This is a genomic window from Luteitalea sp. (assembly GCA_009377605.1).
Lineage (GTDB): Bacteria > Acidobacteriota > Vicinamibacteria > Vicinamibacterales > Vicinamibacteraceae > WHTT01.
In genome coordinates, this window is record WHTT01000007.1 from 56,815 (window position 1) to 114,485 (window position 57,671).

Annotated in this window: 49 protein-coding genes and 2 pseudogenes (2 of these 51 only partly in view); 29 read left to right on the top strand and 22 right to left on the bottom strand. The window is 65.2% G+C overall.

The window, feature by feature from the left end:
* From GEV06_03715 to GEV06_03730, 4 genes and pseudogenes are all read right to left on the bottom strand, one after another.
* Positions 1 to 711: pseudogene (locus GEV06_03715) on the bottom strand (hypothetical protein); it reaches 627 nt to the left of the window's first position.
* A complete protein-coding gene (locus GEV06_03720; GenBank protein ID MPZ17011.1) occupies positions 680 to 1,345 on the bottom strand; it encodes a hypothetical protein in 666 nt (221 codons plus the stop codon). The pseudogene GEV06_03715 and the gene GEV06_03720 overlap by 32 nt, the downstream one beginning before the upstream one ends.
* A 312-nt stretch (positions 1,346 to 1,657) precedes the next feature.
* Positions 1,658 to 2,209, bottom strand: coding sequence for a hypothetical protein (locus tag GEV06_03725; protein ID MPZ17012.1), 552 nt, complete (start codon positions 2,207 to 2,209; stop codon positions 1,658 to 1,660).
* 196 nt (positions 2,210 to 2,405) lie between these two features.
* Entirely contained in the window at positions 2,406 to 3,221 is an 816-nt protein-coding gene (locus GEV06_03730; protein ID MPZ17013.1) for a UpxY family transcription antiterminator, read from the bottom strand.
* Here GEV06_03730 and GEV06_03735 point away from each other — a divergent pair.
* The 6 genes from GEV06_03735 to GEV06_03760 all read left to right on the top strand — a co-directional run bounded on the left by GEV06_03735 (position 3,099) and on the right by GEV06_03760 (position 10,210).
* Complete coding sequence (locus GEV06_03735; GenBank protein MPZ17014.1) at positions 3,099 to 3,734, top strand: redox-sensing transcriptional repressor Rex; 636 nt, start codon at positions 3,099 to 3,101, stop codon at positions 3,732 to 3,734. The genes GEV06_03730 and GEV06_03735 overlap by 123 nt on opposite strands.
* Positions 3,735 to 3,831: 97 nt before the next feature.
* Positions 3,832 to 4,248 carry a cyclic pyranopterin monophosphate synthase MoaC gene (gene moaC / locus GEV06_03740; protein ID MPZ17015.1) on the top strand — a complete coding sequence of 139 codons (417 nt, stop codon included), beginning with the start codon at positions 3,832 to 3,834 and terminating at the stop codon, positions 4,246 to 4,248.
* Between the two features lie 95 nt (positions 4,249 to 4,343).
* Complete coding sequence (locus GEV06_03745; GenBank protein MPZ17016.1) at positions 4,344 to 6,638, top strand: AMP-binding protein; 2,295 nt, start codon at positions 4,344 to 4,346, stop codon at positions 6,636 to 6,638.
* A 48-nt stretch (positions 6,639 to 6,686) separates the two neighbouring features.
* Positions 6,687 to 7,187, top strand: coding sequence for a ferritin (locus tag GEV06_03750; protein MPZ17017.1), 501 nt, complete (start codon positions 6,687 to 6,689; stop codon positions 7,185 to 7,187).
* Positions 7,188 to 7,294: 107 nt separating this feature from the next.
* On the top strand, positions 7,295 to 9,382 hold the full coding sequence (locus GEV06_03755; protein MPZ17018.1) for a prolyl oligopeptidase family serine peptidase: 2,088 nt from the start codon (positions 7,295 to 7,297) through the stop codon (positions 9,380 to 9,382).
* 24 nt (positions 9,383 to 9,406) lie between these two features.
* Positions 9,407 to 10,210, top strand: coding sequence for a methyltransferase domain-containing protein (locus GEV06_03760; GenBank protein ID MPZ17019.1), 804 nt, complete (start codon positions 9,407 to 9,409; stop codon positions 10,208 to 10,210).
* Between the two features lie 108 nt (positions 10,211 to 10,318).
* Here GEV06_03760 and GEV06_03765 read toward each other — a convergent pair whose 3' ends face one another.
* From GEV06_03765 to GEV06_03780, 4 genes are read right to left on the bottom strand one after another with little or no spacing between them, the layout of a single operon-like run.
* Positions 10,319 to 11,608 (bottom strand): radical SAM protein, encoded by a 1,290-nt coding sequence (locus GEV06_03765; protein ID MPZ17020.1) that lies wholly within the window; start codon positions 11,606 to 11,608, stop codon positions 10,319 to 10,321.
* Positions 11,609 to 11,634: 26 nt separating this feature from the next.
* Positions 11,635 to 12,501: a signal peptidase I gene (gene lepB / locus GEV06_03770; protein ID MPZ17021.1), complete on the bottom strand. Its 867-nt coding sequence runs from the start codon at positions 12,499 to 12,501 to the stop codon at positions 11,635 to 11,637.
* Positions 12,396 to 13,178, bottom strand: a complete 783-nt coding sequence (locus tag GEV06_03775; GenBank protein ID MPZ17022.1) for a response regulator — start codon at positions 13,176 to 13,178, stop codon at positions 12,396 to 12,398. The genes lepB and GEV06_03775 overlap by 106 nt, the downstream gene beginning before the upstream one ends.
* A 3-nt stretch (positions 13,179 to 13,181) precedes the next feature.
* The gene (locus GEV06_03780; GenBank protein ID MPZ17023.1) at positions 13,182 to 14,531 is read right to left on the bottom strand and encodes a sensor histidine kinase; all 1,350 of its coding nucleotides are present in this window, start codon (positions 14,529 to 14,531) and stop codon (positions 13,182 to 13,184) included.
* A 35-nt stretch (positions 14,532 to 14,566) separates the two neighbouring features.
* On the opposite strand from GEV06_03780, the gene nuoI reads away from it, so the two are divergent.
* The 4 genes from nuoI (at position 14,567) to GEV06_03800 (ending at position 18,448) form a co-directional block, all read left to right on the top strand.
* A complete protein-coding gene (gene nuoI, locus GEV06_03785; GenBank protein MPZ17024.1) occupies positions 14,567 to 15,016 on the top strand; it encodes an NADH-quinone oxidoreductase subunit NuoI in 450 nt (149 codons plus the stop codon).
* Between the two features lie 11 nt (positions 15,017 to 15,027).
* Positions 15,028 to 16,965 (top strand): bifunctional homocysteine S-methyltransferase/methylenetetrahydrofolate reductase, encoded by a 1,938-nt coding sequence (locus tag GEV06_03790; GenBank protein ID MPZ17025.1) that lies wholly within the window; start codon positions 15,028 to 15,030, stop codon positions 16,963 to 16,965.
* 69 nt (positions 16,966 to 17,034) lie between these two features.
* Entirely contained in the window at positions 17,035 to 17,742 is a 708-nt protein-coding gene (locus tag GEV06_03795; GenBank protein MPZ17026.1) for a methyltransferase domain-containing protein, read from the top strand.
* 70 nt (positions 17,743 to 17,812) lie between these two features.
* A complete protein-coding gene (locus tag GEV06_03800; protein MPZ17027.1) occupies positions 17,813 to 18,448 on the top strand; it encodes a methyltransferase domain-containing protein in 636 nt (211 codons plus the stop codon).
* 59 nt (positions 18,449 to 18,507) lie between these two features.
* Here the strand turns inward: GEV06_03800 and GEV06_03805 are convergent, their stop codons facing one another.
* A complete protein-coding gene (locus GEV06_03805; protein ID MPZ17028.1) occupies positions 18,508 to 19,614 on the bottom strand; it encodes a hypothetical protein in 1,107 nt (368 codons plus the stop codon).
* 111 nt (positions 19,615 to 19,725) lie between these two features.
* Here GEV06_03805 and GEV06_03810 point away from each other — a divergent pair, with 111 nt between their 5' ends.
* Positions 19,726 to 20,886 (top strand): M20/M25/M40 family metallo-hydrolase, encoded by a 1,161-nt coding sequence (locus tag GEV06_03810; GenBank protein MPZ17029.1) that lies wholly within the window; start codon positions 19,726 to 19,728, stop codon positions 20,884 to 20,886.
* A 123-nt stretch (positions 20,887 to 21,009) separates the two neighbouring features.
* Here the strand turns inward: GEV06_03810 and menC are convergent, their stop codons facing one another.
* Complete coding sequence (gene menC, locus GEV06_03815) at positions 21,010 to 22,137, bottom strand: o-succinylbenzoate synthase (protein MPZ17030.1); 1,128 nt, start codon at positions 22,135 to 22,137, stop codon at positions 21,010 to 21,012.
* A 115-nt stretch (positions 22,138 to 22,252) separates the two neighbouring features.
* Between menC and GEV06_03820 the strand changes: the two genes are divergently transcribed.
* Positions 22,253 to 23,131: a GNAT family N-acetyltransferase gene (locus GEV06_03820; GenBank protein MPZ17031.1), complete on the top strand. Its 879-nt coding sequence runs from the start codon at positions 22,253 to 22,255 to the stop codon at positions 23,129 to 23,131.
* On the opposite strand, the gene lon is transcribed toward GEV06_03820, so the two are convergent.
* Positions 23,107 to 25,716, bottom strand: coding sequence for an endopeptidase La (gene lon / locus GEV06_03825; GenBank protein ID MPZ17032.1), 2,610 nt, complete (start codon positions 25,714 to 25,716; stop codon positions 23,107 to 23,109). The two genes, GEV06_03820 and lon, sit on opposite strands and share 25 nt — an antisense overlap.
* A 194-nt stretch (positions 25,717 to 25,910) precedes the next feature.
* Between lon and GEV06_03830 the strand changes: the two genes are divergently transcribed.
* On the top strand, positions 25,911 to 26,177 hold the full coding sequence (locus GEV06_03830; GenBank protein ID MPZ17033.1) for a hypothetical protein: 267 nt from the start codon (positions 25,911 to 25,913) through the stop codon (positions 26,175 to 26,177).
* A 3-nt stretch (positions 26,178 to 26,180) separates the two neighbouring features.
* Here the strand turns inward: GEV06_03830 and GEV06_03835 are convergent, their stop codons facing one another.
* The gene (locus GEV06_03835; GenBank protein ID MPZ17034.1) at positions 26,181 to 26,912 is read right to left on the bottom strand and encodes an isoprenylcysteine carboxylmethyltransferase family protein; all 732 of its coding nucleotides are present in this window, start codon (positions 26,910 to 26,912) and stop codon (positions 26,181 to 26,183) included.
* Between the two features lie 27 nt (positions 26,913 to 26,939).
* Between GEV06_03835 and GEV06_03840 the strand changes: the two genes are divergently transcribed.
* From GEV06_03840 to GEV06_03890, 11 genes are all read left to right on the top strand, one after another.
* Positions 26,940 to 28,229 (top strand): beta-ketoacyl-ACP synthase II, encoded by a 1,290-nt coding sequence (locus tag GEV06_03840; protein ID MPZ17035.1) that lies wholly within the window; start codon positions 26,940 to 26,942, stop codon positions 28,227 to 28,229.
* A 25-nt stretch (positions 28,230 to 28,254) separates the two neighbouring features.
* On the top strand, positions 28,255 to 29,418 hold the full coding sequence (locus tag GEV06_03845) for a hypothetical protein (protein MPZ17036.1): 1,164 nt from the start codon (positions 28,255 to 28,257) through the stop codon (positions 29,416 to 29,418).
* Positions 29,418 to 29,936 (top strand): DUF1295 domain-containing protein, encoded by a 519-nt coding sequence (locus GEV06_03850; protein MPZ17037.1) that lies wholly within the window; start codon positions 29,418 to 29,420, stop codon positions 29,934 to 29,936. The genes GEV06_03845 and GEV06_03850 overlap by 1 nt, the downstream gene beginning before the upstream one ends.
* Before the next feature lie 350 nt (positions 29,937 to 30,286).
* A complete protein-coding gene (locus GEV06_03855) occupies positions 30,287 to 31,741 on the top strand; it encodes a hypothetical protein (protein ID MPZ17038.1) in 1,455 nt (484 codons plus the stop codon).
* Positions 31,742 to 31,873: 132 nt separating this feature from the next.
* Entirely contained in the window at positions 31,874 to 34,642 is a 2,769-nt protein-coding gene (locus GEV06_03860) for a tetratricopeptide repeat protein (GenBank protein MPZ17039.1), read from the top strand.
* A 56-nt stretch (positions 34,643 to 34,698) separates the two neighbouring features.
* Positions 34,699 to 35,532: a DUF4159 domain-containing protein gene (locus GEV06_03865; protein ID MPZ17040.1), complete on the top strand. Its 834-nt coding sequence runs from the start codon at positions 34,699 to 34,701 to the stop codon at positions 35,530 to 35,532.
* Between the two features lie 79 nt (positions 35,533 to 35,611).
* Positions 35,612 to 36,637 (top strand): AAA domain-containing protein, encoded by a 1,026-nt coding sequence (locus tag GEV06_03870; protein MPZ17041.1) that lies wholly within the window; start codon positions 35,612 to 35,614, stop codon positions 36,635 to 36,637.
* Entirely contained in the window at positions 36,634 to 37,554 is a 921-nt protein-coding gene (locus GEV06_03875; protein MPZ17042.1) for a DUF58 domain-containing protein, read from the top strand. Before GEV06_03870 ends, GEV06_03875 begins: the two co-directional genes overlap by 4 nt.
* Before the next feature lie 240 nt (positions 37,555 to 37,794).
* Positions 37,795 to 39,672, top strand: a complete 1,878-nt coding sequence (locus tag GEV06_03880; protein ID MPZ17043.1) for a VWA domain-containing protein — start codon at positions 37,795 to 37,797, stop codon at positions 39,670 to 39,672.
* Between the two features lie 46 nt (positions 39,673 to 39,718).
* On the top strand, positions 39,719 to 42,856 hold the full coding sequence (locus tag GEV06_03885) for a DUF4175 family protein (protein ID MPZ17044.1): 3,138 nt from the start codon (positions 39,719 to 39,721) through the stop codon (positions 42,854 to 42,856).
* The gene (locus GEV06_03890) at positions 42,853 to 45,165 is read left to right on the top strand and encodes a hypothetical protein (protein ID MPZ17045.1); all 2,313 of its coding nucleotides are present in this window, start codon (positions 42,853 to 42,855) and stop codon (positions 45,163 to 45,165) included. The genes GEV06_03885 and GEV06_03890 overlap by 4 nt, the downstream gene beginning before the upstream one ends.
* Here the strand turns inward: GEV06_03890 and GEV06_03895 are convergent.
* Positions 45,163 to 45,300: pseudogene (locus tag GEV06_03895) on the bottom strand (restriction endonuclease). The gene GEV06_03890 and the pseudogene GEV06_03895 overlap by 3 nt on opposite strands.
* Before the next feature lie 302 nt (positions 45,301 to 45,602).
* Here GEV06_03895 and GEV06_03900 point away from each other — a divergent pair.
* On the top strand, positions 45,603 to 46,490 hold the full coding sequence (locus tag GEV06_03900; GenBank protein ID MPZ17046.1) for a hypothetical protein: 888 nt from the start codon (positions 45,603 to 45,605) through the stop codon (positions 46,488 to 46,490).
* A gap of 148 nt (positions 46,491 to 46,638) precedes the next feature.
* Here the strand turns inward: GEV06_03900 and GEV06_03905 are convergent, their stop codons facing one another.
* Positions 46,639 to 47,310, bottom strand: coding sequence for a rhomboid family intramembrane serine protease (locus GEV06_03905; GenBank protein MPZ17047.1), 672 nt, complete (start codon positions 47,308 to 47,310; stop codon positions 46,639 to 46,641).
* Positions 47,311 to 47,397: 87 nt separating this feature from the next.
* Here GEV06_03905 and GEV06_03910 point away from each other — a divergent pair, with 87 nt between their 5' ends.
* The 3 genes from GEV06_03910 to GEV06_03920 are packed head-to-tail and all read left to right on the top strand — an operon-like array spanning position 47,398 to position 49,549.
* On the top strand, positions 47,398 to 47,985 hold the full coding sequence (locus GEV06_03910) for a TIGR00730 family Rossman fold protein (protein ID MPZ17048.1): 588 nt from the start codon (positions 47,398 to 47,400) through the stop codon (positions 47,983 to 47,985).
* 44 nt (positions 47,986 to 48,029) lie between these two features.
* A complete protein-coding gene (locus GEV06_03915) occupies positions 48,030 to 48,302 on the top strand; it encodes a zinc-ribbon domain-containing protein (GenBank protein ID MPZ17049.1) in 273 nt (90 codons plus the stop codon).
* Positions 48,299 to 49,549 carry a 2-isopropylmalate synthase gene (locus GEV06_03920; protein ID MPZ17050.1) on the top strand — a complete coding sequence of 417 codons (1,251 nt, stop codon included), beginning with the start codon at positions 48,299 to 48,301 and terminating at the stop codon, positions 49,547 to 49,549. The genes GEV06_03915 and GEV06_03920 overlap by 4 nt, the downstream gene beginning before the upstream one ends.
* A 28-nt stretch (positions 49,550 to 49,577) precedes the next feature.
* Here the strand turns inward: GEV06_03920 and GEV06_03925 are convergent, their stop codons facing one another.
* The 8 genes from GEV06_03925 to GEV06_03960 form a co-directional block, all read right to left on the bottom strand.
* Positions 49,578 to 50,861 carry a citrate synthase gene (locus GEV06_03925; GenBank protein ID MPZ17051.1) on the bottom strand — a complete coding sequence of 428 codons (1,284 nt, stop codon included), beginning with the start codon at positions 50,859 to 50,861 and terminating at the stop codon, positions 49,578 to 49,580.
* A gap of 84 nt (positions 50,862 to 50,945) precedes the next feature.
* Positions 50,946 to 51,149, bottom strand: coding sequence for a DNA gyrase inhibitor YacG (gene yacG / locus GEV06_03930; protein ID MPZ17052.1), 204 nt, complete (start codon positions 51,147 to 51,149; stop codon positions 50,946 to 50,948).
* Between the two features lie 197 nt (positions 51,150 to 51,346).
* Positions 51,347 to 52,030 carry a phosphate signaling complex protein PhoU gene (gene phoU / locus GEV06_03935; GenBank protein ID MPZ17053.1) on the bottom strand — a complete coding sequence of 228 codons (684 nt, stop codon included), beginning with the start codon at positions 52,028 to 52,030 and terminating at the stop codon, positions 51,347 to 51,349.
* 47 nt (positions 52,031 to 52,077) lie between these two features.
* On the bottom strand, positions 52,078 to 52,938 hold the full coding sequence (locus GEV06_03940; GenBank protein MPZ17054.1) for a phosphate ABC transporter ATP-binding protein: 861 nt from the start codon (positions 52,936 to 52,938) through the stop codon (positions 52,078 to 52,080).
* Positions 52,938 to 53,804, bottom strand: a complete 867-nt coding sequence (gene pstA / locus GEV06_03945; protein ID MPZ17055.1) for a phosphate ABC transporter permease PstA — start codon at positions 53,802 to 53,804, stop codon at positions 52,938 to 52,940. The genes GEV06_03940 and pstA overlap by 1 nt, the downstream gene beginning before the upstream one ends.
* A complete protein-coding gene (gene pstC / locus GEV06_03950; GenBank protein MPZ17056.1) occupies positions 53,804 to 54,694 on the bottom strand; it encodes a phosphate ABC transporter permease subunit PstC in 891 nt (296 codons plus the stop codon). The genes pstA and pstC overlap by 1 nt, the downstream gene beginning before the upstream one ends.
* A 262-nt stretch (positions 54,695 to 54,956) precedes the next feature.
* Positions 54,957 to 55,955 (bottom strand): phosphate ABC transporter substrate-binding protein PstS family protein, encoded by a 999-nt coding sequence (gene pstS, locus GEV06_03955; GenBank protein ID MPZ17057.1) that lies wholly within the window; start codon positions 55,953 to 55,955, stop codon positions 54,957 to 54,959.
* A 79-nt stretch (positions 55,956 to 56,034) separates the two neighbouring features.
* Entirely contained in the window at positions 56,035 to 57,600 is a 1,566-nt protein-coding gene (locus GEV06_03960; protein MPZ17058.1) for an HD domain-containing protein, read from the bottom strand.
* Between the two features lie 44 nt (positions 57,601 to 57,644).
* Here GEV06_03960 and GEV06_03965 point away from each other — a divergent pair, with 44 nt between their 5' ends.
* A protein-coding gene (locus GEV06_03965; GenBank protein MPZ17059.1) for a CHAD domain-containing protein crosses the window boundary here: on the top strand, positions 57,645 to 57,671 show its start. 861 nt of this gene lie beyond the right edge of the window; only the first 27 of its 888 coding nucleotides appear in the window; the start codon lies at positions 57,645 to 57,647; its stop codon lies beyond the right edge, outside the window.

Below are 57,671 nucleotides of genomic sequence, written 5' to 3' on the forward strand. Positions count from 1 at the left end.
ACTGATATCGAATCGCTGACGTTCGCCCGAGGCACGCAGGACCGCTGTCGTCAGCGGGGTAAGCCGCTGCCGAATCGTGAGGTCAACGCCTTCGACACGGCGATTCAATTGCTCCTCGAGCCGCGTCCCCATGAATACGGCGTCACCAGCGAAGTCGACGGTGCGTCGGCGTGCGGCCAGCTCCACGCTGGTCCTGCTGAGCGCGCGAAGCTCGACGCCGGCCGTGACCGTGCTCTCGAGCCGTCGGGCCCGCGCGTCGATCTCATAACCGGGCCGGGCCCGAGTGTTGAGCACGGTGACCGAGGCAAACGGCCTGAGCTTGTTGAAGGCATACTCATATTGCGCTCGGCCGAAGCCGTTGACGGATCGCTCGGACTTGAATTGCCCGAAGTACACGAAGTCGAGTCTCCCGTTCACGCTCAAGAGACCATCGGCGGTGCGCAGCCACAGGTCCGTCTCCGGGCTCAGCGTGGCTGTGAAGTCCGAATCGGACTCCGATGCTTGGTGGAAGACGTTCGTGTCGACGCCGAGGTTCGTAATGGCAATCGTTGGGGCGAGCCCCACGGGGCCGAGACGTACGGGCGCGCTGGCAACCGGATCCTCGTCCTCCTGCGCATGCACGACGGGAGCAACGAGCATCATCATCACTGGCGACGCGACGAGCGCGCCGTACCTGAGCCTACGGAGTTGCCGGCGGCGCGAAAACGCCATTCCCATCCTGATCCACCTCGAGACGATCGAAGCTTCCGTCGGCGTTGTACTGAATCCGGCGCCGCGGACGGCCGTGCTCATCTGGGTCGAACGCGACGCTTCGCAGCAGGGGCGATTGCCCTTCGTCGGAGGGTGGATCGAACGTTTCCCACTTGTCGACTCGCCCGTCACCATCGCTGTCCGATTCGACACGCGTCAGCCGCCCGTTCTCGTAGAACTCCATCCGGTCGGCCGTCCCATCGCGCGTAGTCGAAAGGTCTCGGCGGCTGACGCCGCCGTTCGCGTCTCGATACGTCCACGTGTCGACCACGCCATCTTCGGCGCGAGACGAGCCCACTTTCTCGAGCACATTGCCGGCCGTGTAGTACTCCCAACGATCGAGCGTGCCGTCGCCATCGGTGTCGCTCTCGATGCGCTCGACCTGCTCGCCATCCATGTACGTCCAGGTGTCCACCCGACCGTCTTTGTCGAGATCCACTTCGAGCCGGCGCAGTCGTCCCGTGCTCTCGTCGTACTGAGCGGCAATACCGGCTTGTTCGACGCGGAACCGCGCTTCGCGCGGAGGTGGACTGTTCTGACAGCCAACCAGGGGAGTGCTACCGACCAGGACAATCGCGAGGAGACGTCCGGCCATGCGACCTCGCAAGGCACAAAAACGAACGCGAGAGAAAGCTTCGCCCCCTGACTTACAGTCGTGGGGTGGAGACTGTAAGCCCCCTCCAGTAGGGAACCGGAGGGCTAGCGGGGACACGTCCAACTCCTACGGGGTTCCTGGAGCGGAGCGGGGCCCGGACGTTGTGGAGGGCATCTTAGCGCAGAACTGCTCTTAAGCAAACAGTGGAAGCGTAAACTCAACATTGACTTAGCCCGAACACACAACAAAACGGCCGGTCCGGTGTGCCGGACCGGCCGTGAAGAGCCGGGATGGGAGAGCGGGCGATCTGCGCTAGGTCGAGGGGCTCACGTCATCGTCATCGTCTGCGACGACGATGGCCACCACGATTGCCGCCGCTGCCGCCGCGCCGAGGACGGCCCACAGGAGGGCTTTGTTACGCCCCCCGACCGGAGCGCCAGCGGCCGGCTCGGGATCTTGTGGTGCTTGCGTGCTTTCGGGGGTCTGACCCACGCCGCTCGGCAACGGTGCCATCGCGGTCACCGCCACATTGCCGACGGCCATCGAGGTTGGGGACAACATCACGGGTGCGCTCGTGCCGAGCACACGGCCATCAGCACCTACCAGCTCGACGATGTAGCTGCCCGCCGAAAGGCCTTGGAAATCGAACCCGCCCTGCCAGTCGGACGCGGTCGTGCCGACGAGCTGGCCGGTCATGAGGCTCCGTAGGCGCGCGGCCGCGTTGGGCGCCGGTTGACTGTTCAGGACCGCTGTGCCGGAAATCCTCCCGGCGTCGGTGCCCCATGCGGGCGCCGCCGCCACGGGAAGCGGCTGATAGGCAAGCACCATTGCGACGATCAAGGCGCGGGATACAAATCGCTTCATGGTGAACTCCTAACATCTGCCATGTCGCAGTCGACTTCTAAGACTCGCCAATGGCTGAGCCGGCAAGATACCGTACCGGAGAAGCCATGGATAAAAACCGTCCCTAGGATCTCGCCGCCGGCCAGGCCTGTCAAGCTCGAGCGCGAAAATTAGGCAAGGAAAACGTAACGAGTCGGCGGCGTCGCCGCGAGATTCCTCACAGCACTCTCACATCCGCGGCGTCCACTTGAACACTGGCGCCGTGCCCGATGAGGTCCACGGCAATCAGGAGCCGCGCGTGCGAGCCCTTCCGGATCAACCGCCCGACAACGCCCTTCAACGGACCGTAGGCCACGACGACCTTTGTCCCCTCCTTGATCAGGGGACAGGGATCGTACAAGAGCTCGCTTTCGACGAGCTGGCGCACGCCATCAATCTCCCCGTCGGGAATCGGAGAGGGCGCGCCGTGCACGCCGACGATGGTCACCACACCGTCACATTTGAGGATCCGCAGGCGATCGTCCGCGTCGAACCTGGCGAAGCAGTAGCCTGGAAACAGGGGCCAATCGATCTCCTTCTTGCGGTCCCTCCAACGGCTCCACCGCATGATCGTGGGGAGGAAGACCTCGACGTCCTTCTCGGCCAGCCGGTCACGCACCACCTTCTCGTGACGAGACCGCGTCCATAGCGCGTACCAGCGCGAGAGCGGAGTAGGAGTATCCGACATGGTGAGGGTCACAGTGTAGTCCTCCCTGAACCAGGCTGCAATGCCCGCCGGGAACATGCCCGCCGGGAAAAGGGACAGGCCCCGTTTCGACGGCGTTAGTTCCCGGAAAACGGGCCTGTCCCCTTTTTCCCACCTTGCCGATAGAATGAATCGCTCGTGGCCAAGCGACCGCACACGCGACCGGTGACCGATCAGATCTCGGAGCTCACTACCGCGCGGCTCTCCATCTATCTGCGGTGTTTGGAGGCGTTGGAGATCTCGGGCGTCAAGACGGTCTCCTCGTTGGCGCTCGCGGAACAATTTCATCTGAACGCCGCACAGATCCGGAAGGATCTTGCATACTTTGGCGAGTTTGGGATCCGCGGCGTCGGCTATTACGTCAAGGACCTCAAACGCCACCTGCGCGAGATCCTGGGATTGGATCGCGCAATCAAGGTCGTCATCCTGGGCGCCGGCAACCTTGGGCTCGCCCTGGCCGATTACGCAGGCTTCCGCGACGACGGCTTCGACATCGTCGCGCTCTTCGACATCATGCGTGAGAAGATCGGAGGGTACTCGAAATCGGGCGTTCCGATTCGATCCCTGCGTGACCTGGAGCGCGTCGCGCAGCGAGAGCACGTCGAGATTGCCGTCAACGCGGTCCCTGCCGCCGCCGCGCAAGCGGTCGTCGATCTCGCAATCACGGCTGGCATCAAGGCCATTCTCAATTTCTCACCGGCGCCGATTCGAGCGCCGCGTGGCGTGAAGCTCAAGAATGTGGACCTGACGGTGTCACTCGAAAGCCTGTCCTTCTACCTCGCACAAGGAAGAGAAGAGTAGGAATCGGGGAAGGGATGACTGCTTGAAGCGCAAGCGACTTAACAAGAGAAGACCGGCCGGCAGCCTGTCGCACGTAGATGCTACTGGGCGTGTGCGGATGGTCGATGTGACCGAGAAGCGCGTCACAGTGCGTGAGGCGGTGGCGCGCGGGCACATCCGACTGAGCCCAGAGGCGCTGCGACTCGTCCGGAGCGGCCGCATCGCAAAGGGAGATCCTCTTCAAGTGGCACGTGTGGCGGGCGTGATGGCGGCCAAGCAAACAGCTGATCTGATTCCGCTGTGCCACCCGCTGCCGCTGACGCACGCAGCCGTGGAGCTGCGTGCACGCCGGGACGGGTATGAGATCCAGGCGACGGCGCGTACCACCGCGCAAACCGGCGTGGAAATGGAGGCCCTGACAGCCGTCGCCGTTACGGCGCTCACAATCTACGACATGGTCAAGGCGGTCGATCGTGAGATGGTGATTGGCGACATCCGACTCGTCGAGAAACGTGGCGGCACGAAGGACGCGTAGCCGGATTCCTGTTGGCAGAATCGGCAACGGTCTCAGCGGTTGATCGCTGCAATCGCTGCGTCTTAGACAGGGCTTCTTGGCTGTTCTCCGCGACAATGGGCTGGCACGAATCCTGCGATACCGTGCGATGCGCGTTTGAGAATTCCCCCAGACGACGCTATGCTACGGGAGGCGCGGGATGGGTACGCAGCAGGAACGGGTCGCTCACATCGAGGGGCAGATGGTCGAACAGTCACAAACGTTTCTGGACATCCGAGCGGACATTCGACATCTGGGCCAGCGGCTGGACCAACGCATGGACCGTGTGGAACAGCGAATGGACGGTCTCCACGACGGTCTCCACGACAAGATGTCGCGGCACTTCATCTGGATTGTCGGGATCCTTCTCACGACGCTTGTCGCGATCCTCAGCGCGGTCCTCACGCGCGGCTGACGCGCAGTTTTGCAACGTTCACGAAATCGCCTGGGACAGACGGAATATGGCCGCGCCCAGAACCGTCACGACGTCACCATTTGCTGCACCCGACCCTGCGAAGATCCGCACCCTTGCCGACGTTCCACGGTATGTCCGGACATACTTCCAGCGGGACGTCTTCATCGGCCGCTGCCGCGAGGCGCGCGACGACACATTCTCCACGACGGAGTTTTCCGACCGCGTGCAGGACTTGGCGATCGCCTTGATCGCGCGCGGTGTTCAGCCGGGCGATCGCGTCGCGATCCTCGCACCCAGCCGGCCCGAATGGCTGTTGGCCGACCTTGCCACGTTGTCGATTGGCGCCGTCACGGTCCCGGTCTATCCGACTCTCGCCCCCGCGCAAACGCGATACATCCTCGAGCACAGCCAGTCGCGCTTCGTGTTCGCGTCGGATCTCGCGCAAGCGGCCAAGGTGCAGAGCGTGCGCCACCTCTTGCCGGACCTCGAAGGCGTGGTGATATTCGACCTCGACGATCCCGCGGGCACGGGCGCCGCGGGACCCGCTGCCGTGACGGGGTCCCTGATCACATTGGCCGATCTGGTGACGCGAGGACACGAGCTGCTCGCCTCGACCGCCGATCGTCGCATCGAGCTCGAGCGCCGCACCGATGCCGTGCAGCCCGATGATCTCGCCACGATCATCTACACGTCGGGCACGACAGGTGAGCCAAAGGGTGTCATGCTCAGCCACCACAATGTCGTGTCCAACGTCGTGTCCTGCGGTCGCATCCTGGGATGCTCGCCGGCCGACACCGCGCTCTCGTTCCTTCCCCTCAGCCACGCCTTCGAGCGCACGATTGCCTACATCTACCTCTACGAGGGCGTGAAGATCGTGTTTGCGGAGTCGCTAGACACGCTGGCCCGCGACCTGAAGCGAACGCGGCCGACGGTCATGACCGGCGTGCCGCGCGTGTTCGAAAAGCTGTACGCGCGCGTGATGGAGACCAGGGCCGCCGCTTCGGCACCGCGGCAGAAGTTGTTCGACTGGGCACTGGCATGCGGGTACGCGCTGGCGCGCGTGCGCCTGGAGCGCAGGCAGCGGCCGCCGCTGCCGCTACGGCTGCGCCACGGCATCGCCGACCGGTTGGTGTTGGCCAAGATCCGATCGCGCACCGGGACGGACCGCGCCCGTGTGCTCGTCTCTGGGAGCGCACCGCTGTCCCGCGAGGTCTGCGCCTTCTTTCACGCGGTCGGCCTGCGCCTGATTGAAGGCTACGGTCTGACGGAAACGGCGCCGGTGCTCTCGGTGAACCCGCTCGACGCGCCACGCCTCGGCACGGTTGGTTGTGCCGTGCCCGGCGTCGAGCTCACCACGGCCGAAGACGGCGAGATCCTCGCGCGCGGTCCAAACGTCATGCTGGGCTACTACAAGCAGCCGGAGTCGACCAGCGATGTGCTACGTGACGGCTGGTTGTACACGGGAGATATCGGGACGGTGAGCGAGGATGGCTATCTCACGATTACCGATCGCAAGAAGGATCTGCTGATCACCTCCGGTGGCAAGCATGTGGCGCCGCAGCCCATCGAAGACTTGCTCAAGCGACACCCGCTCATTGCAGAAGCCATGCTCATCGGCGATGGGCGACAGTTCATCGCCGCGCTCATCGTGCCGGACTTTGCCGTGCTCGCGCCACGCCTGGCCGCCGCCGGTCTGCCCGCGCTGAGTCGTGACGCCACGTGCGAGCGCCCAGAAACGCAGGCGATCTATCAGGAAATCGTCGACGGTGTGAATGGTGATCTCGCACAGTACGAGCGCGTCAAACGGCTAGCGTTGCTCCCAACCGAGTTCACCGTCGAAGGTGGTGAGCTCACGCCAACATTGAAAGTGAGACGCAGTATCGTCGTTGCCCGTTGGCAAAATGTCATCGACGCGTTATACAGGGATAGTGCGTACACGCCGAAGCCGTCTAACTGAGCGTGTGAAGCGAGCGCGCTGAAGACAATTTTCCAGGAGGCAAAGAGCATGGTTCAGACCGTCATCGACGCAATCAATCAGCAGATCAACAACGAGCTGTGGGCATCCCACTCCTATCTGGCGATGGCGGCGGCATGTGAGCAGTTGAACTTTCCCGGGGCCGCCACGTGGCTTCGCATCCAGAGTGACGAGGAGCGTGGACACGCGCTGCGGCTCTTCGACTTCGTGATTGCCAGGAACGGCCGCGTCATGTTGACGAACATCGATGCGCCGAACCACACGAAGGCCAAGAGCCTCGGTGAGGTATTCAAGGGCGCGCTCGAGCAAGAGGAAGAGGTCAGCCGCCAGATCGACACGCTCTACGAGCTGGCACACACCAACAGAGATTTTGCCTCCGTCGTCGAGCTCCAGTGGTTTCTCACCGAGCAAGTCGAGGAAGAAAAGATGGCGCGCGACATCGTGGCCAAGTTGGATCTGGCCGGATCGGATCCTGCGGCGTTGCTCGAAGTCGATCGAGAGCTCGCAGCGCGAGTGGCACAAGCGAGGTAGGGCCGCCCCGCCGAGGTGGCCGCAAGACGGCGCGTTCGGCGAACGCGCCCTACCAGAGACGATGGTAGGGCCGCCTCGCCGAGGCGGCCGCAAAGGGAGCTGAGAGTATGACGAGGCGCAGTGTGGCTCGTGGCGTTGTCCTGATTGCACTGCTTGTCGCGTGGCCGGCAAGAGCGCAGAGCCCACGGCCGATGACGATGGTGGATCTGCTGAACATGCCACGCATCAGCGACCCGCAGTTATCGCCGGACGGCCAAGAGATACTGTTCGTCAAGAGCGAGGCCGATTGGAAGGCCAACAAGCGCATCGACCACGTATGGCGTGCCAGCGCGGACGGCTCGAATCTGCGGCAGCTGACAAACGGCGCACAGGGCGAGGGGCACCCTCGCTGGTCTCCAGATGGGAAGACGACAGCGTTTATCGCCAAACGAGGCGAGGGGGAGGGAGAAGAGAAGGAGGAGGAGGACGCCCAGTCGCAGATTTGGTTGATCCGGAACGACGGGGGAGAAGCACGTCGGTTGACGTCGCACGAGACATCGGTGTCGGCCGTGGCCTGGGCGCCGGACGGCAAGAGCCTGTACTTCATCGCGGAGGATCCGAAATCTAACGATTTGAAGGCGCGCGAAAAGCTAAAGGACGACGTCTACGCGTTCGACGAGGATTACAGGCAAGCGCATCTGTGGAACATCGACGTCGCGGCACAGAAGGAGGCGCGGATCACCCAGGGAGACTTCTCGATCCTCGCCTACGAGCTGTCGCGCGACGGCACCCGGATCGTGTGTCACCGAGGTCCGAGCCCGCTCATCGGCGATAACGAGCGACGGGAGATCTGGGTGATGGACGCCGATGGCAGCGACGCGACCCAAATGACGAAGAATAGCGCCATCGAGAGCAATGCCACGCTGTCGCCGGACAATAGCCAGATCCTCTTCCTCGCCGGTGCCGACGCGCAACTCGAATCACCCTATAACCACAACATCTTCGTCGTGCCCGCCGCCGGCGGCGCGCCACGCATCCTCACTGCCGACCTGCGCTACGAGGTGCAGCGTGCAACCTGGTCGAAGGATGGCAGCGCCATCTACTTCAGCGCGAACATGGGCCTGCACTCGGAGCTGTTTCGGCTCGAGACCGATGGCGGCACACCGGAGCAATTGACCGACGGCGAGCATGCGCTGAGCGGCTGGCACTACCTGCCGGAGCTTGACCGCCACCTGTTCATCGAAGACGAGTCGACCAATCCGGGGGAGATCTGGACGCTCGGCGAGGGCAGCACGGCGCCGCAGCGCGTGACGCATCTCTTCGACGACCTGACGCAGACATTCAAGCTGCCCAAGCAGGTCCGGATCGAATGGAAGGGCGCTGACGGGCAGATGGTTGAAGGGTTGCTGTACTATCCGCTCGACCATCAGCCGGGCGCGCGCCATCCTCTGATCGTGCAGACGCACGGCGGGCCCCATGCCTCCGACAAGTTCGGCTTCGGCGGCTGGAGCAGCTATGTGCAGGTGTTGACGGCGAAAGGGTATGCCGTGCTCAAGCCGAACTATCGCGGCAGCACGGGCTATGGTGATGAGTTCCTGCGGGACATGGTGGGCCACTACTTTCAGAACGCCCACCTGGACGTGCTCGCCGGCGTCGATGCCGTGATCGAGATGGGGCTGGCCGATCCAGACCGGCTCGCCGCGATGGGGTGGAGCGCTGGCGGCCACATGACGAACAAGCTCATCACCTTCACGAACCGCTTCAAGGCGGCCGCGTCGGGAGCGGGCGCGTCCAACTGGGTCTCGATGTATGGCCAGAGCGATGTCCGCTCGTATCGTACGCCCTGGTTCGGCGGCACGCCGTGGGAGAAGGAGGCGCCCATCCAGGCCTACTGGGACAACTCGCCGCTCAAAGATGTCGCGAACGTCAAGACACCAACCATCTTCTTGGTCGGCGAGCGCGACGTGCGTGTGCCGCCGCCCCAGTCGGTCGAGATGCATCGCGCGCTCAGAGCGAATGGCGTGCCCACGCATCTCTACATGGCGCCTCGTGAACCGCACGGCTGGGCGGAGCTGCGCCACGAGCTCTTCAAGATGAACGTCGAGCTCGCCTGGTTCGAACAGCACGTGACCAAGCGCGAGTACACATGGGAAAAGGCGCCAGGCGGGGAAGAGAAGGAGAAGGAGGAAACCACAAACGGCACGAGCGACAGGTAGCGGCACCGCCGGGGAGACGCTCGAGTGCGCATTTGGTTGGGAATCGACCTATTTCTCACGGACTGGAAGCGATGGAAGAAGCGTGTTCGCAATGCGCCCTGGAAGCTGAAATTGGCGGGGGCGCAGCTCGGCGACAGGAGCTTGGTGTCACGGCGGCCGAAGGACTGGCGCGCACACTTCTCACGTCGGCTCAGCGGATCGGGGATCGAGATTGGTGCGCTTTCCAGGCCGCTTCAGACGCACCCAGGGATGACGGTGCGCTATGTGGACCGCCACGATCTCTCCGAGTTACGGGCGGAGTACCACGAGCTCCATTTGTTTCCCTTCACCGCGCCAGACATCGTTGACGATGCCCATACCCTCGGCACGCTGCCGGACGCGTCCGAAGACTTCCTGATTGCCGCCCACCTCCTCGAGCACATGCGCGATCCCCTCGGGGCGCTCGCGGCCTGGTGCCGTGTGGTGCGCCCCGGCGGGTTGGTCTACTTGATCCTGCCGGACAAGCGGGCGACCTTCGATCGCTTTCGGGAGCGCACACCGCTCGAGCACATGATCCGGGACTACCGGGAGCCGTCTCGAGAGAGGGACGCCGAGCACTTCCTGGACTTCGTCATCACTGTCCTCTCGAAGCAGGGACAGGCTGCGATCGATGAAGCGAGGCGGCTGGAACGGATCGACTACAGCATCCATTTCCACGTCTTCCAGCCGGCCGACATCGTCATGCTGATCCGCTGGTTCGCGCGACACGTCCGCCCGATCGAGATCGTCGAAGGTCCAGTGAGCTATCCCTTCTCAGACGAGTTCCACACGCTGCTACGGGTGCTATGACGTGCAAACGACAGCCGTAGCGCAGGCCTTTAGGCCTGCCGTGGTACGGCCGACCTGCTGATGGCAGGCCTAAAGGCCTGCGCTACAGAACCTCTCGCCACATACTGCTCAGGTCGGGCGCCGGGGCTGACACTGTCTCGACAGGGCGCGAAAGAAGGGGACCGGATCATCCAGGGCGTTGATGTTGACCCGCAGCGCGTCCTCCGCGCCCCCGACGAACACGGTGCCGTCGGGGCGCACGCGGAGACCGAGCGGCCTCAGGAGCCGCAGATAGGCTGGATCGCCCGTTGGGCCCTGGAACTCGTAATAGTTCTGCGAGGGCAGCGTTTTCTCCTCGTAGTCCTCCTCGGGCGGATACGAGATGAGCACCGGGTAACCAGTTCGGTGGAGCCGATCCGTGAGCAGATCCCAGTCGTCCTTGTGCAGATATTCTCGGCGGCGAAAGTCGTCGGTGATGTGCGCGACGTTGAACGTATAGCGAATCTCGTTCTCGCTCGCCAGCCAATGCTCGCGCGAGTGCCGAACGATTTCCGGAAGCTCGTCGACGTTCGATTTGAACGCCATGGTGATGTAGCGCAGCGGCGGCGCACCAGGCGTCTGCCGAAACACCGACGTCATCAGATCGAGATTCTTCTTGAAGACCTCGATGCGCCCGAACTTGCGTAGCACGGCGAAGCGCTCGGCGTCGAGCGTATCGAGCGAGACGTTGATGTGGTGGAGCCCGGATCGCGCCCAGGATCTGAAATCGGCCTCTCCGAGTGGTCTCGCCAGATTCGTCGTGAAGAACACCTTCTTACGCGCGTCGTCGGGAACGAGCTCGAGAAACTGGCTCAGTCTCGGGTGCAGCGTGGGCTCGTGCAGGCACGAGAGAAAGAACTGCCCATCGGGCACGCACCGGATCAACCGCAGCACGGCGCGGTATGTCTCCTCGGTCATCAGCTCCGTCTTCGTGACGGCGCTGTAGTCCACAACGCAGAAGGGGCAGCGCAGATTGCAGTTGTTGACGACGTCCGCAGCCACGAACCAGAGGAACTCGCTCATGTCGACCGGGACCTCGGAGCCATCCTGGTGCCGTAGCCATGTCTCCGAGCTCTGGATGCGGACGCGAACGTGAAGGTCGCGAATGTCTGCGCAGCTGTCGGGTAGGCTGCAATTGAATCCGTGTGCGCCATCGCCAACGCCGGCAGCCCTGAGATCCTCACGGAACTCGTTGGCAACGCCCGAGACGAGCACTCGGCCATTGTGGCAGCATTCGACGACCAGCCGGCGGCCCGCGTGCCCTAGGTCGGCAGCCCATCCAACGATCGCGCCGGAGTCGACACGGTCGATGTGACCGACGAGCCGCGACCGGAGACGCACGTGCCGCAGGAGCCGATCGGGGAGAGAGCCGAGCGTCATTTCAGTGGTCAGTGACGAGTGACTCGTCACTCAAAGATCCGCGCATGCCCAACCGGCCACCAGCGCAACTGCACCTTCCCGATGACATACTTCTTTGGCACCCAGCCCCAATGGCGGCTGTCTGAGCTGTTGTTGCGATGGTCGCCGAGCACGAAGTAGTAGCCATCCGGAATCAGCTCGGGACCCCAATCGTCGTGCCCTCGATACTCTCGGGGCACATAGTCGTCCCGGACTGGCACCTTGTTGACGAAGACATGGCCGTCGACCACCTGGACCTCATCACCCGGGCCGCCGATGACGCGCTTGACGAACGACTTTTCTGGGTTCTGCGGAAACCAGAGCATCACGATGTCACCCGGCTCGGGATCGTGCATGCGGTAGACCAGTTTGTTGACAATGAGCCGATCCTGGTCTGCCAGCGTGGGCGCCATGCTTTGCCCTTCCACCCGCGCCACCTGCAATCCAAAGGTGACGATGAGCGTGGCGTAGACGGCGGCTGACGCGAGGGTCTTGAACCAGGTGAAGACCTCGTCCGCAAAGCGCTTCCAGAACTGGGAGGCGCCGATGGATGCGCCTGCAGCGCGCCCTGTCTGCGTCGCGTCAGCGACAGGGGGGAGCGCGCCAGGTTGGATGTCGCCGCTGTACGAGGGCTCGATGGGCAACGGGGCGGGCACCGCCCAACCGGACTGGACGTCGGCAACCGCCGCGTCAGGAGTCCGCGCCGCCACATGTGGAGCCTCGAGCGCGACGCCCTGCCCGCTCGGCGGGCCGGGCGCCGGATCTCCGGCTACAGCTTCAGATACTCCCGGAGCCGTTTGGTCTGCGTGCGGCTGACCGGAATCTCCGTCGCCTTGGCGTCTTTCATCCTCAGGATAAAATTCCGACTGAACCAGGGGACGATCTCCTTAATCTTATTTATATTTACCAGATACGAGCGATGGACGCGCCAGAAAACATCTGGGTCCAGTTGAGCTTGTAGCTCATCCAGCGTACGGCAGCTCGCCGTTCCGCTGAGAGAGCTGGCTACGATAGTAACCACTTCGTTGGCCAGCGACGCGTAAATGACCTCGTCGGCTTGTGTGAGCACGAAACGCTCGCCCACACGGACGGCAAGCTGGGGGCTGGGGCGCGACTGTCGACCCGTCACCATTTGGACGAGCCGTTCCAGCTCCTGGTTCGCCAGCCCCGGCGACCCTCGATCCGACGCGACACGCCGCTTCGCGCGCCCGACCGCCTGCTCGAGCCGCGCGAGATCGACCGGCTTGAGTAAGTAGTCCACGGCGTTCACCTGGAAGGCGTCGAGCGCGTATTGGTCGAACGCCGTGACGAAGACGATCTCGGTCGGCGCCTCACCCTGGAGGATGCGCCGAGCTACTTCGAAGCCGTTCATACCCGGCATCTGGACGTCGAGGAACACGACGTCCGGCGCCAGCGTTTGGAGCATGCCCAACGCTTCGAGACCATTGGAGGCGAGGCCGACGACCTCCACGTCATCCAGGCCACGCAGGAGGAAGCACAGCTCCTCACGCGCGAGCTCCTCATCGTCGACGACCAGTGCGCGAACCTTCATCGCTCAAGCGCTCCGGCGATCGGGCAAGACGGCCTCTGGAATCTCGAGCCGCAGGAGCGTGCCTTCACCCGGGATACTGTGAATCGAGAGCCGGCAGTGCGCACCGTAGATCACGTGCAACCGCTCGTTCACGTTTTGCAGGCCGATACCACGCCCGCCACGCGTGAGGGCGCTGTCGATCTGCTCCCGCGTCATCCCGAGCCCATTGTCGATGACTTCAACGACCGTTTGTCCTCGATAGCGACTGCTCCGGATGAGCACGCGCCCGCCGCCAATCTTGTTCGCCAGCCCGTGCTTGATGGAATTCTCGACCAGGGGCTGGAGGATCATGCTCGGCACGACTTGCGCCAGCGTGTCCGGCGCGATGTCCTTGTCGACCTGCAGGCTCGCGCCGAAGCGCACGCACTCGATATCGAGGTATTCGTCCACGGCCGACAGCTCGTCGCGAAGCGTGACGAAGTGATCCTGGCTGCGAAGCAGCCGGCGCAGCAACATCGAGAGACGAATGATCAGGAGCCGCGCGGTTTCGGGCTGCGATCGAATCAACGACGAGATCGAGGCGAGCGTGTTGAAGAGGAAATGGGGGTTGATCTGGTTGGTCAGTGACTGGATGCGCGCTGCCATCAGCAGCTTTTCCTGCTCCTCCAGCTTGTGCTCGATCCGCGCATTGTTCCAAATCTTGATGGGGATCGCGACCGAGAGCATCGTGCCCACGAGTACCAGCACCAGGAGCCATGGCGAATCCGCCGGCAGGTAGAAGAGACGCTCCTCGCCGAAGCGCCGCCCGAGGGCTTGGCGCAGCAGCTCCAGACCGATCGGCGCGGCGATGAGGGCGATCTGCCAGTCGACCTCGAATCGGCGCAGCGCCGCCCAGAGGTACCGCAGCACGCGCGTGAAGACGAACGGTGAAAAGTGCCAGATCGCTTCTTTGGGACAAAGCTCACGCAAGCCACCGCCGGCAAAGCCACAACCAACGGCGAACGGCACCGCAATGATCTCATGCGCGGCGAAGGCAGGGAGGCCGACCATGACGCCCACGAGCGCGCCAGCGTAGGGGCCCGCGATGAGGCCGGCCAGAAACGGGCCTGCCAGCGACACGTCCGCCGCATTGTACCCAAGCAAGAGACGCGAGACGACGCCGAGCGACAGCGGCACACCCAGCGCGACGGCAAAGACCAGGCGGTCGGACCACGGCCGCCGCTCGGACAAGAGGATGCGACGGAACCGCCAGAATCGCACCAGCATCGTGGCGACCACGGCCACAACGGCGAGCTGGACGAGCAGCGTGGTCAGCAGGACCTGATTGGCCGAGAGAAACGTGGGCCCGTGCGGCACTCTAGGCGAGTCTAACATGGGCTCGTGATATTCTGCTGGGCGGAGGACCGTGCATGATTCGCCCCTTCATCATCGGGTTTGCGACCACGCTCAAGCACATGTTCAAGAAGCCAGTGAGCGTGAACTACCCTGACCAGAAGGTCCCAATGTTCCCCCGCTGGCGTGGCAAGCAGGTCTTGATGCGCGACGAGGACGGCCTCGAGAAGTGTGTCGCCTGCGGGCTCTGCGCCGTCGCGTGTCCGGCGGATGCGATTTACCTCGAGGCGGCCGAAAACGATGGCACCGTCATGGCGGGACCTCGGTACGCGAAGGTTTATCAGATCCACAACACGCGCTGCATCTTCTGCGGATACTGCGAAGAGGCCTGCCCGGTTGGCGCCATCTTCATGGGCAAGGACTACGAGCTCGCCGTCTACAGCAAAGACGACTTCATCTGGGACAAAGAAGACCTTCTGATCCCGCCTGCCGAGCACGATCCAAAGATGCCTGTCGCGGCCCGATAACAGAGATCTCGATGCAGAGCTTCCGCGAAGCGCTCGAGGAGCGCGTGCTCATCTGCGATGGCGCGATGGGCACGGAGCTCTACGCGCGCGGGGTGTTCCTCAATCGTTGCTTCGACGAGCTGAACCTGACGCGTCCGGACTTGGTTGCGGACGTTCACAAGGAGTACGTCCGCGCGGGCGTCGACCTCATCGAGACGAACACATTTGGCGCCAACCGTGTCAAGCTGGCATCGTTTGGCCTGGTCGAGCGGCTGCGCGAGATCAACGTGGCCGCGTCGCAGCTCGCACGCCACGCCGCGCACGGGACCACCTTCGTTGCCGGATCGGTGGGACCGCTCGGCATTCGCGTGGAGCCGTGGGGGAAGACGGGGCTCGACGAGGCGGAAGAGTACTTTCGCGAGCAGGCGGAGGCGCTCGCCGAGGGCGGTGTCGATCTGTTCATCCTCGAGACGTTCCGGGACGTCAATGAGCTCGGCGCCGCCGTCAGGGCGGTCGGTCGCGTGTCCCAAGCGCCGGTCGTGGCGCTGCTGACAACCGGTGAGGACGGCAGCACCCACGACGGCGTCCCCCCCGAGGAGTTCACACCGCAGCTCGAGGCGTTTGGCGCGGACGTCATCGGCGTGAACTGCGGCGTAGGACCCGCGGCCATGCTGGACACCATCGAGCGCATGGCGGCACTGACCGGGCGCCGGCTCGCCGCGCAGCCCAATGCCGGCAGGCCGCGCGACATCGAGGGGCGCAACATCTATCTCTGCTCGCCAGAGTACATGGCGTCCTACGCGAGCCGGTTCGTCCAGGGCGGCGTGCGCCTCGTGGGCGGCTGCTGCGGCACGACGCCTGAGCACGTGCGCCAGATTCGGGCGGCGGTGCACCATGCTTCGGTAGCGCGGGCGGTCAGGCCGGCCGACTTGTCCGCCGAAGCGCGAAGCGCGAAGGCGGAAGCGCGACACGCGAAGGCGGGAGGCGCGCCCTCCGGCAGGGCCGCTCGACCCTCGGTGACACCGGTGCCACGGGCCGAGAAGTCACGCGTGGCCTCCGCCTTTGCGCGTGGCGACTTCGTGGTCGGCGTTCAGCTGGTGCCGCCTCGCGGCCATGCGTGTACCGCCCTTTTGGACGCGGCTCGCACGGCGAAGGCCCGCGGCGCCGACTTCGTCTACGTACCGGAGCATGGCAACGGCGTCGCGCGCATGAGCGCGATTGCCGCCGCGCTGTTGGTGGAGCAACAGGCGGGTATCGAGACACTGCTGCAATACGCCTGTCGGGACCACAGCTTGCCCGCCATTCAGGCGGACCTCCTGGGTGCGCACGCGATGGGACTGCGCAACGTCCTGCTCGTCACCGGCGAGCCCATCAGACATCATGATTATCCCGATGCCACCCTGGTCTTCGACGTCGACTCGATCGGGCTGACCAATGCCGTCGCGAGGCTCAATCAGGGAGAAGACGTCGGCGGCCAGCCCATCGGCCCCCCCACCGGCTTCCATATTGGCGTCACCGCCAATCCCACAGCCGTCGTGCTCGAACAGGAAGTCCGCCGTTATCGCTACAAGGTCGAGGCGGGTGCCGAGTTCCTGGTCCTGCAGCCAATCTTCGATGTCGAGAATCTGACTGCGTTCATGGAGCGGCTCGGTCGGCCGCGCCTGCCGGCCGTTGCAACGGTTCAGCTGCTCGGGAGCGTGCGGGATGCCGAAGAGCTTGCACATGAGGTGCCGGGCGTGCATGTGCCGGCGCGCGTTCTCGAGCGCATGACGGCTGCCGAGGCGGCGGGCTCGGAGGTCGAGACAGGGCTCGAGATTGCACGCGAGCTCGTCGACGCGCTTCGACCCCTCACGCAAGGCGTGCTGATCGCGCCAGCGCGCGACCAGGTCGAGCACGCCCTCGGCCTCTTGGTCGAAGGGCGCTCGCATCGTGGCGCAGCAGGTTGCTCGCAGGTGCGCAGCACTGTATAGTCCTTGCGTCCCAAGAGTTTGAGATCCGGTGCGAACAGCCTGGTCCTCACGGAACGGAGTACAAAAGTGATGACGTTGTTTCCCCGTGAGAGGGCCAGTCGCGACGATGACGTTTTGACCAGCTCGGATGCGGCGACGCGGGCGCTTTCAGTCACCGTCGTCGAAAACGAGTTCGTCGAAGGCGTCTACGAGAAGCTCGCCTCGGTGTACGACCTGACCTTCGGCCCCGCGCTCCAGCCTGGCCGCATTCGCGCCATCCAGCGCATGGGGATCAAGCCCGGTGACGCCATCCTGGAAGTAGGCGTCGGTACTGGCAGCAACCTCTCGCTCTATCCGCGGTACGGTGACGTGGTGGGCATCGACTTCTCTGGCTCGATGCTGGAGAAGGCACGCGAGCGGGTCTTTCGCGAGCGGATGTCTCACGTCCGGCTCCTCCAAATGGACGCTGCCGATCTGAGGTTTGCCGATCGACGCTTCGATATCGTCTATGCGCCGTACCTCATTAGCGTCGTCCCGGATCCGGTGCGCGTCGCCCGCGAGATGCGCCGTGTCTGTCGGCCCGGTGGGCGCATCGTCTTCCTGAACCATTTCCTCAGCAGTAACCCCATCCTGTCCCGTGTGGAGCGGATTTTGTCGCCGCTCACGGTCCACATCGGCTTTCGAGCAGATCTCGATCTGGCGGCGTTCCTTGCGCAAGCGGAGCTGACGCCGAGCTCGATCGAGAAGGTCAACGTTCCGCGCATCTGGTCTCTCGTGACCTGCGTCGAGGACCATTGAGGTAGGGACGCCTCACCGAAAAAGGTAGGGACGGGCCACCCCAGCGCCTCGCCGAGGCGTTCTCATCACCATGCCACGCAAGCTGGCCGGCTACGGCGTCTTCCTCCGGCAGGTCATTCGACGGCGCCACACGACCGGCGCGGTGGTGCCGAGCGGCCGCCCGCTCGCCTCTGCGCTCTGCCGCTACGTCGGCGTGGCTCCCACGCCGCAACGGATCCTGGAGGTCGGACCAGGCACCGGTGCCGTCACCACGACGCTCGTCGAGCGCCTGCGCGCCGACGATGATCTCTGTCTGGTGGAGGTCAACGAGACGTTCGTGGCGTACTTACGAGCGACCTTCAGCGAACGCGGGACGTTACGGTCCAAGGCAACCCGGATTGCCATTGTTCATGGTCGCGTCGAGGATCTGGTGGGTGAGCGCTACGATGTGATTATTTCCGGCCTGCCGTTGAACAACTTTGCTCCGTCCGAGGTCGATCAGATCCTCCAGGGATTTGGACGGCTGCTCAAGCCGGGCGGCGTGCTTTCCTTCTTCGAGTACATCGCGGTGCGCTCGGCAAAGGCGTGGGTAAGCTCGCGGAGAGAACGCGATCGGCTGCGCGCAATCGACGGGACCCTGCGGCGGACGCTCAATGAGGGCGAGTTTCGGCGCGACTGGGTCTGGGCCAACGTCCCGCCGGCCTGGGTTCACCACATTCGATTCTGAGAAAACGGGGACAGCCTCCGTTTTCCAACATACGAAAAACGAGGGCTGTCCCCGTTTCTCTACAAAAACGTGGCGATCATGCCTGCGGCGACCTCTGCGCCGTTGACGAGCGGGCGTTCCTGGGGTCTCTGCAGACCGAGCACATGGGCAACCTCGTCATCCCACCGGCGCGAGGTGACGACGTCGTTCTCCATGTGCGCGCATCGGAGCACACGCGGCATGTGATCAACCAGGACGCCGTACTCGCGAAATCGGCCGCGGTCCGTGTAGAGGAGGGCGGTGTTGTTGGCAACCGCGGCCGCGATGATTCCGTAGCCTGGCTTCGTCACGACCACATCGACGGCGCGGACGAGATCCTGGTAGTCCAGCCCGCACGCGTGCAGATGCGCCTCGCGCACGAAGTGAACATGAGCGCTCGAGTCGTCTTGCGGAACACCGCTGTTCTCGGCCGCGACGAGGGTGTACGGCGCATCGCGGTGCTGGGCGAGCTGCAAGCCCGTCACGCCATAGTGGCCCAGATAGAGCAGCACAGCGGTGCGCTCGATAGGCAAGCCAAGTCGTTTGCGGGCCTCCACGCGATCATGTCGTGAGCGCTGTGCAATCCAAGGGAGATCGACGACGAGAGCGAAGCCGTCGAAGCCGCCAGCCATCGGTAGCCGCCAGGCGGCGGACGCCGGGGAGTAGGTCTCGCGCAGCGCGGCGGGTAGATCAGCGTACTCGGGGAAGTCAGCGGCGTAATCCTCGTAGATCCAGTCCCAGGTGAAGTTGGCAATTGCCACCGACGGCACGCCCGCCCGCGCAGCCGCCGCGAAGGCCAGCGGTGGCACGTCTCCGACGACGAGGCGGGCTCGGCTGGCCGTGAGCTCCCGCGCCTCCTGGTCGGCGAGCTTCGAGAGCGATTGGTGAAAAGCCGCAGCCGCGCGGAGCGTGGCCAACCCGTCCTGCGCGAGGCTGCCGCGCTGCATCGCACCCGTATCGCATTCGAGGACCGTGAGCTGCGCCGGTACTTGTAGCGTGTGCTCGACGAGCCATGCGGGAGCCGCCGTCCGTATCTCGACGCGAACATCGGGCCGGATGCGGCCCAGCGCATTGATGATGGCGATCTGTCGTGAGGCGTGACCGAGCCCGTGTCCGGAAATGTAGAACGCAACCGCCGACACCGGCACACGTTAGCACATACGGGACGAGGGGCTACGACGTGATGATTTGGCCGAGACGATGTGATGATGTGGGCGCAGCCCCGTGATGTCGCGCAATTGAGCGCTATCATACCGAGCATGATTTGCTTGCTGGAGCACTGCCGCGCGCGGGAGGAGTGGCTGATCGCGACGATCGAAGATCTGGCGCGAAATGAATCGCCGAGTGTCGACAAAGGTGCCGCCGATCGCTGCGGCCGTCAGCTCGTCGCCCACCTCCGGTCGCTCGGCGCCCACGTCGACATTGTCGCGCAAGAGACCGTGGGAGATATCGTGATGGCGGACTTCGGTGCCGGCTCGCGCCAAGTGCTGCTCCTGGGCCATTACGACACGGTATGGCCGGTCGGCACGCTGGCGCGGATGCCGGTCGATCGGAGCGACGGGCGATTGTTCGGTCCGGGCGTGCTCGACATGAAGGCGGGTCTTGGCATTGCCATGCTCGCCGCGTGTGCGGTGGTGCAGTGTGGCGCCGCCAGTGGGACGCGGCTGCGTCTGTTGATCACGAGTGATGAAGAGATTGGCAGCGACGCGTCGCGGGCGCTCGTCGAACGCGAGGCGCGAGAGAGCATCGCAGTGCTGGTTCTCGAGCCCTCTCTATCCGGCGGCGGCCTCAAAACGAGCCGCAAGGGCGTGGGAGAGTTCGTGATCGAGGTCGCGGGCGTCGCGGCGCACGCCGGCGTGGACCCAGGCGCCGGAGCGAGCGCGATCACCGAGCTCGCCCATCAAATTCTCTCCGTGCAGCGCCTGGCGGATCCCTCGCGCGGGACGACTGTCAACGTCGGAGTGATCGACGGTGGTACTCGCGCGAACGTCGTGGCCGAGCGCGCTCGGGCGATCGTGGACGTCCGCGTGACGACCGCGGCAGAAGCGGAGCGGATGAGCCGCGCCTTGGCCGAACTGGCCGCCTTCGTGCCCGGTACCAGCGTGACCGTGAGTGGTGGCTTGAATCGTCCCCCGATGGAGCGCGGACCGCATATCGCAGAGCTCTTCGCGACAGCCTTGGAAGCCGCTTCCGAGCTCGGGCTCACCTTGACCGAGGGCTCGACTGGCGGCGCGTCGGATGGCAACTTTACGGCGGCGCTTGGCGTCCCCACACTCGACGGGATCGGTGCAGTGGGGGAGGGTCCTCATGCGCGGCACGAGCACGTCATCTTGGACGCATTGGTTCCGCGCGCCGCGCTCGTGGCGGGAGTGATTGCACGAGTGGTTGGCGCATCGGCGGAAGGGCCTGACGGGCCCTAGGGGTAGGCGCCGGCGGCCTCGGCGCGCTTACGCCCGGTCGCTGGCCCCATGTCTGGCGGCATGTCCGACACGCTGTGGTCTAATGCGCTTTATCGCGTCGTGACCCTGTCACCCCGTCACCGGTCACCCCCGCACGCGCCTCTGCCGCCCGACTTCTAGACGGTCGACCATTTGCGACTCGATGTAGTCGGTGTCGATTTCCACGCCGATGCCGAGACCGGCAGGCACATCGACGGTCCCGTCCGGCGCGACCTCGATGGGCTGCGCCAACACGTCGCGGGCATAGTAGCGGCGGCTGGCCGAGATGTCGCCCGGCAGCGTAAACCCCTGCAAGCTGGCGAGCGCAAGGTTGTGCGCGCGTCCGATGCCGGTTTCCAGCATGCCGCCGCACCAGACCGGCACGCCTCGTGCGACACACAGGTCGTGGATTGCGAGCGCCTCGCGGTAACCGCCCACGCGACTCACTTTGATGTTGATGATGCGACAGCTTCCGAGCTCCAGCGCGTGCTGCGCCATCCGTTGATTCGTGACGCTCTCGTCGAGGCAGAGCGCAGTGTTCACCCGGCGCTGGAGAGCCGCGTGATCGACCAGGTCATCGTGCGACAGCGGCTGCTCGATCATGAGTAGGCCGTGCCCGTCGAGCGCCGCCAGGTGATCGGCATCCGCGAGCGTGTACGCGGCATTCGCATCGACCGAGAGGAGGATGTCCGGGAACCGAGCGCGGAGCGTGGCCACGATGTCGAGGTCCCATCCTGGCTTGATCTTCACCTTGATGCGCCGATAGCCTTGTGCGAGATGCTGCGCGACCAGGTCCGCCAGCAAGTCGACGGTCGCCTCGATACCAAGGCTCACGCCCACGTCCACACGCGGGCGAACCCCGCCAAGCAGCTGTGCCACTGACTGGCCGCTTGCCCGTGCAATGAGGTCGACCCACGCCAGCTCCAGCCCTGCACGTGCCATCGGGTGACCTCGAAAGCGGCGCAGCGCAGTGCCGAAGTCGTCGAGCGTCCGGAGCGGGGTACCGAGCAACGCGGGTGCGAAGTGCTCTTCGACCACCAAACAGGCTGTGCGAACCGTCTCGTAGTTGAAGAGTGGCTCTTCCAAGGCGACAATCTCGCCCCAACCTGTGAGGCCGTCGGCGTGAAGCAAGACGAGGGGGACCAGCCGGGACGCGGTTGATCCAAAGCTGGTCTCGAACGGACGAACGAGCTCCAGCCGGAGCATGCGAAGCTCGACCCGATCGATCGTCAGAGGCGCGGAAAGGGCAAGCGAGCGGGCTGGGGCGGTAACGGTCATATCTCTCCGTGCGGAAGGCGAAATCGGCGCCGTACGTTGACACACTGTAGATCAGGAATCAGGAATCGGGATGAGTACAATCAAGTGTGCGGGAACGCCAGTCGTTATGAACAATACCCAAGACGTGACAGCTTGCCACACGGCCGTCGAGTTTCGTGTGCTCGGCAGCGCCGAGGAGTTGTCCCAGGTCAGTGCGCTGGAGCGAGCGGTCTGGCGGTACGATGATGTCGATCTGATTCCCGTGACGATGCTCGTCGCGACGATCAAGTGCGGCGCGCTGGTGCTGGGAGCGTTCGACGAGGACCGCATGGTCGGGTTCGCGTACTCGATGCCGGGTCGTCGTCTTGGGCGCTGGATCCACTGGTCGCACATGCTGGGCGTATCGCCTGCGCATCGCGGCGTCGGTCTCGGTTATCGGCTCAAGATGGAGCAGCGTCGTCTCGTCTCCGAAGGTGGATTTGCCGAGATCCACTGGACTTTCGATCCGCTGCAAGTGGCGAACGCTCACCTCAATTTGAACAAGCTTGGCGCGGTTGCGGCCGAGTTCGTCGAGAATGCGTACGGCGAGTCTACGAGCCCGTTGCATCGCGGTACCCCAACCGACCGGCTCATCGTGCACTGGCCGGCAACCCGTGAGCCTGTGGTCCCACGCCCTGAGGATGCAGGAGACCTACACGACGTTCCGGTAGTGAACCCCGTGTACATCGAAGGAGGATGGCCGACGTGCCATGACGTGGCCGATCGACCCCTTGGAGCCGATCGCCTGTTGGTGTGCGTGCCGGACGACTTCTCGCGCATGCTGTTGGAGGCTCCGGAGCGCGCGCTCCGGTGGCGTCTGGCGACGCGTCCTCTGTTCGCGCGGATCCTCGTTGCCGGCTATCGCGGCGTCCAGTTGGTACGATGGCCCGACGTACGAGCCGGTGCCTATCTCTTCGTGCGAGGGACCTGATTCCGGCCTTCGCTCGCCTTCGGCGCGCTTCTCGCCCCGGATTCCTGACCCCTTGCTGGGGCAGGCATAGCGACCTTCAGCACTTCCTCGAGCGTGCCAACCGGCACGAACGTCATCTCGTCGCGCGCCTCGGCCGGCAGCTCGTCGAGGTCCTGTCGGTTGTGGTCCGGCATGATGAGCGTCTTGATCCCATGGCGCTTTGCGGCGAGAGCCTTTTCACGAATGCCGCCAACCGGGAGGACCAGCCCAGAGAGCGTGATCTCGCCGGTCATCGCCACGTCGTCGCGAACGGAGATATTGGTGGCGGCCGACACGATGGCCGTGGCCATGGTCACGCCGGCCGACGGGCCGTCCTTGGGAATTGCGCCGGCCGGCACGTGCACGTGAATGTCGTGCTTGCGCAGAAAGTCCGTGGGAATCCCGAGTCCGGTAGCCGATGCGCGCACATGGCTGAGCGCGGCCCGGGCGGATTCCTGCATCACGTCGCCGAGCTGCCCGGTGAGCACGAGCTGACCGCTGCCGCCGGGCACGAGGGTCGCTTCGACGAACAACACGTCGCCACCGGCCTCCGTCCAGGCCAGGCCGGTGGCGACGCCCGGTCTGGACGTTCGGAACGCCGTCTCCGACCGAATCCGTGGTGGGCCGAGATAGCCAGGGATGTCGTCGGCGTCCACGGTCCAGTGCTGCGGAAGGCTTGGCGATACGGTGTTCTCCGCGTCCGTGCTTCGCACTTCGGCAGACGAGGCGACGATGGTCGCCTGTGGCGCTGCACTCGAGGGCGTCTGGTTTGCGACGCGCGCTTCGATCCGACCGACCGCTTCCGACATCGGCGAGGCTGTCGTGTTGGGGCGGGCCGTTGTCCCCTCCGGCGATCGCTCCTGCTCAGGGAGCACGCCGGCAATGCGCGCGGCAATCTTTCGCGCGACGGTTCCGATCTGTCGCTCGAGATTGCGTACGCCGGCTTCCCGCGTGTACCCCGTGATGATCCGCCGGAGCGCCGGCTCGGTGATTTCGACGCTCCCCTCGGCGAGGCCATGTTCCTGCACTTGGCGCGGAATGAGGTATTGCCGCGCAATGTGGACCTTTTCCCCTTCCGTGTAGCCACCCAGCGTGATCACTTCCATACGATCCTGCAGCGCCGGATGCACGGGACCGAGCTGATTGGCGGTCGTGATGAATAGCACACGCGACAGGTCGAACGGGACCTCGAGATAGTGATCACGAAATGTGTTGTTCTGCGCGGGGTCGAGCACCTCGAGCAGCGCGGCAGCGGGGTCACCCTGGAATCCGGCGGCGAGCTTGTCGATCTCGTCCAGCATGAACACAGGATTCGCCGATCCCGCCTGCTTGAGCGCCTGGATGATGCGGCCCGGCATGGAACCGATATAGGTTCGGCGGTGGCCTCGGATCTCCGCCTCGTCACGCACGCCACCGAGGGAGATGCGCACGAACTTGCGGTTCATCGCACGCGCAATCGACTGGCCCAGCGACGTTTTGCCCACGCCGGGAGGGCCTACGAAGCACAAAATGGGTCCCTTGAGGTCGCCCTTGAGCTTTCGAACGGCCAAGTATTCGACGATGCGCTCTTTGACTTTCGCCAAGTCGTAGTGATCCTCGTCCAACACCTGTTGCGCCGCGACGGGGTCGAGGCGGTCTTCAGTGGTCACGGACCATGGAACTTCCAACACCCAGTCGAGATAGGTGCGGATCATCTGGTAGTCCGGCGAGGCGGGAGGCATACGCTCGAGCCGATCGATCTCGCGGCCAACCGCCGACGCCACATGCTCGGGCAGCTTCGCCTCCTCGACGCGCTGGCGGAGGTCCTGCACCTCCTCGCCTTCGGTTTCGCCCAGCTCCTCTCGAATCTTCTTCAACTGCTGACGCAGGTAGTACTGCCGCTGTTGATCCGACATCTCTTGCTGCGCCTCGGACTCGATCTTGCCCTTGAGCGCGAGCAGCTCGACCTCGCGGCTGAGCGACTGCGTGACGGCTCGGACCTTGACCAACAGGTCATCTTCCTCGAGGAGGAGCTGCTTGTCCTCGGCTTTCATGTCGAGCATCGAGGCCAGGACGTAGCAGAGGCGTAGCGGCTCCTCGATGCTTTCGAGCAAAGGCCGCAGATCGGACGGAATACCCGTCGCGAGCGAGAGCGCGCGCTCGGTGAGCTCGCGGAGGCGCCGCATGTATGCTTCGAGCTCGAGGGACGGATCGACCGGCTCAGGCGCGGGTGTGATGCTCGCGCGCAGGTGGTTGTCTCCGGTCATGTAACCGGTCACTCGCACGCGCGCCAGCCCCTCCACGAGGACTTGCAGCCCAGCTTGGCCCTTGGCCATCTGGCGAATGACGCCGACCGTGCCGACGCGGCGCAAATCCTCTTCGCCGGGCTGCGCCGCATCGCCCCGCTGCAGGGCGAGCAGGATCATGCGGTCACCGGTGAGCGCACGATTCACGGCTTCGATCGAGTGCGGCCGGTCGACGGCGAGCGGCTGGATGGTCAGCGGCAGCACCACCGTGTTGCGCAGCGGGAGTGCTGGCAGCTCGGCTGGCAGCGTTGAATCGGTGGACCGGGTCGTCGTGTCGGACATGTGTGGACGCAGAAGATTACCGTCTAGGTAGGGGGAAAAGGAACCGGGTACCCTTTTTCCCCCCTTCCACTTCTATCACATGCCCGGCGGTCGACCGAGACCCGCCCGCGGACGGCGTCCGCCGGGAGGCCGCCCGCCAGGTGGTTTACAAATGATGGAGACAGTCCACTAAAATGCTTCGAAGCGATATGGCGATTCCAGAGCGTGAGTTCTTCCGCGAGCAGACCGAGCGACGACCCATGCAGCTCACCTGCCCCCGATGCCGGCATCGAGGGGATTATCAGGTCCGTTGGGTGAGACGTGTTCGTAAGGATCGCCTGCCGGCAGGGGCAGACGAGCGCGACCGCGCGCTGTTCGCGAAGCTGCGCGATTATCTGCTGCGTATCGATGACGAGGTGGTGTGTGCGCGCTGCCGGGGACGCTTCGAGATTCCGTCGCAGCACTCGCTCGTCTTCCTGTAGCCCTCAGTAAATCCCGGGAACGACCCGCCACCGGACCTGGCTGCGATAGCGCAGATACGGCTCGCCGTGCTCCGCAATGAGCGAGCGCTCTTCCCAAGGAATCGCAGCGAGAAGATATGCCGAGCTGACTACGCCAAACACGAGACGGGTTCCCGTCAAATGAGGCGTGCCGAGGGTCATCAGCATCCACCCGAGATAGAGGGGATGTCGCACGAAACCATAGACGCCGCGCGAGAAGGTCTTGTGCCCCTCGCCGACCTCGTGGGTGGTGGCCTGAAGGGCCTGACGAACGCCCGCCAGCTCAGACCAGCTCAGAATCGACACGCCGGCGGCCGTCAGCAGCACACCCGCTGCCTGTAGCGCGACGGCCGCCACCGCCGCCAGGCTCTCGAGGCGGTACACCTCGCCTCCGACCGGCCGCCACAATCCACACACCATCAGGAACAGCAGGCTGGCAATCCAGACATACGTGGAGCGCTCGAGGTGGCTCGGCAGGATAGACTTGATCCACGCCTTGGCACGCCCACGGGCCATGACGCTGTGATGCGCGGCAAAGAGCGTGAAGAGCCCGATGTTGATGGCGATGGCTTCCGCTTCGTCGGGCCAGGCTCGCAGCGGGATCGGGCGTCCAAACGGTCCTAGATATGACGCGACACCAAATGCGAGGGAGATGAGAAAGCTGACGGCACCGCCCCAGGCGAGCAGCCTGTCAGCTCCACGGGTGCGGACGGCCATCGTGCGTCTATTATAAGAAGGTAAATCATGCCTCCCGCCGCGCCGCGCATTGCGATCACCGGAATCGGCGTCGTCTCGCCGTATGGCGTCGGTCGCGAGCGGTTCTGGGCTCAGGTTGTCCGGGGCGTCAGCGGAACCCGCCGCGTCGAGGACTTCGACCCGTCCCTCTTTGCGTGCCAGGTGGCGGCGCCGCTCCCGGCGTTGTCGGTTGAGGATGCACCGACGGTGGCAGCGAGGCACGACGCCGACAATGGACACGGCGCCACAGCCGAGCGTGCGGACGCGCGGCGCTACTCGCGTGCGTCGCTGGCTGGCGTCATAGCGGCGCGCGAAGCCTGGGCGGATGCGGGCCTCTGCCTGGGCGAGTCGGAGGCCGGCGTGCTCATCGGCAGCGGTGGCGGTGGCATCGAGCTCGGCGAGCGACAGTACCGCGAGTTCTTCGCCGGACGCGGCCGCCGCGTCACCCCTTACGCGATTCCTGTTTCCATCGTGGGGATGCTTTCGAGCGAGATCTCGATTGCGTTGCAGCTCCGCGGTGTCAGCCATGTCCTGTCCACCGGCTGCACGAGCTCGACCGACGCCGTCGGCTATGCGATGGCGCAGCTGCGGAGCGGGGAGGCTGGCGTGTTGCTCTCCGGTGGCGTCGACGCCTGTGTCACCCCCGGCATGATGTACGGCTTTTCGCGGATGGGTGTGATGGCCACCCGATACAACGACGCGCCCGAGACCGCGTCGCGTCCGTTCGACCGGGGCCGAGATGGCTTCGTCCTGGGCGAGGGCGCCTGGATGGTCGTCCTCGAGTGCGAGACGCGCGCCCGTGCCCGCGGCGCCCATATCTACGCATGTCTCGACGGGTACGGCTCGACCTGCGACGCCTACCATCGCGTGCAGATGGATCCCAACGGTGACGAGATCGTGCGAGCCATGCAGCTCGCGCTCGAGCGCGCCGGCCGTCGGCCGCAGGAAATCGGCTACGTGAACTTTCACGGCACGTCGACACCGCTCAACGATACCGTCGAGATGCGATGTGTCCGTCGGCTCTTCGGGCGCGGCGCCGCCGACGTGTGCGGCTCCTCCACCAAGTCGATGATCGGCCATCCGCAGGGTGCCAGCGGCGCCTGTGGCATCGTGACGGCAGCGTTGGCACTCGAGCGGGGCTTCCTGCCGCCGACGATCAACCAATTCGAGCCGGATCCCGAGTGTGATCTCGACGTCATCCCCAACGTCGGCCGTGAAGCCTCCGTCGAAGCCGCCCTGTGCAACTGCCTCGGCTTTGGATCGAAGAACAGCGCTGTTGTCTTGGGACGGGCCTCCTGAGGGCTGGCGTGACGGGTCTTGAGGCATGATTGACGCGCTCGTCGTTGGAGCGGGACCTGCGGGGGCGATCGCGGCCAAGGTGATGGCCGAGCGTGGCATGCGCGTGCTCGTGCTGGATCGTGCACGCTTCCCGCGACACAAGCTTTGCGGCGACGCGCTCAATCCTGGTGCGGTGGCCATCCTCCGGCGGCTTGGCCTCGCGGACGCGGTCGAGCACGCCGCACTGCGCATCGACGGTATGCGCTTGACCGGGCGCGGGGTGTCCATATGTGCTCGCTATCCTCCGTCCTCTCACGGGTTGTCGATCGCGCGGCGCAATCTCGACATGCGATTGGTCGAGGCGGCCGCCCGAGCCGGTGCGCGCATCGAGGAGGGTGTTGTTGTTCGCGCACCGCTCGTCGAGACCCGCGACGGAAAGCCGTGGGTCCGTGGCGTGGTGCTGTCGGCAGCAGACGGCCGACCGCTGCGCGTCGCCGCACCGGTCACGATCGCTGCCGATGGGCGCCGATCGACGATGGCGTTGGCCTTGGGCTTGACGCGTCACCCGAAACAGCCACGCCGCTGGGCCATCGGCGGGTACTTCGAGGGCGTCGTGGGTCTCGAGCCGTTCGGTGAGATGCACGTACGGCCGGATCACTATCTGGGTGTAGCCCCGGTTCCAGGGGGGCTCGCGAACGCCTGTCTGGTCACCGCAGATCGCCGAGGCTTCGCCAGTCCGACCAGCCGGCTCGTCGAAGCCGTGCGGCAGGATGCTCTGCTCGGCCCTCGGTTTGCTGGGGCGCGGCTGGTCGCAACCACGACCACGCTGGGCCCCTTGGCTGTGGAAGGCGGTCGGGCAGGCGTGAACGGTCTCTTGCTTGCAGGTGATGCGGCCGGCTTCGTCGACCCGATGACCGGCGACGGATTGCGGCTGGCGTTCACCAGCGCGCTGCTCGCGGCGGAGACAGCGCTCGAAGTGTGGGCCGGTCGGGCTGACGACAGAGCGCACGAGCGTCTCGCTCGTCGCCGGCGCACGCAGCTGTCCGGCAAGCTGCGGTTCAATCGTGCCGTGCGCACGCTGGTGTCGTCGCCGTGGAGCGTGCGGATGAGCGAGCACACTGCGTCGATCGCTCCCAGTCTCATCGAGCGCCTCATCCTCTTTGCGGGCGACCTGCCTTGGAGAAAGGGGACAGGCCCATTCTTCCCCTGATGCTTCCCCTCGTCACACTCCTGCTGGTAGCCGTTCCCATGTTGATCGAGACGCGCCGGTCGCGCACGAACGAGCGGTCCTTGCGCGCAGCCGGCGCGTCCGAGCCGCGAGGCGACGTGTATCCCGTGATGCAGATCGTGTATCCGACGATCTTCGTCGCCATGATTGTGGAGGGCGCGCTGCGGCACGTGACCTGGTCGGGCATGGCGGCCGCCGGACTCCTTCTCTTCGTCTTTGCGAAAGCCCTGAAGTATGCGGCGATCGCAACGCTCGGCCCGCGTTGGACGTTCCGCGTGCTCGTGCCTCCCGGCAGCGTGCCGACAAGACGAGGCATCTACCGTTGGCTGCGTCATCCGAACTATATCGGCGTCATGGCTGAGATCATTGCCATAGCGCTGATGATGTCGGCGCTCGTGGCGGGCCTGGTATCATCCGTGCTATTTGCCACGATCCTGCGGCGGCGAATTGCCATTGAGGAACGGGCGCTCGGTGAAACGGGGGACAAGGTGGCGGGGTGACAGGGTGACGGGGTGACGGGGTGACGGGGTGACGGGGTGACAGGGTGACAGGGTGAGGGGTGAGACGGGGGCAGGACGACAGGGTGACAAGTGTGCCAAGGGACAAGGTAAAGAGTGACAATGCACAGCAGCCCGCCCGTGCGCCCGATACGGAGTCTTCCGATCGAGCGCAGAACGAGCAATCCGGTTCGACGTCCACCCCGATTACCGAGCCACCCCCTCACCCTGTCACCGTGTCACCGAGTCACCCCCTCACCCCCTCACCCCCTCACCCCATCACCCCGTCACCGTCCCACGCCCTTCCACGCTGGGCACGAGCGCTCGACGTCATTTCCGCGCTCCTCCTCGTCGTGCTCTGTTCGGCCGTCCTGCACAACGGCTTTCGGTTGACGATCGCCGATACCCGGATCTCGGCCACGTCGGTGTGGCGAGTGGTGATCCTGTTGCTCGTGGCGGTTGGCGTTCGGCACGCGATCGTGCGCCGGCCGTCCTGGCTCGCCGACGCACGCGAGCGCGCGCAGCGCTTCTGGCGCGATCCGGCGACCCTGGCAGCCTGGCCAACCTGGTGGAGCACGCGCTTGACGGTGCTGGTGGCCGCGTACTTCGCCACGCTGATCATTGGGTTCCCCCGAGGTGAGGCGCCGGTCCGGGTGAGCGAGCACGAGTGGCTGAACTTGCCGGCACGCTGGGATGCGATGTGGTATCTCGGCATTGCCAAGAACGGCTACGAGTACGACTCCGCCACCGGAGGCTACCAGAACGCCGCCTTCTTTCCGGCATACCCCATGCTCATGCGCGTTGGCGGCGCGTTGCTTGGTGCCGCCGGACGACCAGCGTCGAACGAGTCGTACCTGACGCTGAGCGAGCGCAGCGATTCGAGCTGGTTGTGGGCTGGCGTCGTGATCTCGCTGTGGAGCTTCTTTCTCGCGCAGCGCTACTTGTTCCGCCTCGGTCGCGAGCTCGTTCCACGCATGCCGCCCGGAAGCCACGCGCCCGTGACTGCGGCGGGCACCTCTGGCGGCGACGGCAACGAGGCCACCGCGCGCGCGCTCGTACTGCTGGCGACGTTCCCGTTCGCGCTGTTCTTCAGCGCGGTTTACACGGAGTCGCTGTTTCTCCTCGGTTCGCTCGGGGCGTTCTATCACTATCGTCGACGGGAGTGGATCCAGGCGGCGTCCTGGGGCGCGCTGGTTGGGCTCGTGCGGCCGAACGGCTGCTTCCTGAGCGTGTCACTTGCCCTCATCGGCCTCGCGCTCGCGAAGCAGATGCGCGCGGAATCGCCTGGGCGCGGATGGGACCTGCGAACGTTGGTGCCCGGCGGCCTCGTCGCTGCCGTGCCAGGCGCGGCGATGCTGGCGCACACGGCCTGGCTGTACGCCTTGACGGGACAGTGGTTCGCCTGGGCAGAGGCCCAAGAGGCGTGGGGACGCGAATACCTTGGAATCCAGGAGAGCCTAGGACAGTTCTTCTACGTGTTGCAGTTGCGAGGCGTCGACACGCTGACGCAAAACTCACCTTACGCGTTTCTCAACGCCGCGGCCGCGCTAGGAGCTCTGGCGTGCGCCTGGCCGGTCGGGCGATGGCTTGGTCTTCCGTATGCGGCGTTTATCTTGCTGAACCTTGGCCCGCCGCTGTTTGCTGGCGGCTTCATGTCCACTGGCCGATTGGTGGCAACGCTCTTCCCGGTGTTCCTCTATCTCGGCTGGCGATTGTCCCCGGCAGCATGCCAGCAGTGGGCCACGGTCGCGCTGCTCTTGCAGGGTGCCTTTGCCGCGATGCACTTCACCTGGCGTCCGCTCGTCTGACGCGCTCGTCTCGAGAGGTGGAACATCCGACGCCGCCCGAACGCCGAACGCCGAACGCCGAACGCCGAACGCCGAACCAAGAACCAAGAACCAAGAACCAAGAACCGCTATAATGGATGCCCAACGTGCTCAATGTTCTCCGAAAAAGTGAGATCGGAAACCACGCCGGCAGCGGCGACCGCGTCGAGCATCACGTTTGTTCTGTGTGCATGTCTCGGCCTTGCGGCCCTGCTTAGTTCTAGCGCGGCCGCTCACGCGCGCACCATACAACCTGCCCCCGCACAGCCCACACCTGCGTCTACGTCGCCCACCAGCGCCGCACCTGGAGACGAGCCTCGACAACAGGCAGCACCCGAGAGCAAAGAGCCTGCACAGTCCGCGCCTTCCAAGCGCACCCCTGTCGAGGTACATCCAGCCGAGCGCGCGCTACTCGAAGGGCGGTTGGACGAGGCGCTGTCGCTGGTGGCCGACCGGGGGCCCGACGATGCCCTCGGTCTCGTCGTCCGCGGGCGCGTCGCCAAAGCCCGAGGCCGCTTGGATGAAGCGGAGCAGTTGTTCACCAGGGGTGCGAAACGTACGCCGGAGGGGGACGCCGCGCTTGAGCTCGGCCTGCTCCTCCTCGCACGTGGCCGGCGCGCCGATGCGGAGGTGGTGCTCGATCGCTTGGTTGTCGCCGTCCTCGAGGGTGGCCGCGACGGTCTTGCGCTCGCGCGCGCCGGACGCGCCCGAATGGCGCTGGGTGAGCCACGGCAGGCCAACGCGTTGTTTCGGGCGGCGGCGCAAGTAGTCCCTGATCATCCTGCGGTTCATACAGACTGGGGCGAGCTCTTTCTCGAGACGCATAACACGGCCGAGGCCGTCGGCTCGTTCCAGACTGCGCTGAAGCTCGATCCGCGCTGGAGCCCAGCCATCCTCGGCCTGGCTCGTGCGCACGCCGACGAGAATCCGTCTGCCGCACGAGAGGCCGCAGCGAAAGCGCTCGCCATCCATCCGTGGCTCGTAGATGCCCATCTGCTGCTCGCGACGCTCGCGATTGACGAGGACGATCTGGAGGGTGGACGCGACGCGCTCCGGCGCGCGCGCGTACAGGATTCGACCAACGTCGAAGCGGCGGCGCTCGCAGCGGCCATTCAGTTCATCGAGGATCGAACGAAGGAGGGGGAGGCCGACCTTGCGCGCGCCCTGGCCGTCAACCCGCAGAACGGCGACGTTCCCCGCATGGTCGGCGAGCGCCTCGCGCGCCAGTACCGGTTCGATGAGGCGGTTGCGTTTCTACGGCGCGCCGTCGAGCTCGATCCCGAGAACGCACGGGCGCACGGGGCGCTCGGGCTCCACCTGATGCGGACGGGCGACGAAGACGCGGCGCGCGCTGTGCTCGAGCGCGCCTTCGAGCTCGATCCCTACGACGTCGTCACGTACAACCTGCTGGGACTGTTGGACACGTTGGCCGGCTTCCAGACGGTCCGCGAAGGCGAGCTCCTCGTGCGCATGGACCCCCGTGACCTGTCGGTCCTCCGTGGGTATCTGGTGCCGCTCGCGGAGGAGGCGCTGTCGACGCTCTCGGCACGGTACGGGTTTACGCCGCAAGGCCCAATTTTGATTGAGGTCTTCCCCAGACACGACGACTTTGCTGTTCGGACGCTGGGCTTGCCCGGGCTCATCGGTGGCCTGGGGGCCTGCTTCGGGCGGGTCGTGACCATGGACTCGCCTCGGGCGAGGCCGGCCGGGACGTTCAACTGGGCCGCCACGCTGTGGCATGAGCTCGCCCATGTCATTACGTTACAGCTCTCGCGGCAGCGGATTCCACGCTGGCTGAGTGAGGGCGTGTCCGTCTTCGAAGAGTCACGCGCGCGGCCCGCTTCTGGCGGGCCGCTTCGGCGAGGCTCGCCGGAGCGCGAAGCGCAGCAGGGGCAGACTGCTTGGGGTGGCGAGGCCCAGCTCGAGTTCGCGGAGGCGCTCTCGAAAGGAGAGCTCCAGCCGATCAAGGAGTTGCGCGCCGGGTTCTCGAACCCGAAGACCATTACGCGCACCTATTTCCAGGCATCGCTGGTGGTGGCCCGGATCGTCGAGAAGTATGGCGACAAAGGGCTTCAGGCGTTCATCCGCGCGTTTGGCGACGGGCTCGACGAGGAGACGGCCTCGCAGCGAGCCTTCGGGGTCGGCCTGGACGAGCTGCAGCGCGATTTTGACGCGTATGTACAGCGCCGATACGCCGCGGTGCTGCCCGCCCTGCGGTCGCCGGAGGCGAAGCTCCCCATGAACGGGAGTCCGCAAGGGCTTGCGGCCTTCGCAAATCGGTACGCCGGTCACTATTTTGTCCAGATGGCGATTGCCAGACGTCTGATCAAGAACGACCGTCCGAATGAGGCGGGGCCGTTGCTCGAGCGCGCCGCCCGCCTGGTTCCGTTTGCAGGCGGCGAGGACGGCCCTCAGGCGCTCTTGGCGAATCTCGCGGCGAAGGCAGGGCGAAAAGACGCGGCGCTGAAGCATCTCGACGAGCACCTGGTGCGGGACCACACGAGCATCGAGCCGGTACGGCAGTTGCTTCAGATCGCGCAAGAGCAGGGCGATGAGGCACGGCTCGATCGGGCGGCCAGCCGGCTCATCGAGATCGCTCCGTTCGATCCAGAGCTGCACTCGACCCTCGGTCGTCTCGCCCTCGGCCGAGGTGACTTCCAGACGGCGGTGCGCGAGCTGCAGACGGCAATTGACGCCGGTCCGTCGGACGTTGCCGCGGCGCATACGGAGCTGGCGGAGGCGTACTGGCAGGCGGGCCGCCCCGCCGAGACGAAGAAGCACGTCATTGCGGCGCTCGAGGTGGCGCCGCGATTCGAGCGGGCGCAGGAGCTGTTGCTCGCCGTGGTCGATGGTGAGGCGCCCAAGAAAGAGGTTAGGGAGTAGCCGTAGGTAGCGGGCGTACGAGCCCTAAGAGCTCCCGACCTCTCCGAGGTTCTTCTATGTGGCATCGGGTCGAGAGGTCTGGGCCCTGGTTGCTGACACTTGCAGCGGCGCTATGGCTGTTCGCAACGGGCGGCTCGGTGCGGCTGGCGGATGCGCAAGAGCCCAGCTCCCTCACGACCGACCTGGAAGTGCCGGACGCGCGTTTTGCTGGGTTGCGGTGGCGCTTCACGCGCCTTCGTTACAACTCGCACCACATGGACACTGCGATGTACCGCGCTCGCTACTGGAGCGATCCCTGGTCCGTCGATGGTCCCGCCTCCGAACAGAACCTCTCGCGGCGCATTCGTACGGTGACGGCAATCCAGGTGGATGAGCCCACGGTTCTCACGTTGGAGGACCCGGAGCTTTGGAACAATCCCTGGGTCTACATCGTCGAGCCCGGGACGCTCAGGCTGCAGGAGAGCGAGGTGCCGATCCTCCGTGAGTTCCTCCTGCGCGGCGGCACGGCCGTGCTCGACGACTTCCACGGGCCCATGGAGTGGGAGAACGTCGAGAGAGAGCTGAAGCGCGTGTTTCCGGACCGGCCCATCGTGGAGCTGCCGCCGGAGCATCCCGTGTTTCATTGCTTTTACGACTTGGACGAGTATCCCCAGGTGCCCGGCATCGGCTCCTTCATGCGAGGGCGGATGTGGGAGAAGGGCGGCATCGAGCCGAAGCTCCGCGCCGTCGTCGACGACTACGAGCGTGCGATGGTGCTGATCAACTGGAATACGGACATGGGCGATGGGTGGGAGTGGTCGAATGCCGAGGAGTGGCCCGGCTACCTCGTCCACACCGCGAACGCCTACAGGATGATGATTAACGAAGTGATCTACTCGCTGACGCATTGATTGACGGAAGCCGGAAGCCCGAGAACGTGTAGGCCCGACCTTCAGGTCGGGCGGACGAATCTGGAGATGGAGCAGCTGGATGCATCAACCCAGTACGGAATCGCCTGAGGCAGTCGATGGGCTCGTGGAGCGTGTGACGACTGGACGTCAACAGATCCTCGACGAGCTTCGCAAGGTTGTTGTTGGGCAGGAGGAGACCATCGAGCTCGTGTTGGCGGCGCTCTTCTCGGGCGGGCATTGTCTTCTGACGGGCGTGCCCGGCCTGGCAAAGACGCTGCTCGTGAAGACCCTGGCCGAGATTCTCGATCTCAGCTTCAAGCGTATCCAGTTCACGCCCGATCTGATGCCCGCCGACATCACCGGCACGGAAATCCTCGAGGATACCGACGGCCCGCGGCGTCTGCGCTTCGTGCGCGGGCCGGTCTTCGCGCAGATAGTACTCGCCGACGAGATCAATCGCACGCCGCCCAAGACACAGGCGGCGCTGCTCGAGGCGATGCAGGAGCGGCATGTGACGGCTGCGGGTCAAACCTTCCCGCTCGACCCGCCGTTCTTCGTCCTGGCGACGCAGAACCCGATTGAGCTGGAAGGCACATATCCGCTGCCGGAAGCGCAGCTCGACCGCTTCATGCTCAACATCATCATGACTTATCTCTCCGAAGAGGACGAGGTACGCGTGGTGACCGAGACGACGTCGAATGCGCGACCGTCGCTCGCGCGCGTCTTGACGGGACCTGAGATCCTAGAGATACAAGAGTTGGTGCGGCACGTCGTGGTGGCTGAAGACGTCGCACGCTATGCCGTGCAGCTCGCGGCGACCTCCAGACCTAGCGTGCAGGATGCGCCGGAGTTCGTCCGGAAGTGGGTCAAGTGGGGCGCTGGGCTGAGGGCGGCGCAGGCACTCGTGCTGGGTGGTAAGGCACGGGCGCTGATGCATGGACGCTTCAACGTCTCGGTCGGCGACATTCGTGTGCTCGCCGGGCCGACGTTGCGCCACCGCATTCTCGTGAACTTCTACGCAGATGCCGAAGGGATCACGCCCGAAGGGATCATCGAGCGCTTGCTCGAAACAGTACCGGCGCCACGGAGCACGCTGAGCTCATGAGCGACCATGCCGCGCCCTCGTCACGGTTTCTCCTGCCAGCCGTGGTGGCCGGCCTTGGCACGCTGGATCTCAAAGCACGAACAGTCGTCGAAGGTCTGATGCAGGGACTGCACCGGAGTCCCTTCCGCGGGTACAGCGTCGAGTTCGCAGAGTACCGCCAGTACCTGCCGGGCGACGACCTCGCGACCGTGGATTGGAAGGTGTACGCACGTACGGACCGTCACGTTGTACGAAAGTACGAGGACGAGCGGAATCTCGACTGCCACCTGCTCGTGGACGTCAGCGCGTCGATGGGCTACGGTGGTCGTGCTGGCATGACGAAGCTGCAGTATGCCTCCTGCTTGGCGGCGTCGGTAGCGTATCTGTTGCAGCGACAGCACGATGCCGTCGGCCTGGTGACCTTCGATCATCGGATAGTCACACGCATCGCTCCCAGCGCGAGACGTGGCCACGTCCATACGCTCCTCGTCGCGCTCGAACGTGCGCAGGTGGGGACGCAATCGAATCTCGCGGGCCCGCTCGAGGCGCTCGCAGCGTCGATCGCTCGCCGCGGCCTCATCATGATCTTCAGCGATCTCTTGCACGAGCCGACTCCAGTCCTCCGATCGCTGAGGTATGTCCGCTCGCGCGGGATGGAGGTCGTCGTCTTCCAGGTGCTCGATCCAGACGAGCTGACGTTTCCCTTCGAAGGGGCGGCGCGCTTTCACGATGTCGAGTCGGCTGACGAGGTCCTTGCTGATCCGGGGCGGGCGCGGGAGGGATATTTGCGGCAGATGGACGAGCTGACCCGCACCTATCAACGAGAGTTGCGCGGGGCGGACATCGACTACCAGCTCGTCGACACATCGCGACCCCTGGACGTGACGCTCTTGAGGTATCTGGCGAGCCGCGGAGGTGGTGACAAGGTGACAAGGTGACAGGGTGAAAGGGGTGACAGGGTGAGAGGGTGACAGGGTGATGGTGGTGACTAGGTCGTCGGGGTGAAAGGCCGGGCTGCTGTGGGGCGACGGCACCGCCTCTATTGAGGCTGGTGCTATCCACCGAAGCGCCAAGGGTGCAAGACGCAGGCTACGGATGGTGAAATCACCCCTTCACCCTGTCACCCCGTCACCTTGTCACCTTGTCACCCGTGACGTACTGCCCGAGTCTTAAAAGCCATGCTGTCGTTCCTGTCCCCGTGGTTCTGGCTTGGCGCGCTCGCCGTCGCGGTGCCGTTCGTGCTGCACCTGCTCCGGCGAGAGGAAGCGCGGCGCCTGCGGTTCACCGCCGTGCGGTTCATCGAGCGGACGCCCGTGCTGTTCCGCGCACGCCGACGTCCATCGGACTGGCTGTTGCTCGCGCTTCGAATGGCTGCCGTGCTGTTGCTGGCAGTGGCGTTCGCACGACCGTATCTCCAGGGACAATTCGCGGCGACTCCGGCGACCATCGTGGCTGTGGACGTTTCATACAGTATGGACGCACCGGGTCGCTTCGAGGCGGCGCGCAAGCGGGCGGCCGAGGCCATTCGTGACGTGGCGGGAGGGAGCGCGGTTGGCCTGGTTGCATTCGATGACCGCGCGCGGACCGTTGTGGAGCCGATCGACGACCGCAGTGTCGCAGTCGCCGGTCTCGACCGGCTGCGCGCGGGCGCTCGCGGCACCAACTATCGCGGCCTCTTGGATCACGTGGATTCGCTCCTGGCTGGCCGGCCCGGACGACTCGTCGTGGTGACGGACTTGCAGCGGGAAGGGTGGGCAGCCGGCCACGCGACCACGAGAAGCGAGCTACCGGTGGCGGTCGAGGATGTCGGGGGGCCCGTCGAGAACGTCGCCATTACCGCGGCCGAGCGCACGGCCACCGGCGTACGAGCGATCGTCCAAAACTTTGGGACACGTCCGCGTGAGACGGTTGTGCAACTGACGGTGGAGGATGGGGAGGTGCTCGGTGACCGAGCCGTCACCGTTCCGCCGGGGCGCGCTCTCCCTGCTGAGATTCGGGCGTCGGTGCCGGCACGGGGTGTCGCCCGCGTGGCGCTCGAAGATCTCGAAGGGCTGCCTGCGGACGATGAGCGAGTGTTTCTCCTCGACGGCCCGGCCCCAGCGCGTCTCCTGGCGATCGTCGGCGGGACGGGCACCTCGTCGCGCGTGTTCTATCTCCAGCGTGCGCTCGAAGCGGCATCGGCGGGCGGCGAATCGGGGCTCGAGGTGTTGGGTGCGACTGCAGCGCGGGAGCTCAGCGCAGAAAAGCTTCAGGACGCCGACGTGGTGTTGCTGCTCGGGACAGCCGGTGTCGATCGTGGCTTGGGCGGGCGCTTGCGCGACTACGCGAGCCGTGGTGGCCGCGTGCTGATGGCCATTGGCCCCGACGCCGATGCGGGCGTCGTGTCGAGCTTGCTCGCCGCCGCAGGCGCCGCTGTCACCCCGGGCGATCCCGATCGCTTTCCTGTGACACTGGCACCGCTCGATGCACGCCATCCTGTCTTCGAAGCGTTTGGTGAGTCGGCGGGGGGGCTCATGCGCGTCCGGTTCGACCGGGCGGCGCACGTCGAGGCCAATGGGTCGGCGCGCGTGTTGGCCCAGTTCACCAACGGATGGCCCGCCTTGGTCGAGCTGCCACTGGGCGACGGGCGGGTGCTGCTCTTTGCCTCGGACTTGAACTTGGCGTGGAACGACTTCCCGGTACACGCCGCGTTCGTCCCGTTCGTGCACGAGATCACGCAGTATCTCGCACGCGAACGACGAGACGAGTCCGACTGGCTGCTGCGAGATGTGCCACCCGAGCAGGCGGATCGGCCGGGGGCGTTCGCCATCGGGCCGCGCGGCCGCCGCGTGGCCTTGAACGTCGACGTGAGTGAGTCACTGCTGGATCGTGAGTCGATCGAGGGCTTTCAGTCTCATGTGCGGCAGGCGCCCGGAGCCCGGGAAGCGGCGGTCGGTCGGGCCGAGCGCGGCACCGAGTCGAGCCAAGCGCTCTGGCGCTATGTGCTCATACTGCTGGCCGGGTTGTTGGTGGTCGAGAGCCTGGTCGCACGCCGGCGCGTGACGTATCAAGGGTAGACGGTCCTTGGTCCTTGGTCCTTGGTCCAAGAACCTAGAGGGAGCGATGAGCAATCGCGGGCCTACATTTCTGACGGTGCTAGAGGAGGTCCGACGCCGCTGGCGGCGCGTCGCCTGGCTGCGTCTGTCGACCCAGCTGCTGCTGCTTGCCGCGGGAGCCCTTCTCCTGCTGGCAATCATCGACCGGCTGCTTGCGCCGACCAGCGGTCGTTTGGTCGTGCTGGCCGCCGTGATTGCCATGAGCGCGGCCGTTGTCGGCGCATACCGCGCCTGGCCGCTTCGGCGCCAGCCAGCCGATCGCGACGTCGCACGCCTCGTCGAGGAGCGCTGTCCAGGCTGCGAACAACGCCTCGTGAGCGCGATCGATGCCGGAACGAGCCCTCTTCGACCACTGTTGGAGAAAGATGCGACGCGAGTTGCAGCGGCGCTCGACCTCGAGCAGGTGGTGCCCCGAGCGCGCATGCGGACAGCGGCACGCGGTCTCGCGCTGGCGCTGGTAGCCGTGGCTGCAATTGGGCTCCTGTCGCGAGATGCCGTGATTCGTGCCGGGCGTGCGGCGTGGTTCGTCGTGCGGCCGCCTGTGATCACGGTGACGGTCACCCCGGGTCATGCGCGTATCCCTCTGAACGATCCTCTGACCATTCGAGCCCAGATCAGCGGTGTGCCGCGTGGAGTAGATCTCCCCATGCCAGAGCTCCGCGTGAGCGCCGGCACCGAGCGCCGGGCCGAGCGCATGAAGCGATCCGACGGAGGCCGCTTCGAGCTCCATCTCCCAAAGGTGACTCGCGGTTTCACCTACCAGGTGGCTGCTGGCTCCATCGCGTCAGGTGAGTACCGCGTCGAGGCGTTACCGCGCCCGCGCGTAACCCGCGTCGTCGTGGACTACACGTATCCGTCGTTCACCGGCCTCGCGCCCCGGGTCGTTGACGACAGTGGCGACGTGTACGCGCCCGCGGGCACCGAGATTCGCCTGCGCGTGCATACGAACAAGTCTCTTGCGGCGGCGACGTTTGTGAGAACTGATGCAAAGCGGACCACGCCCATGCGCGTGGTGACGGATACCGTTGCCGAGACGGCCTTCACGCTCGATCGGAACGGTGCGTATCGCGTCGCCTTGCGTGACCGTGATGGCTTGTCCAGCCCTGGGGACACCGAGTTCTTCCTGCGGGTGGTCGACGACCGTCCGCCCGAGGTCCGCATCGTTCGTCCAGAGGGAGACCGCACGGTGACGCGGCTGGAGGAAGTGGCTATCGAAGCGCGCGCGGATGATGACTACGGCATTGACGAGTTCGAGCTCGTGTACGCGGTCCGCGGCGAGAAGGAGCGGCGCATTGCGCTCGCAGGCGCGAAAGACGACGCCGACTCGGCGGGCGACCGGCGAGGCGCGTCGGTGACCGGCGGCCACACGCTCTTCCTCGAGGAGCTGGACGTTCAACCAGGTGACTTCGTCTCCTACTACGCGCGCGCGGTCGATGTTGGCCGTGGGAAGCGGCCGACCGAGGCACGCAGCGATATCTTCTTTCTCGAGGTCCGGCCGTTTGCCGAGGAGTTCGCGGCTGCGCAGAGTCAGGCCATGGCGATGGCCGGTGGTGGTGGCGGGCTCAAGGATCTCGCGGCGGCGCAGAAGGATCTGATCATTGCGACCTGGAAGCTCGAGCGCCGGGCAAACGGCGGCCAGTCGACGCAGGACATCCGCGCCTTGGGACGCGCACAGGCGGAGCTGCGCGACCAGGCGGCGCAGCAGGCGGCACGCGCGAGCTTCGGCGGGCTTCGCCGCCAACGGGATGGCGATGATGACGATGACCAGGCGGGCGCGCGGCTGCCCATTGCACGGGCGGTGGAGGCGATGTCACGCGCTGCCGAGGCGCTGAGCAAACAGCAGACATCCGCAGCGCTCCCGCACGAGATGGAGGCGTACAACCAGTTGCTGCGAGCGGGCGCCGACGTGCAGCGCCGGCTCGTGGCACGCCAACAGGGGGGCGGTCGCGGCGGTGGCCGCAGCGGGACCGAAGATCTCTCGGCATTGTTCGACCGTGAGCTGCTGCGCGAGCAGACCACGAACTACGCGCAGCAGAGCACGGCGAGTCAGGCGTCCGAGTCGCGCGAGTCCTCGGCGCTCGAGCGCCTCCGCGAGCTCGCGCGCCGCCAGGATGATCTGGCTCGAGCCCAGCGAGAGCTCGCACGCAATCGGGCGCGCACCAACGATGAAGAGGTCAAGCGGCACCTCGAGCGGCTCACGCGCGAGCAAGAAGAGCTCGAGCGCCAGGCCAGGGAGCTTGCGCGTGAGCTGGACGAGCAGCGGACCGGTGGAGAGGGGCAGGAGGCGGGTCAGAGCGCTGAGGAGCAGGAGTCCCCTTCTGCGTCTGGTGGGAGGGCGGCGGACGACAGCGCGGCGCGGCGAGGTGAGAGGGGCGAGCCGGACGGTGACCAACGGCAGGCGGACGCCACACGTGATGCTCGCGCTGGCGCCGGCGGTCTCACCGAGGCCATGCGACGCGCGCTCGAGGACATGCGGCAGGCGACACGTGGTTTGCGAGACGCCGATGTCGGCGCGGCGGCGAGTCGGAGCGAGCGGTCGCTCGCCCGGCTGCGGGAGGCCGAGCGTGCGCTCGGTGGTTCGTCGCCGCGCCGAGACGAAGCGTCCGAGAAGCTTTCCGAGCAGCTCGCCAGGGCACAGGACCTGCGGAAGCGGCTCGCGGAGATCGATCAACGTCTGTCGGCGGAATCAGGCTTGCCTGGCCGTAGCTCGCCGGGCCGTGGCTCGCCGGAGGCGAGCGAAGGCCGGCAGTCCGGTGGCTCCAATGGCGGCGCCCGCGACAAGCTGGCGGCGCTTCGTGCCGAGCGTGATCGCTTGCTGCGCGAAGCGCAATCACTGGTGGACAATCAGGGCCGAGGCAGTCAGGAGGGGGCGGCTGGCGGCGGGACACCGGAGCGCCAGGAGTTCAGTCGATCCGCGCCGGGCACTGAGGCCTTCAAGCAGGACTTCTCCGAATGGGACGCCCTCCGCAAGGATGTCATCACCGCGCTCGAGGCGCTCGAGCTCTCGCTGTCCGAACAGCTCGCCGAGCGCGATGCTCGAAACCGGCTGAACGCAGGCGGCGATGAGCGCACACCGGAGCGCTATAGCGAGTCGGTGGCACGCTACTATCGGTCGATCGCACGCAAGCCGGGGCCCGGAGAATGACATTCGCGTGGCCGCTCCCGTGGTGGGTCATTGCCGCCTGGATCGTTGTCGCCGTGGCAGTGGCGCTGGTGACCTACGCGCGTGTGGTACCGCCACTGTCGCCGGCGCAACGTGCCGGCCTCATCGCGCTGCGGATCGCGGCGCTGGTGCTGCTCCTCGTCTTCATCCTCCGACCGGTTGTCGCGCGGCAGGAGCCTCCCGGCACGGGCCGACGTGTGGCGGTGCTGCTGGACACATCGCGCAGCATGGGATTAGCCGACGCCGGCGACGGCGTGACGCGCCTGGCTGCCGCGCAGGCGCTCGTGCGCAAGGCGCTCCTCCCGGCCCTTCGAGACCGCTACGACGTCGAGCTCTTCGGCTTCGATCGCACGCTGAGACGCCGTTCGCTCGAGGAGCTGACGGCCGCGGGTCCACTGACGGACGTCGTCGGCGCCGCCCGCCTCGTGAGAACCAGAACCGGCGACGCTCAGCCGGTGGCGATGGTGGTCGTCTCCGATGGCGGCCAGACGGGTGACCCGAGTCTCCGTCGGCTCATCGAGCCAGGCGCGCCCGTCTTTGCGGTGCCCATCGGGGCCAGCCGTATCGCGCGCGATCGCGAGATCATGGCGGCCAGTATCGGTGAGGCGCGGGTCGAGGGCGCAATCGTGGAGCTCTCCGCGACGCTCGTGAGCCGTGGCTTCGGTACACGCCCTGTGGAGCTCCGTGTTCTCGAAAACGGCCGGCCCACTCAGGTTCGGCGGGTTGCACCACCGCAGGACGGCGCGGCGACGACCGAGCTCTTTCGTGTGTCACCGGCGCGGGACCGACCGACCGTCTACACGGTCGAAGTGCCGCCGGCCGATGGTGAGCTGACCGATGCGAACAACCGCCGCAGTGTGATCGTTCCGCCGGCGGGCAGGCGGCGCTCTGTGTTGCTCGTCGAGGGCGCGCCTGGGTTCGAGCACACGTTCTTGAAGCGTGCCTGGTCGCACGACCCGGCTCTGGAGCTGGACTCGGTCGTGCGCAAGGGTCGCGACGACAACGGAGCCGCGACCTATTACGTGCAGGCTCGTCCTCCACGTGTCGCCGCGCTCCGCTCCGGCTATCCCACCTCACTCGAAGCGCTGTTTGCGTACGACGTCATCGTGCTCGCCAACATGACCGCGAGTCAGCTGACACGAAACGAGGCAGAGTGGACCGCCGCGTTCGTGGAAAAGCGTGGGGGCGGCCTGCTGGTGCTGGGCGCGCGCGCGTTCGCGGCGGCGGGCCTTCGGGGCACGCCCGTCGAAACGGTGTTGCCCGTGGACTTTTCGGGGCGTGTCGCGGCGCCCGGAGAAGTCAGCGCGCGTGCGCCTGGCCCGGTTCGACTCACGCCTGCAGGCGAACGGCATCCAGTCACGCAGCTCGCGGCGTCGCGCGAGGCGAGCCAACGCCAGTGGACGGAGCTTCCACCGCTGTCTGCGGCCGCTGGGATGGGACAGCCGCGGCCCGGCGCTCAGGTGCTCGCCCTCGCCGAAGGCGCGGGGGGCGACGAGCGCCCGCTCGTCGCGGTGCAGCACTACGGGCGGGGACGGACGCTGGCCTTCGGCGGCGAAGCGTCATGGCGGTGGCGAATGCAGTTGCCGTCCAGCAATCGAGCTTACGAGACCTTTTGGCGTCAGGTAGGGCGATGGCTGGCCACTGGGGCGCCCGATCCTGTCTCGGTGACCGTGACGCCGGTATCGCCGGGGGTTGCAGCGCCGTTGACGGTGCAGGTGTTCGACGCTCGGTTCGAGCCGGTCGCTGATGCGGTCGTTCGCATTCGAATTACGGGCCCCGACGGTCTGTCACGAGAGCTCAGGGCCGTTCCCGCCGAAGCGTCGGCAGGCGTGTACAGGACGAGCTTCATCCCGACGACATCCGGCACATACGACGTCCGTGTGGTGGCGGAGCGTGGTTCTGGGGCCTCTGGTGAGAAGGCAGGGTCGGCCGAAGCGGATCAGCCGACGATCCGTCGAGCTCGCTCGGAGACGCAGGCCGATGTCGACGAGAAGACCGATAGCTCCCGATTGGGTGAGGCGCGCGAATGGCTGCTGGTAGGCGGAGCAGACCCAGAGATGGCAGACCCGCGGCGCAATGATGCGGTGCTCGAGCGGCTCGCCGAATCGACTGGAGGGCGCCTGCTTGGTGCCAACGAGCTGGCGCAGTTGCCGGCGTTGATTGCCGCGAGCACTTCGTCGTCCGGCGTGTGGGTGCAGCGCGAGCTGTGGCACAACCCGTGGACGTTCTTGCTGGTCGCGGCGCTGCTGTGCACCGAATGGGCATTGCGACGCCGTTGGGGGCTCCGGTGACGGAGGTTCGAGGTACGAGGTTCGAGGTACGAGGTTCGAGGTACGAGGTACGAGGTTCGAGGTACGAGGTTCGAGGTTCGAGGGGACAGGGGCGAGGTGCGAGGTCGGGGGTTGGAGGCGCGACGTACGCGGCACGACAGGCGGGCTTTACAGAACATGGCCGAAAGCTGTGTCTTTCCACACTTCTGGCCGTGGCTTCGTGCCTGTTCGTACCGGCAGACGGCCGTTCGCTAGTCGTTGGTCCTGGCCCTGCGGATCCCCAAGCTGAAACCTCGAATCTCCAACCTCCACCCTCCGACCTCGACCCTCAAGCCACCGACCAACCTCCAGCCTCGAACCTCGAACCTCGAACCTCGAACCTCGAACCTCGAACCTCGAACCTTGAACCTCGAACCTCGAACCTTGAACCTCGAACCTCCGTCCCCTCTTCGCATGCATTGATCATCACTGGTGCCCCAGGGAGCGAGGAGCATCGGGGACAACAGCGCAAGTGGCGCGAGGCACTCGTGAAAGCGCTCGGTGAGCGTCACGGGATGCCCAGCGAGCGAATCATCGCGCTCTCGGCAGATGCCCCAGAGGCCGAGATGCGGTCCACCCGCACGGCCGTGCGCCGTGTGCTCGGTGACCTCGCGTCGCGGGTGAGCGCTACAGACGTGCTGCTTATCGTATTGATGGGGCACTCCAGCTTCGACGGCGTGGATGCAAAGTTCAATCTCGTGGGTCCGGACTTGGAGGCTCACGAGTGGAACCGATTGTTGGCGCCAATCGCCGGCCGCATCGTCTTCGTGAACACCACAGGCGCGAGCTCCCCGTTTCTCGCGAGGTTGGCAGGGCGTAACCGGGTGATCATTGCTGCGACGCACACGCCGGCCCAGAAGTACGACACGGTGTTCCCGGAGTTCTGGGTGGAGGCGCTCGGGAACGCGGGAACCGATCTGGATCGTAACGGCCGGATCTCCATCTGGGAGGCATTTGCTCGAGCGAGCAGCGGCGTGAGGCGTTGGTACGATCAGCAAGGGCAGCTTGCGACCGAGCGCGCCGTGCTCGACGATACCAATGACGGTACCGGGCGCGATGTTGCGACCGAAGGCGAGGATGGGCTGTTGGCAAGCCGCACGTTCCTCGATGCTGAACCGGCCATGGCCAGCGGTGATCCGACGGTGGCGGTACTAGTGAGCCGGCGCGATCAGCTCGAGTTGGAGTTGGACGAGCTGAAGCGCAAGCGCAGCTTCATGCCTCCAGGAGACTACGAGCAAGAGCTGGAGCGCGTCCTCATCGACATCGCACGCGTGTCACGGGAGATTCGGAGGAAGGCAAAGAGTTGAAACACTGACAGGGATCAAGGGGTCAAGGGGTCAAGGGATCAAGGGATCAAGGGATCAAGGGGTCGAGGGGTCGAGGGATCAAGGGGGATTGGCTGCTCGGTGATAGGGGCAGATCCGCCGAGATTTCGCCTTCTTACGACGTTTACTGCTACCCGTGACCCCTTGAGCCCTTGATCCCTTGATCCCTGCGATTGAACATCTTGACGGTGAGCATCCCCGCGGCGAAGCCACCAGTGTGCGCCCAGAACGCCACACCGCCCACATCCTGCGCGCGAACGGACGCGAGCGTGCCGACGCCAACGAGTAGTTGGTACAGAAACCACAGGCCAAGTAGGATCACGGCCGGGATCTCGACAAACGTGACGAAGACGAACAGTGGCACGAGCGTGAGCACGCGCGCGCGTGGGAACAGAACCAAATACGCGCCCAGGACACCCGAGATTGCACCGCTCGCGCCCACCATTGGAATGAGCGAGTCTGGCTTGATGATCGTCTGGACGAGCGCCGCCATCGTGCCGCACAACAGATAGAACACGATGAAGCGAACATGCCCTATCCGGTCTTCGACGTTGTCGCCGAAGATCCAAAGGTACAACATATTGCCGAACAGGTGTGCAAGCCCACCGTGCACGAACATCGACGTGAGCAACGATTCGATGGTGAAATATTGCGGTACCAGGCCGTAACGGTGGAGAAACAGCTCCCCGGTGGGCGAGTCGAGGCTCGGTGTGACGAAGTACACGAGCACGTTGGCGGCTAGAATCGTCCAGGTCACCCACGGCGTCGTTTGAGTGGGGATGAGGTCCCGGATCGGGATCATTTGCTCATTGTATGCAAAAAGGAAATCGGCCCTCGTGCAGGTAGGCTGCGTGTCATGACGGGGGCGCCAGACGGAGGGGCAATCGCAATGCGGAGGGTGTGTGTGTTTTGTGGGTCGAGCAGAGGTCAGCGGCCCCGCCATGCCGCATCGGCTCGTCAACTGGCGCAGGCGCTGATCGCACGCGAGCTTGGACTGGTCTACGGGGGCGCACACGTGGGCCTCATGGGTGAGCTCTGCGATGCAATGCTTGCCGCTGGAGGCGAGGTCATCGGGGTGATTCCACAGACGCTCGTCGATCGCGAAGTGGCTCACACGGGCATCGCCGACCTGCGGATCGTCGAAGGCATGCACGCGCGGAAGGCGCTCATGGCGGAGCTCGCCGACGCCTTTCTCGCGTTGCCCGGCGGCATCGGCACGCTCGAGGAGCTATTCGAGGTGTGGACATGGTTCACCCTCGATCTGCATCGGAAGCCATGCGGACTGGCGGACGTCGATGGCTTCTATCGGCCGCTCGTCGACTTCCTCGACCATGCGGTCGTCGAGGGATTCGTACGGCAGGAGACGCGTGCGACGCTGCTGGTCGACGAGGACATCGAGCGGTTGCTCGATCGGCTCGTTGCGGCCATGCCACCAAGTGAGGGTGCTCAAGCGGGCGTGGCAATGGATCAGCTCTAGGTAGGGCCGCCTCGCCGAGGCATCCTCCTCTCAGCATCGTATGTATGTTCTGTAAGAATTGCGGTACGGAAATTGCCGACAAGGCGCTCATTTGCTACAAGTGTGGCCGTGCCACGTTCGAAGCGCAGCGTCAGCCGCCCTTGCCTCGAGCGAGGCTCGGCCCGCTGCTCTCGGTGCTCGCGCTGATAGCGCTCGTCCTCGCCGCGTTGTTCCTCGGCGCGACACAGACCGATGAGGTGCCTTGGTGGGTGCCGTGGGTCATCGGAGGCATAGCCTTCCTTCTGCTGCTCTGGCGCGCAGCGCGGTGGCGGAAATGACGACCAGCTCACGCGTCTACGATTGGAACGCCGTCGACGATGCCAGCGGGACGTTGCCCGTGTTGCTGGACGATGAGACGCTGCGCGATGGGTTGCAGTCGCCGTCGATCGAGACCCCTGCTATCGAGAAGAGGATCGAGATCTTGCGGCTCATGGAGTCGCTCGGCATCGAGTGTGCGGATATCGGTTTTCCAGCTGCCAGCGAACGAGCCGCCAGGGATACCGAGCGAATCGCACGCGAAATCGTGACTGCCGGCATGCGCATCCAGCCGAATTGCGCGGCGCGCACCGTCGTGGGCGACATCCGACCGATCGTGGAGATCTCACAGCGCGTGGGCACTCCGATCGAGGTCGCCGCCTTCATCGGCTCCAGTCCCATTCGTCAGTTCGTGGAGGATTGGACCATCGACGATCTCGAGCAGCGGACGGAGGCGGCCGTGTCCTTCGCCGTCCGCGAGCGCCTACCAATCTTTCTGGTCACAGAGGACACGACGCGGGCCGAGCCGCAGAGCCTTCGCCGGATCTATGGTGCCGCGCTGCGAGCCGGCGCTCGTCGCGTCTGCGTTGCGGACACCGTCGGTCACGCAACACCCGAGGGCGCGCGTGCAGTCGTGCGGTTCGTGCGGACGATTATCGACGAGTGTGGCGTCGACGCGGGCATTGACTGGCACGGTCACGACGACCGAGGACTGGCGGTTGCCAACTCGCTGGCCGCCATCGACGCGGGTGCCACGCGGGTGCACGCGACCGCCCTTGGCATTGGCGAGCGCGTGGGCAACACGCCGATGGAGCTGCTCCTCGTCAATCTCGTGCTCCTCGGTTACATGGACCGTGATCTGACCGACCTCCATCGGTACTGCGCCGCGGTGTCGGAGGTCTGCGAGCGGCCCATCCCGGTCAACTACCCGATCTTCGGCCGTGATGCGTTCCGGACGGCCACCGGCGTGCACGCGGCCGCCATCATCAAGGCCTTCCGCAAGGGCGCCCCGGAGCTCGCAGACGCGATCTATTCGAGCGTGCCCGCTCATCTCGTCGGCCGAGAGCAGGAGATTGAGATTGGTCCCATGTCGGGCCGTTCCAACATCGTCTATTGGTTGGAGCACCGAGGTGTCGACGTGCAGGACACGCTCGTGGATCACATCTTCACCGCGGCCAAGCAGGCGTCGAGGGTGCTGCGCGAAGACGAGGTCTGGGTGCTGGTAAGTGATCAAGGGATCAAGGGGTCGAGGGACCAAGGGACCCCTTGACCCCTTCGTCGCCCTGCCCCAGACGCTCCTACCTTTCTCCAATGCGCACATAGTCGCGCGGTGAAGAGCCGACGTAGATCTGCCGCGGCCGGGCGATCTTCTGTTCCGAGTCCCCCAGCATCTCCTCCCACTGTGCGAGCCAGCCGGCGGTGCGGGGAATCGCGAAGAGCACGGAGAACATCTCGAGGGGGAAGCCCATCGCCTGATAGATCAGTCCAGAGTAGAAGTCGACGTTCGGATAGAGCTTGCGGCTGACGAAATAATCGTCCTCGAGCGCGATCCGCTCGAGCTCGAGGGCGATGTCGAGCAACGGGTTCTTCCCCGTCACCTCGAACACCTCGTCGGCTGTTTGCTTGATGATCTTCGCGCGCGGGTCGTACGACTTGTAGACGCGGTGGCCAAAGCCCATGAGCCGTGTATCGCCTGCCTTCACTCGCTTGATGAAGTCTGGCACGTTGGCCACTGATCCGATCTGTTCCAGCATGCGCACGACCGCTTCATTCGCGCCGCCGTGCAAGGGGCCGTACAGTGCCGCCGCAGCGCCCGCCATCGCCGAGTACGGGTCCGCTTGCGAGCTGCCGATGCTCCGCATCGCGTTCGTGCTGCAGTTCTGTTCATGATCGGCGTGCAAGATGAACAAGACATCGAGCGCATGCTCCAGCACGGGATTCGGTTGATACTTCGCCTCCGCCATCTTGAACAGCATGTTCAAGAAGTTGCCGGTGAAGCTCAAGTCGTTGTCCGGATACACATAGAAGCGCCCAGTCATGTGGCGGTAGGCGTAGGCCGCAATGCTCGGCGTCTTGGCGATGAGCCGTCGGATATGAGTCTGACGTAAGCCCTGGTCGAAGATCTGTTTGGCGTCGGGATAGAAAGTCGAGAGCGCGCCGACCGTGCTCAGAAACACGCCCATCGGATGCGCGTTGTAGCGAAACGCCCGCATGAGCTGCTTGATGTTCTCGTGGAGCATCGTGTGCAGCGTGACTTCCCGCGTCCAGGCCCCCAGCTGCTTCGCGGTCGGAAGTTCGCCATGGAGGAGCACGTACGCTGTTTCGAGATAAGTGCTGTGCTCCGCGAGCTGCGCGATCGGATAGCCGCGGTACATCAGCACGCCGCGCTCGCCGTCGATGAACGTCACGGCACTGCGGCACGACGCGGTGTTCTGAAGCGCCGGGTCGTAGGTCATCATGCCGAAATCGTTCTCGTCCACCTTGATCTGACGAAGATCCATCGCGCGGACGGTCCCATCGGCGACGGGGATCTCATACTGCTTGCCGGTGCGGTTGTCGGTGATGGTCAGCGTGTTGGGCATACGTGCTCTGCGCTCCAGCGGCGGACGAGGAACTTGCTGGGGATCGTCGACCCGGGGGCGATCCAATCACTTCCAGTCGGATCGTCAGTCGGAGGCCTCGCCAGTCTCGTCCTCGTCTGGGATCAGCGCGGCCTCCGGATCTTCGGCCGAGTCGGGGGGCTCCGGGTCGGGGATCCGGTAGCTGCCGTCAAGCCAGCGGGAGAGATCCAGCCGTTTGCAGCGCTCGCTACAGAACGGCCGCCACCGCTCGCTCACGGGCTGCCGGCGACAGTATACACAGACCGGCATCCCTCTATTGTACTTACGCTGTCAGGGATCTAGGGATCTAGGGATCTAGGGATCGAGGGATCGAGGGATCGAGGGATCGAGGGATCTAGGGGGCAAGGGAATGCGGGCGACATGCGAGTCTCCCGCCCCGAGAGCCGTTAGCCGGAATGCTCAAGTTACCCCTGGATCCCTTGGGCCCTAGATCCCTCGATCCCTGACTATTCGCGCTCGCCCGCGTGGTGTCGCACGTCCTGCGCCGAGACCATGAAGATGACGTCTTCGGCAATATTCGTGGCGTGATCGCCGATGCGCTCCAAGTGACGCGAAATGAGGATGAGGTCGAGCGCCGGCTCGATCGTGCGCGGATCCTGCAGCATGTAGGTCAGCAGCTCGCGGAACACCTGCGTCTTGAGGGCGTCCAGCTTGTCGTCTTCGTTGAGCACGTGCCGCGCCAGCTCGAGGTCGCGCCGGACGTACGCGTCGAGCGCATCGCGCAGCATCGCCTGCGCGATGGTGGCCATCCGTGGGATATCGATGAGCTCCTTCACCGGCGGGTGGAGCAGGTAGCGCTGCGCCGCCTCGGCAATGTTGACCGCGAGATCGCCGACGCGCTCGAGGTCGGTATTGATCTTGACCGCTCCGACGATCCCGCGCAGGTCGACGGCCATCGGCTGGTGAAGCGCGAGCATCTTGAAACAGCGATCGTCGATCTCCATGTGGAGCTCGTTCACTGGCTCGTCGCTGGTGCGAATCTTCTCCACCTGCGCGACGTCACGGTCGACGACGGCTTCGATGACGTGACGGACACGCTCCTCCGCCAACCCCCCCATGACGAGCAACCGTTCCTTGAGGTGCTCGAGCGATTCGTGGAGTTGCGATACGACGCGTTCGACTGGTTCCATGGGTGCAGACGATGGGTCCATCGGTGACATGGTAACGAAGCTTCGTCTCAGCCGAAGCGCCCGGTCACGTAGTCTTCCGTGAGCTGTTCCCGTGGCGCCGTGAAGATGCGCTCGGTACGGTCGAACTCGACGAGCCGCCCGAGCCAGAAGAACGCCGTGAAATCGGAGATGCGCGCCGCCTGCTGCATATTGTGTGTGACGATGACGATCGTGTAGTCGCGTTTGAGCTGGTGCACGAGCTCCTCGATGCGCTGCGTGGCGATCGGGTCGAGCGCCGATGCCGGCTCGTCCATCAACACGATGTCCGGCTTGACCGCCAGCGCTCTGGCGATGCACAAGCGTTGTTGTTGGCCGCCGGAGAGGGCGAGCGCCGACTCTTGCAGGCGGTCCTTGACCTCGTCCCACAGCGCCGCCGCGCGCAAGCTGCTCTCGACCAGATCATCGAGCTGTCCCCGACTCGTGATCATGCCGTTGATACGCGGGCCATACGCGACGTTGTCGTACACCGACTTCGGGAAGGGGTTCGACTTCTGGAACACCATCCCGATGCGCCGACGCAAGCCGACGACATCGATGTCGCGGCCGTAGATGTCGACGCCGTCCACCTCGACGGTGCCCTCGACTCGTGCGCCAGGAATGATGTCGTTCATCCGGTTCAGCGTGCGCAGGAACGTGCTCTTGCCGCAGCCGGACGGCCCGATGAACGCTGTCACGAGACGCTCAGGGATGCGCATGTCGATGGCATGCAGCACGTGAGCGTCGCCATAGTAGAAGTTCAGGCTGCGCGCCTCGATCTTCGCGTTCAAGGCAGCCGGATCCGCCTGAGGTCCGGCCGCATCCGCGGCTCCAGGCGACAAGGAAGCCGGGCGGGGCGAGAGTGACGGCAGCGACGGCGCATTGGGCGTCATCACATCCTCTGACTTCGATAACGATCGCGCAGCAAGATGGCTGCGGCGTTCAGCGACAGTAACAACACGAGCAGTACCAGGATACCCCCGGCTGCGTTCACGAGAAAAGCGGATTGCGGACGCGAGACCCAATTGAAGATCTGGATCGGGAGCACCGTGAATGGCGACCAGATACTATCCGGGACGAACGGCACATAGGTCAGCGCGCCAATCGTGATGAGCGGCGCCGTTTCGCCGATGGCACGCGACACCGCCAGGATGACGCCCGTCAAGATGCCCGGTGCGGCAACCGGCAGCACCTGATTCCAGATCGTCTGCCACCTGGTGGCGCCGAGCGCGTAGGAGCCCTCGCGCAGCGAGACCGGAACCGCCCTCAACGCCTCCCGCGTAGAGAGAATCACGATTGGTAGCAGCAGGAGCGCCAGCGTGCACGCACCGGCAAGTAGGCTCTGGCCCATGGCGAGCGCGCGCACGAAGAGGCCCAGCCCCAGCAGGCCGTAGATGATCGACGGCACCGCAGCAAGATTCGAGATGTTGAGCTCGATGAACCGCGCGACGCGCCCCTGTGTCGAGTACTCCTCCAGGTAGATCGCCGCACCGACGCCCACCGGCAGCGCAATGGCAATGGTGAGGAGGATGAGATAGAGGCTCCCGACCAGGGCCGGCAGCAAACCGGCGTCCGCGGCCCGCCGCGACGGATAGCCAACGAGAAACTGCCACGAGACCCGTCCGGCGCCGTCGAGGAAGACGTCGACCAGGAGCACCGCGAGGGCCAGGAGCGCTAGTCCGAGGACGAACAGGCCAGCGAAGGCCAGCGCCTTGTCGCTGAGCCGACGCGTGCGCGTGGCGCTCCGCGGCATCTCCATCAGCGATACACCTCACGGTAGCGGCCCCGCAGCCAGGTGCTGAAGAGGTTCAGCCCAAAGGTGCCGAGGAACAGCAGCATGCCAACGGCAAAGATCGTCCGGTACTCGATTGTGCCCGTCGGTGTGTCGCCGAGGCTCACCTGGACGATGAACGCGGTCATGGTCTCGACCGGCACCAGCGGATTTGCGGTGAGCCGCGGCTGCTGGCCCGCCGCAATCGCGACGATCATGGTCTCGCCAACGGCGCGGGACACCGCCAGGATCGCGGCAGCCGAGATACCGGAGAGCGCGGCCGGTAGCACGACGGTCAGCGATGTTTGGGCTTTGGTCGCGCCAAGCGCGTACGAGGCTTCGCGTAAGCCGCTCGGGACGCTGTGCAGCGCATCTTCGCTCAACGAAGAGACGAGCGGCAGGATCATGATGCCCATCACGATGCCCGGGCTGAGCGCGTTGAAGCCGGCGAGCTGTGGCAGAAAGGATTGGAGCAGCGGCGTGACGAACAGCAACGCGAAGTAGCCGTAGACCACCGTGGGCACACCTGCGAGCACTTCGAGGACGGGCTTGACGGCCCGCCGCGTGCCCGGCGACGCATATTCACTCAAGTACACCGCGCTCAGCAGCCCCGCCGGCAGCGCCACGGCCATGGCGATGGCCGAGACCAGCACGGTCCCTGCAACGAGCGGCAGCACGCCAAACCGCTTGTTGAAGAAGAGCGGGGTCCACGTCGTGCCGAACAGGAACTCCGTCACCGCCACTTCGCGGAAGAACCCTATCGTCTCGAACAAGAGCACGCCAATGATGCCGAGGGTCACGAACACCGAGAGCGCCGCACAGGCGAAGAGGGCTCGCTCGATCACCGTCTCGAAGCGTTGGCGGAACCGTCTGGTCATACGGCTAGTGGGAGACGATCGGCAGGCTGGCTATCGCGGCATCAACGCTCAGAAGATTACCGTAGCGCAGGCCTTTGGAGCCTGTGAAGAATTCCTCGTAGTAGCGCAGTAGCGCAGGCCTTTAGGCCTGCCAACGCCGCAATGGCGCAGGCCTTTAGGCCTGCCAACGCCGCAATGGCGCAGGCCTTTAGGCCTGCCAACGCCGCAATGCGCAGGCCTTTAGGCCTGCCGACGCCGCAATGGGCAGGCCTGAAGGCCTGCGCTACTGGTCAGCGTATAGCTCCTCTAATGGCTTCTTGGCGTCGCCTCCCTCTGCGGTGAAGACGGTGCCGGTCTTGCGCGTCTTGAAGCGCTGATTGACAAGAGCCTGTAACTCGTCGTTCAGCCGCACATAGCCGACCTCCGAGACCAGGGTGGGGCCCTGCCGCAAATAGAAGTCGATGAATTGATCGACTTCCGGCCGGTCGAGGCTTGCCACATTCACGTAGATGAACACTGGTCGAGAGAGCGGAGTATAAGTGCCGTTGCGGACGCTCTCCTGTGACGGTAGAACCGCAGCGCTGGTATCGTCCCCATTGGCAATCGGAACCGCCTTGAGCCGCTCCCTGTTCTCTTCGTAGTACGCGTACCCAAAGAAGCCGAGGGCCAGTTGATCGCCGGCCACGCCTTGCACGAGCACGTTGTCGTCCTCGCTGGACGTGAAGTCGCCTCGGCTGGCATCCTCCGTGCCGACGACGGCTTCGGTGAAGTAGTCGAATGTTCCCGAGTCGACGCCGGGGCCGAACAGGTGCACTTCCTGATCCGGCCACCCCTCGCGGATCTGACTCCACCGCGTCACCTTGCCCTCGGCCTCCGGCTCCCACAGCTTCTTGAGCTCCGCGACTGTCATCGACGAGGCCCACGTGTTCTTGGGATTCACCACGACGGTGATGCCGTCGTAGGCAACGGGGAGCTCGATGAACTCGATCTGCTGGGAGCGGCACGCGTCGATCTCGGTCTGGCGAATAGAGCGGGAGGCGTTGGAGATGTCCAGTTCGCCGCGACAGAACCGCTGAAACCCACCGCCGCTCCCTGAAATTCCAACGGTCACGCGTGTGCCAGACTGCTCACGCTGGAACTCTTCGGCGACCGCCTCGGTGATGGGGTAGACGGTGCTCGAGCCATCGATCTGGACGGCCTGGTACGAGCCGCACCCGACCGTGCTCATGGTGGCCAACGCCAGAGCCGCCGCAGCGTCGGCAGGACGAAGCGCACTTCGCATAGGCCCAACAGTAATCGGCGTGGATTTCACACGGGTTTCGCGGCTGTAAATTTCGTGTAAACGGCCGGAGATCGGTCGTTCACGCTCCGCGGCGCTTCTGCTCGCTGCTCGCCGTGACTTCGAACCTCACTGCCCCCCCGGTCACTTCCCGCTCGAACGGCTTACGATGCCGGTTGGCGGCCCAGAGCTCGAGCTCTGCGTCGCCCTGAGCACGCAGGCGGATCACGCACTCGCCATCACGCTCGACCACCCGCAGATCCCGGACGATGTGGGCGTGGCTCCGGTCGAGACCTTCGGCCAACCGGAGGCAAGCCGCCAAGACACGGACTGCTTTGCGGGTGTCCGCCGGAAGCTGTCCGAAGCCATCGTGCGACTTCTTCGGTGTGGCCTGGCGGTGATATCGCGCGACGAGGCCCACGACTTCGATCTCCTCCGGATCGAACCCGCGGAGATCGCCGTTGCGAATCAAATACTGCGAGTGCTTGTGGTGCGCCTTGTAGCTGATGTGCCCGCCTATATCGTGGAGCAACGCCCCGAAGTCGAGCCACTCGCGCTCGCGCATCGAGAGCCCGTGCCGCTGGCGGGTCTGGTCGAAGAGACGCAGCGCAAGATACGAGACGTGGCGCGCATGATCAGTCCAGGCTTGACATCGGTCGGCGAGCTCCACGACGCTCCGCCGCCGCACGTCCGGGTAGTGCTCGATGCTGGCAATCTGGCGGGGGTTCCGCCGAATATAGTCGAGGATCAGCCCTTCGCGCAGCGCCAGATCGCAGAGCGTGATCTCGTCGCCATCTAGCTCGCCTAGCAGCGTGTCGAGCAGGACGGCGCCGGCGACGGCAAGATCGGCGCGTCGGGGATCGAGCCCAGGCACCTGGAGCCGTTCCTCGAGATCGAGTGACACGAGCTGCTTGCGCACGCGGCGGATGGCCTTGGCGCTGACCCGCAGGTTCCGGAGGTCGCTCGGCGCCGTGCCTGTCGTCTCCATGGCCCCGAGCGTCCCGAGGCTGAGGATGGTGCCGGAGGTGCCGATGACGCGCCCGAACCCGCGCTCTCGCGCTCGCGCGATGAACGCGCCTGTTTGTTCCTTGACGTACCGGGCGATGCGGCGCTCGTCTCGCCGGCTCAGAGGGTCGCTCCGGACGAAGCGCTCCGTCAGCCGGATGACGCCTATCTTGAAGCTGCGCGCGAGCCGCACGCGTGTGGCGGAGCCGTGGGTCACCTCGACGCTGCCGCCGCCGATGTCGATGACGATGGCTGGACCCCGCCCGACGCCAGTGCCATAGGCGGCTGCGCGATGAATGAGATGGGCTTCCTCCGTGCCGGAGATGACCCGAACGCGAATTCCTGTCTCGGCGGCGACGCGCCGAAGGAACAGCGCTCCGTTATTGGCTTCCCGCACGGCGCTGGTTGCCGTGGCGATAATCTCATCCACCTCGCGCGAGTCGGCGAGCCGGCGAAACTTGGCGAGCGCCTGCAACGCTGCGGTCGTGGCGGCTGGCGCAAGAGATCGCCCATCGAGACCGCCCGCGCCCAGCCGCACCATCTCTTTCTCCCGGTCGACGACCTCGAACGAGAGGTCAGGGCGGACACGGACGACGATCATATGGACCGAGTTCGTGCCAATATCGATTGCCGCAATACGCATACGCAGGGTCGATTGTAGAGGGAAAACGGGATTAAGATCTTGGGATGCGCGAGAGGCGGACGCCGGTGGCG

What these genes read in the sequence shown, in the direction of transcription:
- nuoI (MPZ17024.1), top strand. Translation starts at nt 14,567, where the DNA reads ATGATTCGCCCCTTCATCATCGGGTTTGCGACCACGCTCAAGCACATG.
- GEV06_03920 (MPZ17050.1), top strand. Translation starts at nt 48,299, where the DNA reads ATGACGACCAGCTCACGCGTCTACGATTGGAACGCCGTCGACGATGCC.
- GEV06_03885 (MPZ17044.1), top strand. Translation starts at nt 39,719, where the DNA reads ATGAGCAATCGCGGGCCTACATTTCTGACGGTGCTAGAGGAGGTCCGA.
- GEV06_03880 (MPZ17043.1), top strand. Translation starts at nt 37,795, where the DNA reads ATGCTGTCGTTCCTGTCCCCGTGGTTCTGGCTTGGCGCGCTCGCCGTC.
- GEV06_03750 (MPZ17017.1), top strand. Translation starts at nt 6,687, where the DNA reads ATGGTTCAGACCGTCATCGACGCAATCAATCAGCAGATCAACAACGAG.
- GEV06_03925 (MPZ17051.1), bottom strand. Translation starts at nt 50,861, where the DNA reads ATGCCCAACACGCTGACCATCACCGACAACCGCACCGGCAAGCAGTAT.
- GEV06_03755 (MPZ17018.1), top strand. Translation starts at nt 7,295, where the DNA reads ATGACGAGGCGCAGTGTGGCTCGTGGCGTTGTCCTGATTGCACTGCTT.
- pstA (MPZ17055.1), bottom strand. Translation starts at nt 53,804, where the DNA reads ATGGAGATGCCGCGGAGCGCCACGCGCACGCGTCGGCTCAGCGACAAG.
- GEV06_03775 (MPZ17022.1), bottom strand. Translation starts at nt 13,178, where the DNA reads ATGAAGGTTCGCGCACTGGTCGTCGACGATGAGGAGCTCGCGCGTGAG.
- GEV06_03870 (MPZ17041.1), top strand. Translation starts at nt 35,612, where the DNA reads ATGCATCAACCCAGTACGGAATCGCCTGAGGCAGTCGATGGGCTCGTG.
- GEV06_03840 (MPZ17035.1), top strand. Translation starts at nt 26,940, where the DNA reads ATGCCTCCCGCCGCGCCGCGCATTGCGATCACCGGAATCGGCGTCGTC.
- GEV06_03865 (MPZ17040.1), top strand. Translation starts at nt 34,699, where the DNA reads ATGTGGCATCGGGTCGAGAGGTCTGGGCCCTGGTTGCTGACACTTGCA.
- GEV06_03905 (MPZ17047.1), bottom strand. Translation starts at nt 47,310, where the DNA reads ATGATCCCGATCCGGGACCTCATCCCCACTCAAACGACGCCGTGGGTG.
- GEV06_03850 (MPZ17037.1), top strand. Translation starts at nt 29,418, where the DNA reads ATGCTTCCCCTCGTCACACTCCTGCTGGTAGCCGTTCCCATGTTGATC.
- GEV06_03780 (MPZ17023.1), bottom strand. Translation starts at nt 14,531, where the DNA reads ATGTTAGACTCGCCTAGAGTGCCGCACGGGCCCACGTTTCTCTCGGCC.
- GEV06_03915 (MPZ17049.1), top strand. Translation starts at nt 48,030, where the DNA reads ATGTTCTGTAAGAATTGCGGTACGGAAATTGCCGACAAGGCGCTCATT.
- GEV06_03720 (MPZ17011.1), bottom strand. Translation starts at nt 1,345, where the DNA reads ATGGCCGGACGTCTCCTCGCGATTGTCCTGGTCGGTAGCACTCCCCTG.
- GEV06_03795 (MPZ17026.1), top strand. Translation starts at nt 17,035, where the DNA reads ATGACGTTGTTTCCCCGTGAGAGGGCCAGTCGCGACGATGACGTTTTG.
- GEV06_03910 (MPZ17048.1), top strand. Translation starts at nt 47,398, where the DNA reads ATGCGGAGGGTGTGTGTGTTTTGTGGGTCGAGCAGAGGTCAGCGGCCC.
- GEV06_03940 (MPZ17054.1), bottom strand. Translation starts at nt 52,938, where the DNA reads ATGACGCCCAATGCGCCGTCGCTGCCGTCACTCTCGCCCCGCCCGGCT.
- pstS (MPZ17057.1), bottom strand. Translation starts at nt 55,955, where the DNA reads ATGCGAAGTGCGCTTCGTCCTGCCGACGCTGCGGCGGCTCTGGCGTTG.
- GEV06_03730 (MPZ17013.1), bottom strand. Translation starts at nt 3,221, where the DNA reads ATGAAATTGTTCCGCGAGCGCCAACGAGGAGACCGTCTTGACGCCCGA.
- GEV06_03790 (MPZ17025.1), top strand. Translation starts at nt 15,028, where the DNA reads ATGCAGAGCTTCCGCGAAGCGCTCGAGGAGCGCGTGCTCATCTGCGAT.
- phoU (MPZ17053.1), bottom strand. Translation starts at nt 52,030, where the DNA reads ATGGAACCAGTCGAACGCGTCGTATCGCAACTCCACGAATCGCTCGAG.
- GEV06_03745 (MPZ17016.1), top strand. Translation starts at nt 4,344, where the DNA reads ATGGGCTGGCACGAATCCTGCGATACCGTGCGATGCGCGTTTGAGAAT.
- GEV06_03820 (MPZ17031.1), top strand. Translation starts at nt 22,253, where the DNA reads ATGAGTACAATCAAGTGTGCGGGAACGCCAGTCGTTATGAACAATACC.
- GEV06_03835 (MPZ17034.1), bottom strand. Translation starts at nt 26,912, where the DNA reads ATGGCCGTCCGCACCCGTGGAGCTGACAGGCTGCTCGCCTGGGGCGGT.
- yacG (MPZ17052.1), bottom strand. Translation starts at nt 51,149, where the DNA reads ATGCCGGTCTGTGTATACTGTCGCCGGCAGCCCGTGAGCGAGCGGTGG.
- GEV06_03890 (MPZ17045.1), top strand. Translation starts at nt 42,853, where the DNA reads ATGACATTCGCGTGGCCGCTCCCGTGGTGGGTCATTGCCGCCTGGATC.
- lon (MPZ17032.1), bottom strand. Translation starts at nt 25,716, where the DNA reads ATGTCCGACACGACGACCCGGTCCACCGATTCAACGCTGCCAGCCGAG.
- GEV06_03875 (MPZ17042.1), top strand. Translation starts at nt 36,634, where the DNA reads ATGAGCGACCATGCCGCGCCCTCGTCACGGTTTCTCCTGCCAGCCGTG.
- GEV06_03860 (MPZ17039.1), top strand. Translation starts at nt 31,874, where the DNA reads ATGTTCTCCGAAAAAGTGAGATCGGAAACCACGCCGGCAGCGGCGACC.
- GEV06_03845 (MPZ17036.1), top strand. Translation starts at nt 28,255, where the DNA reads ATGATTGACGCGCTCGTCGTTGGAGCGGGACCTGCGGGGGCGATCGCG.
- GEV06_03960 (MPZ17058.1), bottom strand. Translation starts at nt 57,600, where the DNA reads ATGCGTATTGCGGCAATCGATATTGGCACGAACTCGGTCCATATGATC.
- GEV06_03765 (MPZ17020.1), bottom strand. Translation starts at nt 11,608, where the DNA reads ATGACGCTCGGCTCTCTCCCCGATCGGCTCCTGCGGCACGTGCGTCTC.
- GEV06_03800 (MPZ17027.1), top strand. Translation starts at nt 17,813, where the DNA reads ATGCCACGCAAGCTGGCCGGCTACGGCGTCTTCCTCCGGCAGGTCATT.
- GEV06_03725 (MPZ17012.1), bottom strand. Translation starts at nt 2,209, where the DNA reads ATGAAGCGATTTGTATCCCGCGCCTTGATCGTCGCAATGGTGCTTGCC.
- GEV06_03810 (MPZ17029.1), top strand. Translation starts at nt 19,726, where the DNA reads ATGATTTGCTTGCTGGAGCACTGCCGCGCGCGGGAGGAGTGGCTGATC.
- pstC (MPZ17056.1), bottom strand. Translation starts at nt 54,694, where the DNA reads ATGACCAGACGGTTCCGCCAACGCTTCGAGACGGTGATCGAGCGAGCC.
- moaC (MPZ17015.1), top strand. Translation starts at nt 3,832, where the DNA reads ATGGTCGATGTGACCGAGAAGCGCGTCACAGTGCGTGAGGCGGTGGCG.